We start from the raw sequence: 57,085 nt of genomic DNA, 5'->3' as shown, positions 1-57,085 counted from the left end.
TTGGTGAATCATCAACTGGCAGGTCAATAAAGTCTTTATCGTTGAGGTAATACCGCACATCGTAATTCACTGCAGTTATCGTATTTGAGAATTGGTCTACAGGATCTTTCTTTGCAACTAAATAGGGTAATGAGTCCTTAGTATCGTCATTAACAACCGTATAAATGGTATTAACGAAATCATCTGAACTTAGCTTCAGAGCACCGCTTGGTAAACGTCCTAAAACCACCTTATTCTTGGCTGAACCAGATGTAATAGGAATAAGGTCAACGCTGCCATCTCCCATTTGTAGATAAATTACATAGCTCTTGCCAGCTATGAAATCGACATCGTGACTCAATGTAAGAATTAAGCCCTCTTGCCGTACCACTTCACCACTTTGATGAATACCATTTCGATAATCAGCTACAGCAATACGGTCACGTAAAACCAGTAACTCAGATTCAGGTGCTGCATCAAAGGTGATGGATTTACGCTGAAAGCGAAGTTTGTTCAAAAGCCGGTAAGCATTAAAATGAGCTTGCCACTTGTTACGTACACCTACAGATTTCACCTCTTTGGGGTTCTTGGCTCCTTTATCCGGCAAGTAGATATTGATACGGCTATCGTCGGCTGGATCCGTATATTCATAGATCAACCCATCATAATCATCCATTACACCAAAGGTCAGATCATGCTTATAACTATCTGGAATAATATTCCTGAAGTTAAACAGCAACACTGAGTTATCTGTTGGTCGTTCAAAATAGATCTTGAGCTTATTGTTTTGCCGGTATGCGGTACAAAAGACGGCATCACATAGGTTCGTCACAAGCTCTTCAAATGAAAGATTGGTATCATCAATCGTAGTACAGAACTCGGCCGCTAAAGGTGTGCCAAAATAATCAACAATATCGTTATAGGTACGATAGATGTTTTCTATATCAATCTCTTCAATCGTACGGCGGCCAATCTTGTCATCCAGTGCCATTGAGACCAGTGCATCAGCAAAGCTTGATGTTGGAAATAGCTCTGTTGTCATTGCTCCATTTTTATAGGTTGGTAACATCCGCTGAAGATCGAAATTGATCTTTCGAGATTTAACCGACAATGCTCCAGTCGTTGCATATGTACGTGCACGGAAAACCGTTTCATGTTCATACATTGTGCTTTGCAATGGATATGCACCGTACAACGCTTGCCACTTCACCTCATCAACAACTGTTGTGACTGCTGGAGTTGGAGTTAAACGGCGAGCACGTACACTGCAGCGGCCCTGAAATGTGACCATATCCAGCGTTGCCCCAACCGTTTGTCGTGACTTAGCTGAACCCTTGAGAATGATCTGCTTTAGCATTGGATTACCAATTGCTGCACCCGATTCATTCACTGGAGTAACTTCAACCTCAATCGTGACGTTTACAGCTGCCTGATTGCCCCCTGAAGAAACGGTATAAAGTCCATTACTGGCAACAAAGTTAAAGATGACACGACTACGCTCAATGTTGTCCAGGATGAATGGACCAATCCACTTTTCACCAATCGATGTAAGCTTTGGAGATAAAGCACCTGTTTGCTGGTTAGTGAGTTCTTTTAGCTTTAACCAGTTTGGATTAACTGCTGCTGGGTTAGAGAATGCCATCCGGTCGTCTGCAACGGATAAGACGCTATAAGTACCGTTTAAATCGTATGTTTGCCCGTTATAAGTAAAAGAAGCATTAGTAATTTCTACACGGTCATTACTGACAAACTTAGTCGTTAAATCAGTATTGTTAGCAGCTGCTCGCAGGATCTCATTTGGGTAAGCAAATTGAAGATAATTAGTGCCTTCCAGACTTTGAGTATCTGCAGGACGTAAGATCTGGCCATTCACTGAGTTTTGATGCTGAACAGTTAAAGGCGGTGTAGTAATTTCGGTACCAAGAGAAAAATAAGGTTGTCCAGAGACAATATCAACGCCTGGACGGAAGACTTCTACTGATGCTCCAGCAATATCAACAATATTGGTTTCACCATCGTACGCACCATTGATTTTATAGTGGCCACGACCAATACAACCAACAATATGCTCAACTTCAACATTGTTTTCATAAACCTTGTAAGGCACAGCAATCAGATCAGGTGTATTCCATCCAGCACCATAGTTATCTGTAATGCGACCATTTACCCTCATCTTATTTTCACGATTTGAAAGTTCGTTATTTGCAGATGAGGATTGGTTGTTATTCTGATTGGTTTGAGCAATCGATGGTGCGGGCATTAAAAATGCAACGGCCACACTTAAAACAATAGAAACAATTGCCGCAATAAGCGCTGGCATACCTTTCGGGTTTTCAATCACAATGAAAGTACCAGGTAAGAAATCGAGCTGTTTTAAGTCATGGGCATTCTTAGGTGTAACTTCATTGGCGAATGAAATTTCCGCATGATCCATATTGCTTGATGTATGAAAAATACGGACATGTTCAGGCATAGATTCATATTTGGAAGTTAGCCATTGTCCTATTGTGTGAGCATATTCAATTGTCTTCTCTTCAGACAAAGGATCTTGTTTATAAATAATCTTAATCATAGTAACTGACCCGATTAAACCCCATTGCTTTGATGACGTCTTCAGCTAAATAAGTAACCCCACCTTCCATTAAATGCAGTACGCGCCCTAAACGAAAAAGCCCCACATGCGGGGGCTTATTTCTTTGTCTAGGATGGAAGGCGACTATGCAGCCCTCCTTCGGCATGGGCAGCGGATTTAAGAGTTTTAATCTTGATGGTAGGAAAGTAATTTTGCCTTTAGGTTGCATGAATAAATCCAAAGCTTCACGCCGATCTATTCCATATAAATCTAAAGCAGCTTCATGGGCAAAATGAACACAGTTGTACTGCTCTTCATCGTATTGCTTATCAAGCAAATGATCATGACTTTTCATACAGCCCCCTTCAGACCACTAAAGCGATCCAATGCAAAAATATCTCCAGTCTTCGCGGTATTTAATCGTGGTGATTCAGCCTTGAATGTCACAGCTTTATGATTCATTGATACACCTGAAAGTTGTAGTCCTAACAAATAGTGGATTGGTGTATTCAAGTTATCTGAATTATAGAGCCGATAATTTACGGTAGGCTTAACGTCTGAATATTGCCCTTCAATTACCCGTTCAAACTCATCCGGCAGCACATCACCCAGTCCAGAAATTGAAACGGTTAAGGTCTGGTCCAGATCACCCAGCATTCCAGATCTTTGAATTGACATGGGTAGGTATTCATAAAAGACCTGACCAGTTCCTTCCTTGTGCTGAACATAGACACCCTGATCATCATTACGGACAACCCGATAAGTGTTTAGGAAAGATGGATGTAATAGTTCAATACACTCCAGTTGATAGATATCAACTTTACGATTGAGAAAGAACTTGGCGTATTCGTTATCCATTAGACCTCCCAATCTTTGATAAGTGCCTGATCAGCGATAAGGTTAGGCTGGTTCTGTACAACTTCGAGCTGAGCATTTACCCGGTATAGATTTCCATTCACCTCATTAGTCTTGAACGAGTTCGGTATGAAATTGCATTGGTATTGTTGACGTGTTCCTTGGTCAATGACCAAATCCGCATAAAACGAGGCTGGCTTGGTCTGATAGACACGCCAGAAAGCCATCATTTTGTTGAAATCAGTTTTACTTAAATTCCAGTTCACATCGACAATGTGGCTGTTGCGTTTTATATCAATGTAATAGCGTCCACGCCCACCATCCATTTGTTGACGCTTAACATCATCACCCGGTGTTACGCCATAACCGCTGGTCTGAGGATTTAGCTTTAACTTGTACATAACTTTCCTTCAGGCAATAAAAAACCACCTCGAAGGGTGGTTTGATGAAATAAGGTTTAGATATATAAATTAATTACAAAAACGATTTAACATTAAGAAATCGATTTAATAATAGTTTCTTTACCATCTTCAAAAATCTCTTTCACTACAAACTTGCAGTAGGTTCCATCTTGAGATGGTTCAGTCAGCAAAGCTGGATTCACAAAATCTTTGATCTGTTTAAATCGGATCAATTCATAATTTCTATTTCTTTCCAACTGATAGTCCATTTTTACATCACAACTATACATAGTAGTTGACCCAATAACAGAGGTAAGTCTAAAAGTTAACTTCTTATTTGCAGGTACCTTAAACTCAAAAAACTCTTCACCGTTATTCAAAGCAATTGTAGGTTTAGGCATACTCAATGTTTTTGGCTCATGCATTGAGCCATACTTTGTTAAATTATTTGTTATCTGCTTCGTTATAAGGTTTTTAGAAATTCTTTCACCCTTATTATTTTGATAACTAATATAGAACTGCACCATGGGTATATTACTTCTATAAACCCTTAAATTCGCTGTATCACCTGATATTTCATCTTGATACATATTCGTAGATCTTACGAGATTATTTACTGCAGGAATGGCACACCCAGTAAGACCTAAAACTACTGCAGAAATTACAATTATTTTTTTCATATCATGACCATATTTTTAAAACTAAAAGACTCTATCAAATTGAAATTTAAAAATTATGAAATGGAACCCTTCTAAAAGGGTTCCTATCATTACATTCGATTACGTCTAGCAGTAGTGTTATCCCTTAAGGAGCGACTAATAGTAGAGTTTGGATTCTCGATTTGATCTCCTACAATTCTAGGTACCGCTTTAGGAAGTTGCTTATCCAGTTCTTCTCTTACGATGATCCTGACTGATTGCTCGTCCAGTTGTTCAGCCTCGACTATTGCACCGCTGACCTGATTCACAACTTCAATTTTAAAATTGATAGTTGGAGAAGATGGCTCAATAAAAGGCTTAATCTCAGCCTCAGGACGTGACGATTGCCCTAAGGTGAAATCCTGAACACCTTCAAGATTTGAGCGATCCTGAACTAAACCATTAGAAGAGAAGTAGACTTTTCCGTCATGGAATAGATCAGAACGCGCGGAAACAGTTGGTTTTGAAACAGCTCCTCCAGTAAATCCACCGTTCGCAAAGCCTTTAGTAATAATCTGATTTTCTCGAATAGGTTGATTAAAAATATTCGAAATCGTTTGATTATCATTAAATGCTTTTGAACTGAGGAAAGAACGATTAAAGACATTTTCTGCTGAAGTATTGTTAGTAGCATGGTTATTGATAAATGCTTCAGGACTAGAGCTTTTACGCATATTTTCAACTAATCCAACACCACCCCATCTTTTAATGTCTTCTTGGGACCAGACAACCTCTCCTTTGTGAACAATACCAGCAGGTTCATATTTACCACCCGATCCAGTAAAACCACCATCAGAAAAGCCTTGATCTTTGATTGCCCGGATATTAGCGATAATACTGACACCTTGAGCAACTGCCCCAGCTATTAAAGGTAAGTTATACGGGAAACCGACTTTTGAAGCAGCAGCGATATTCTGCTGAATCGCAAGTCCCGCAGCAGCAATGGCATAAGCTTTATCCGCCGCAAACATAAGCTTATAGGCTTTGGACTGTTCACCAAACATTGAACCAAACATCGAGGTGACCGAACCCATCATTTGCCCGCCAAGGGCAATCTGTGCGTTCAATCGATCTTGTTGATACTTGTCTTCAACATCCTTAACGTTCTGAGCATAATCATTGTAAATTTGACTACGTTGTTCTTGAGCAGCTTGAATGATTGCAGTTTTCTGGTTTTCAAAGTCTTGTTGCTGAATTAATCCAGCTTCCATTTGAGCATTCAGACTATCTAAACCATTTTGTTCATTAAGATCAGTGGCAGCATATTGACTATCTGCAAGATCATTTGCCGCGCCCAAGCGACTAAAACGTTCCTGATCCTGTCTAAAGAACTCACTGGAACCATTCATATCAGCCTGAATACCACCCCAGTTTTGAACAGCGTTATTAACTTTGTCGCGTGTCTCTTTATCCTGATTGGCTTTAGACAATGCGATCAGCTTTTGCCGCTCTTCAATGGAAAGCTTTGTATTCTTAAGAATCTCCTCCCGTTCGAGTCTATAGCGTTCCTGCATAGCCTGAGTTTCGGAAAGCAAAGATAAACGGGCTTGAAATGATCGCTGCTCTTGGGCTAATTTCATCAGTCCTAATTCTTGCTGATACTGCTGTTCTAGCAACTCTACTGCTTGCTTTTGTTCAGATTTACTTAATTCAATGTCATGAGCCGCATTGAACTTTTTACGGTTAAAGGACTCTTCAAGTAACTGTTCCTCAGTTTTACGAAACTCCTTGTAGTCTTCCAGCTTGCTTCTAATTGCTTGTTTGGCAATAGCCACATCATTATCAGCACGGCGCTGTAATTCTGCCTTAATTTCAGCTGTTCGTTCTGGCGAAAATCCTGCCTTATCAACGTCTTCCAATCTAACTTTCAAATTATTCTGGATACGCTGTACTTCAGAAGCTACTTCATTTTCTAGAGATCGCTGAGCATCTAACTGACGATCAAGTTGCGATTGAATATCACCCGAAGCTTTATCACTGCCTTTACTTGCTCCGCTCTTAACCTTGCTTTGCATACTCGGCGATTGATGAAGCAACTTAAGTGACACCCCATCCTCAAAGATCACCTCACTGACATAACCACCACCCTTGCTGTCATACCATGTCTTAATATCTTTCACAGCGACATTGGTCGTGATCGGCGTGCCTTCAGGCATTGAAAAATCAATACCCTTATGAAATGAAGAAGCCCCTTTGGTAGGGGCTTTTCGTGGACCATAATTAGAACTGATCTTGTAAGATGACAATGGTTTGCCACCTGCCTGTAATCGGGCTAGATGTTCATTCGATACTTTCTGGCCAGACATTGAGCCGCCATAGCGAACATCAAGATGAGGACCCGTACCAATCCCTGATTTACCCGATACACCTACAAGGCGTTTAGTAATCTTCTCCTGCTGCTCCAACTCCTTTGTCTGCTTACGTTTGGAGTCAATTAGTTTCTCTTCACGCTCCTGTTGTTCCTCAATAATTTTGAGGTTTCGCAAAGCACTATCAATTTCATCTTTAGATAAAATCGCACTCATTCCTTTTGCTTTTTGCAGCTCTAGAATCGCGTTAGCCTGAGCAACGGTATATCCCGAATCAAGCAAACCTGATTTATAGATTGAATCAAGCACATTATCTCTTTGCTTATCCCGATAATCCTGTAAAGCCTTCGATGCTTTTTCTGCTTCAGTTGCTGTATTTCCAATTGCATTCGCTTGTTGTTGATGTTGGAGTGCAGCATTTTGCGCAGCATTCCCAGCTAACTTACTTTCAATACCAACATTCTTTAATCCTTCAACTAACTTAGTACCCTTTTGATAGCCTTCGTCATATTTTTCAACTTGTTGCTTAAGTGCGTTATATAAGTCAGGTGGAATTTTCATTCCATTTAATCGTTCAATCGCTTCGGTATAGCTAATTGTACCCGTACGTGCATCATTAGAAATTTTGGCAAGTTCCGCATTACCGACTGCATAGTTTTGGATGTTAATTAATGCAGAACCGACAGCAAGCTCAGTCTTTCTCAATTCCTTATTTTGAGCTTCCAATGCCTTGGTCATATCATCAATAGCAGATTGCTTTTCAACTCCTCTTAATTTTTTAAGTTCTTCAGCCGTTTTATTAGCAACCGCTGCTTGTTCCTCTAGCTTTTTATTGGCTTTTTCCGCCTGCTCTTGGAAATACATATATCCTGCGGCCAAAGCAGAAATACCTATAGTAATAGCACCTATAGGACCTCCAATAAGTCCAAGAGCTCGGCTACCAATACCGCCAGCTAAAGACGTAGCTGCAGTCAACCTAGTTTGTGCAGCAGTTTGTACATTGGTTGCTGCTGTCACAGCGGCTTGAGCTTGGGTGTATCTTAAAGCAGCTGCAGTAGCTCCATATTTGGCTTGAGTCTCAGCATTAGTTGCCTGAACATTAGCAAGGTGTGCTTTAGCTGTATTTAAAGTTGCTGCCGCTTCACTAAGTTCTGCTTGAGCCTTAGTTATAGAAGCTTGACGACTAGCCAATGTAGAAACTATTCCCTCTTTAACAGCTGCTCCTTTTAGTAAAATTGCACGGGTGATTAATCCGATACCAGCGATAAGTGCTCCGTCAACCAGTAAGTTCAAATTACTTGAAAGTACCTGAATTGAACCAGAAAGTACTTGTGCGGCTCCTGAGCCTTTCCCTGCTTCTCCTACAAATTTCGTAATTTCATTATTTAAAAGAGTTAATGATTGTCCAATTGTGATATCAGTTTTACCAAATAATACATCTATATCAGACTCAACATTTCTTAGAGCTTTCACAATTTCTTGTGAAGTGATTTTCCCTTCAGCTGCTACTGAACGCAACTCTCCTACGGTAATCCCCATACCTTGTGCAATGGCCTTTGCTAATGCTGGGGTTTGTTCCATCACAGAGTTCAGCTCTTCACCGCGTAGTGTTCCACTTGCAAGTGCTTGCCCGAACTGGACTAAAGCTGCATCAGCAGCTTCAGCGGTTGCTCCACTAATGGCCACTGCTTTCGATACGGTTTCTGTTAAACGGGCAGTATCATCCATAGTAAGATTTAATGTTTTGGCGTTATCACTAAAGCGCTGATACACCTGTAAAACCGAATCCCAAGCAGAATAGGTTCTTTGAGCAATCTGAAAGGTATCTTCAGTCGCTTTATTTAACTCAGCTTGATTGTTAGTTACCAACTTCAATCTATTCTGTAGGCCAGTATAAGCATCCATTTTAGATACGGCAGCTCCAACTGTTAACAACCCTGCCATATAGCCAGCAAGTGCACGTGTCGAGACAGATAAGCCATCCATAGACTTTGAAGCATAATCACCTTTACGTTCAATACTATTGAGCTCATTGCCTAGATTACGCGCATTACGTTCAGCATTTTGCGAATCAATAACAATGACCAAACGAGATTCTTGTGCCATTTTTACTTTCCTCTAGGCAATAAAAAACCCGCTTACGCGGGTTTATAAAAGTGGTTATCTACAATTCTTTGGCGCACTTCAGTGAAGCTGCTCTTAAGCCATTATCAGCTTTGTAAAGCATATTCAAATTAGAGGCACTTATCATTGTTCTAGCTTCGATTAGATCTTTGGTCAGTAGCTTCACTTCAAGAGCCATACCATTTTGAATGTAAATCATATTATTTGCATACTTAACTTTGTTGAATACAACATGTCCACTCGTATCTTCACAAAGTATTCCATTACCATCAGAATCAAGTTTTATCGTCGATATACCCGGGCCAATCGAAACCGTCCATATACCTGATACAGATGGAGATGTAGGCTGGATTGCACTAAATTTATTATTCATCATTTGGGTTAGTGGACTTACGCACCCACTCAACAAAACTGTCATTATCAATAAATTTATTTTTTTCATGTTCTTCACCATTGTTAGTAATGAGTAAGATCTGAAACTTCATAAAAAACATACTAAGGTAGTCATTATTTTTTAATTAATATTGTCTAGCTAGGTAGCCTTAAAATTAATTGTTAGGTTTCTTGCCATCTTTCTAATAATAGTATTTTCAGGCAAAGTAAAAGGAGTTGATTTTTTAATCGCTTGTTCGATACTTAACTTAAACTCTTTAGATATCTCATTCAAAAAAATTATTTGGTCTACCTCACCCTTGTCCGTTAATAGAACTCTAACTCTTGCAATTGTTCCCGCGGAGTTAGGAGGTACATCCCAGGCATTTAATATTTTCTTCTGATATGTATCTTTATACTTTTTTACGATCAGGAGTGCATCATCTTGCTCCTGAGTACTCCCTAATTCATTAGGAATATTCTTGTTTACAATACTATCTAAATCTTGACTATAAAGATTAGTACAGGCAAGTGAACTCAAAACCAATCCCAATAGAATAGTTTTTTTCATGAAAATATCCATTTTAATAATGAGTAAAATTTAACAGTTAGGACATAAAAAAACCACCCTGAGGTGGTTTTCTCAACAGTTAAAAATATCGACTTTATCAAATCCCTTTTTAACCTTATCAACAAACTAATAAATTTTTAATCTTTATTTATCTCATCATAAAGATTTTGTGCCGCATCAATCATAGCTGAAATATTTCCTGTAGAAGCTGCAATATAGAGTGAACCTCCAAATGCAACAGCCTTTGTAGCTATCGCAATAGCGTGTTTTACACTATTTATCTTATCAGCAGATTCTTTCATTGCATCTGTACAAGATTTCAATATTTGAATATCTGAATCTAAAAGCTTTATTTTTAATATTACTGATTGTGCATTCAGATCACTAGAAGTATTAAATAGAGTCCATTGTTTAGCCTCAAGATCATTTCTCTGAACAGAGGTTAAATTATTCCAATTATCGTATCTAAAGTTTCCAAGTGTAACGGATAGATCATGAAATGATTTAGAAAGTTCATAGACTTCATCTGGTGAAAGTTGATTGCTCATTTTATTATCTCCAATTATTTATCTGCAAAAGCTTCTTTGACTTCCTTAATCACTGGTTTAGAGGTGTCAACGAAATTTCTGACAATCGCATATACTTCTTTACTTGAAAGTTCATTGGCATCTTCTTTGAGCTTGTGGTGTGTTTCTCCAATATTTCGAATATTTTTTGCTAAAGATATTGCTGCGGCTTGCTTGGCTTCTAAATCAGAACGTTGTTGCCACTGTGCTTTTGAATAAGCCACCCATTCTAAAGGCTTAGCATCACTTTCACTTATTTCAACTTTTCTATAAGCTTGTTTCCACGCGTCTATCTCATAAGAAATTGCCTGGACATAGTTCTTTTCAATAATATCCGCTAGTGCGTTACTAACGTTTATTACCGAGTCATCACTTTCTTTAATGAATTTGACTAGTTCTTTTTGTTGATAAGTTTTTGTTGCTGCATTTGCTATCAACGATGATAAGTTTCCAACTGCTTTTATTTTAGGTTCATCTGCTACATTGAGCTTTATTAATTCTCCTTTAAGGTCATCAGTTTGAGTTTTATAACTTGCAAGTTCATCTGACGCCAAGGCCCCTAAAGCGGCTCCATAAGCATCAAGTACTGAGGCAACAATTAAAATGGATTTAGAAGCCTCTTGTTCAGATTTACACTCACTGAATTCTTTGAATTGCTTATAACTATTCGCACGAAGGCAAGAAGTTTGAAAATCTTTAGCGATTGGTTTTACGGATTCTATAGTTGATCGAGAATAGGTTGAGTAATTTTTAACAGATTCCATTGAAACACATCCTGAAAGTACCAGAAATGCGCCTACAAAAAATAAATTATGTCCAATTTCTTTCATCACCTTTCTCCTGTCCATCAGGAAGTATTTAACTATTACTTTTAAAGCTTGTTTGAAAGGTATTTTTTTACTTTGCGTTTATTTTTCCTATTTTTAATCCTTCTATTTAATAAACTCCTTGCAAACATATTCGTCAAATAGAATCCGATCATTATTTATACTTATTTTCTATGATTTAGAATAACTTAACTATCATCATGGATTGTTAAAATAACCAAACCTTAGAATGGTTATTTACTAGATTTAGACTTAATTTTCTTATGAACTTCTTCAATAAATAAATTGTCTAAAGCAAAAATACAGTCATTAAAGATATGAGCATCAACAGGTAAATCATTATGCTCAGCATAGACATTGATTGCCTGCTGATCTAAGCATAACGGTACGCTTTGCTCATATCGTCTAGATCTAATAATCGTGCTAAAGGCTGCAAGAATCGAGTCAGCAGCATAAGAATATTCTGGTGGATCCGGAATGTGTCCACCTAAGAATTTGATTTGTTCGATTTCGTGCGGCGTTTTCGACGCATACGTTTTCTGGTATTTGTAGAGCTCGATGACTTTCCCAGAATTAAAGCCTTTTCTTTATCAGCTTCTTCTTGGATCTTTTGCGCCTGCTCTTTAATAAATGACCAGATAACAATACCTATATCACCAAGATTAAGAAGCTTTGACGCATTTTCAGGTGTATATGGTTTTTCAGTTTCAACGGAATTACTTTCTACTACCTCAGCAAAAACAACGCCTTTCCAGTCTTCGATTAGGTGAGCTGCACAAGCATCCATTAACAACTCATGATAAAGCTTGGCATTTTCATCTTTTACCATCACATCATAGCCTTTTGATGAAATTTGATTGCCTGCTTTTTCTAATGCAACTTGAAAAGGTTTATAGCCAATACCACGGATTTTAAATTCTGCTTGTCCACCTGCAGTTTCAAACGTACACCACTTCGATACTTCTGAACTTCGTACAATTCCAACTTTTAAAGACATACCTACCTCGAAAATTAAGGAAATAAAAAAGCCCATGGGATTCCACAGGCTTTATTGATTTGAATTGAATTACACAAGAGCTCGTACAATCGTTGGAGCTGTTCGCACTTGAGCAAAGTTGATATCTAAAGTAATGATGTCATCACCACCGCCGTCTGGGTGATTGGCTTCCATCACTTCTAATTGAGGGAAATTAAGTGAGTATTTACTTCCCTTGCTGTCTTTGATGTCGAAGGTTAGTGTGAACACATCGCGGGTTTTGATTGCATCGATCCAAGCTGCTGCTGTAGCCGAGAACATGAATGAAGCATTTGCTTCGATATCCATCATCTTTTCAATGTAGAACTCTGGCGTGTACTTGCCTGAACCGATACAACGAACTGCTTCCAGATTGTTATTGAACGAAAGTGTCAGTGATTGCATGCAGGCTTTACCTTGAATTGACTGGCCATTAATAAGCAAGTTTTCAACGTTTGGCATACTGACCAATGGACGGTTTGAGGCAGCTATTGGATTAGTAACTGGATTGACCTGTTGACGGGTAAATGAATTACCAACTAAACCGAAGTTCCCTGTAATTTTACCTGTGGTCTGAATCGTGATTTCACCCGTATTAACTTGCACTCCACGGTAAATAAATACCTGACCAATATCTTCAAACACTTTAACTAGGGTAAATGATTTACGTACATTTCCACCAAAGCTAAGCGCATTGGCTGCCCAGTTATTAAATGCAAGAGCACTTAAGAATAAGTCAAATGTACCAACTGACAATTCAAACTCTAACTGACCAGCCACTTCAGCTTCAGTAACTACACCACCTTGTCGGAAGCGTGAATCCACAACCTCACTACTTTCTTCAGTTGAGATGTTTTCTGATAAGCCATCTGAAACACGGCGTACGGTGTACCAAATCGGATTTGCTGGAGTAGTTCCCAGCACTGCTTCTTCACAAGCATATAATCGAATTTTTGCGCCTGAACTCATTTATAGTTCTCCAAAATTTAGGCATAAAAAAACCCGCTTCATAAGCAGGTCGATATAAAAAATGGTCGTAAAAAAACCCGCTAAATTAGCGGGTTTTTAAGGTGTTTCATCTGTGTCGGAGATTTCTGGCAGTTCTACACCATTCATTGCTGCAGCTACTGCTTCAGATAAGTTAGTAGGCTGGAACTCAACTGGTGTTTCAGTTTGTGGTTCTTCATGTTCTGGTTCAGGCTCTTCGTGTAAACGGATATCAATCCAACGGCCTTCTGGAATATCGAGTGGATTGTCGTGATCAGCTACAACAGCTGCTTTTTCAATATCAAACTTTCGTTTGTAAGTTTTAATTGAAATATCACCGTTTTCTAGTGTTGAGTATTCAACAGCAACAACTGTATTACCATTGGCATCTTTAGGCACTTCGATGTACCAGCCTTCGGTAGCAAAACCTAAAGATCCTTTGAGCAAGTAATTACCTACATCAACTTTTTCAAAATCAATTGGCTGTTTACTTGCTTCGTCGTTTAATTCAATTGACTCTGCAAACAACTTAACAATTGGCGAGGCAGACTTCACAAACCCATTGGCATCAACAGTTGTATTTGCTGTTGTTCGAACTTCGTAAAAAGGTGTGGAAGACAAGTTAGCGCTACTACCTCCCCTGAAAGCTAATTTTTTAGCTGCAGATGTCCCTGCTTCAAACAAGAGCTGTGCTCTATATGTACCTCCCCAACAACATAAAACATTTCTTCCAGTTGGCCAGTTAGCAGGAAGATCTGTTACACCAGTTGATGCAGTAATATAGTGAGCTCCAGGAGTATTAATATCACTTAATTTAGTTGATTCATTAACAATTTGAATCCCTAATCCAAAATCTCCGACCTTGATTAATCCAGCCCCGGCAGTATCTTCTCTTGAACCTGTGACAGGATAAGTCGCAGCATTTCCTAATCCCTGAACTTGTGTCCAGTCTGGCGTTAGGTTTGGAATACCAGATGCGAAAGGCAGCATAAATTGCCGCTTACCTTGAGCAGAGTTATATTGAAATGGCCGGTGATCCCATGAAAATTTAAAAACTTGATTTGCCATTATGCTGTTACCCCCTCAATGACTTGGAAAGTCAGAGTCTCAGTGTGTTGAGTCACCCCACCAACTACAGCTTTAATATCCATTTGCACCAAGCCCAAAGGCCATGTAGCAGTGCTAGCAGTAGACTTCACACTCAACCAGCCTTTTTGGGTTGTTTGACTTAATGCTGCACAAGTCAACGTTGCAACGGCGGCGCCTTCCAAAGTCTTAACCTGAGAAGTAAAGGTGTAACCTGTCAGATCAATGGCTCGACGCACATCATTAGGTGGATACTGCAAAGCTTCATCCATATCGACGAGCTGCAAATTTAAGTTAAATGTGTCACCACGCTTAAAAACATGATTGCTCATAAGTGATTCCTGTAAAAATAAAAAACCACCGATGAGGTGGTAGTGAAAAAATTAGTTTGTTATGTGCTTTAGTTAATGAGGTAGCTTATTGATACGTTGTATTGAATGAAGTCAGCATCTTTCCCTGCATCAATTGATTCACCATTCAAACACTCTAAATCATCAATTGAGTAATACTCAAAATGTGCCAGTAAAGCATCACTTAGAACTGTTAGTGCTTTTACTCCTGTATGCAGTCGATCAAAGCATTGAATCATTATGTTCCCTGTACGACGCGTACAAGGTTTATCAGCAACACCAGAAGTAAAGCTGGCACCGCCTGCAATGGTTAGACTGCACCACAAGCCTTCTTTTGGAACCTTAAACCCTGGCGCATTGGGATACTGGATTCTGTCCTGTGCAATACCAGTGAAGCTTTGCATACGATCAATAATAGCTTGCCTTGTCTGCTCTAAAGTCATTGCCATCTTAACCACCGTACTTTTGAGAAATATAAGTAAACGTGGTGTTGTAAATACCTTGAGGTGCTTGATCTGACCAGCCATTTTCCAAGCGCTCAGCATATGGCTGGTTGTTCTGTATATAGACCAAATTACCCAGCTTAAACTTAACGGCTTGAATAGCTGCATCTTGCACGGCGTTTGTTTCAGTTCTACGTACACCGAAGTCACCAGATCCAATCGAAACTATATGAGATGCTCTATAAGCTCCAGTATAAACGGGACTTGAAACAACTAAAGACTGAACAGCATCCATGGTAATTTTCTTTACCTTATCCTCTGCCGTTTTAGCCACATCAAAACTAAAATCAGTTGGCTTTTTCCCCTTCCATCCCATCGTTTACCTCGCTTTCTTCATACATTTTAAAAAGGTCCTGAGCGATTGCTTGAATTGAATAAGCTTCAAATTCAGAGCTTGGCTCACGTTCTCCCATGAGCTTTTTAACTTTCTGCCAAACATGCACAGCTTCATGTAAAAGCAAGCCATAGATCTCAATCAATTTTCTTTCTGAAGTATCACCTAGCTGGACAACTGCATAAGCACCATCGAAATAGAAGTCAACTTGTGCCGCTGCGCCTTCAATGGATAAGAACGGATCAACGTTCTTCATGTCTTCGAATAACAGATCCATGTGAATTTGATTTCGAGCTAATGTGTATTGAACATGTTGGAAGGGTGAGATATGCCATAAAGGGACATAATCGGTATTAATCATTCAAACTCCTAAATCGCATCCATTAAAAAACCCACCGAAGTGGGTTTGAACTTATATCTATAAATTAATACTACAATTTGAATGTCCGAATACATTTTGGTTCCATATCCATCCTGCTCGAAACTTTAATATTTAATCGATATCCATATACCGGAAACAAAACTAAATATTAGATAAATAAATGCAGCAATAATTACGGAAATAAAGACTATGATAATCCCGTCAGAAATATAATCTCTATTGGCATCATTCTCAGGATTTTCCTTGGGATTAAGTATCATTGGGGTATTTAAAGATTTTTTCGCCTCATAAAGTCCCCAACCTATTCCCAGCAACACAATTAGTATCGCAAAACCAACTCCAAGATCATAAATAACCTCTTCAGCAGCATATTTATCATTTGAAGCTGAAACACATTTATCAAAGTATTTTTTTTCAGTTTCAGAAAGTGTAGAGATTGCTTTTTGATCATTAAACAGATCTTTAAAATGAATATTACATGTCTCAATGAATTCTTCTTTATCGTCAGTTCCATCTCCCTCGTAATTGCTTGGACGAGAAATATAAAGCGTGCTATGGGTAGTTGTAGCCATATAATTTGATTAAATTTATAAAGGGATATTTAATTAATAGAAAATCAGTCAATTCAGCTATCTTTTTTCAGTAGCCTAGCTATCTTCAAACTGAGTAATATTGCATATAAAGGGCCCACCTTCATCAAACTCCTCCCCATTTAATAAGATATTAAATCTTCCACTGAAAGTACTGAGTGCTCGTACAGATCCTTTCTTTTCTTTTACTTCTAAATCACGACTTAATTTGTCTATTACAATGCTAAAGCTTGGAGAGATAAGTGAGGTAATTTCTTTACAATATTTAATAGCTTCATCTTTAGAGGCTTGATAATTTCCTGAATGTTTTGAATATACATAAAGATCTCTCCATATTTTTTCATCAAAACTCTGTGATAGGTAAAAATTCAACCATTTTTTATCATTTGTATGCTCATAATAGTAATCCGAACTTACTGGATTAAATCTTATAGACATTGGACGACCATAAGTTGACGTCTTCATCTCAGGGTATTTTGTTTTTATTTCTTTTGCATAATTTAAAAATAAGCGAGATTTGTAATCCTTGATTTCAGAAATTTCTTTATACGCATTTGAGATAGTAGTTGGAGTTAATTCTTGCTTCACTGGATTATTAACAGATGAACAACCTGATAATAAAATTATGCTCCATAGTAAAAATTTCTTATTCATAAAAATTCCTATATTTCGAGCCTAATAATATAGAATTTTTCCTATATTTTCCTCAACTGGCATTTCCAAATAGTAGAGGCAGGATCCTGCTGAATATGAATGACCCGAAAAAAACCTAAGGCAGTTATCCACTCATCATCAATTTTAGGAATCATAGTCACTTCATTTTGCAGTATGCTAGCTTTCTTATCGGTGGCCAGTACTCCAAGTGCTTGGACCTCATATTGACTATATGAACCAAATAGAACCCCACGGCCAGAATAGTTTTCCTTAACTTCGATAGAAGTTTCAGTCTTAGGATCCCAATTCGTTTTTGATACCCGTTCACACGTGAAGGTATGAACGGTGTCAGCCAAATCTTCATTAAATGCTTCGGCAATTTCTGCCTGAATTTCGTCACGTAAGCTCATTATATTTTCCTAACAAAAAATACGCGTTTCTGTTTGCAATATGGTTTGATCAGATCAAGAATAAATTGCTCAATCGCACTCAGTTTTACTGATCCGTCCTGATATTCCTTTTCGGTCTCAACCGTATCAGCCTTAACTTTCTTGCGCTTTAATGCTTGTTCCTGTCCTTGATATAAATCACCTTTAATAATGCCCTTGATTATTTGATATGAAGCTGTTTTCAGAGGCTCAGGAACTAAAGAGGCTTCTTCATAAGGTTTGACATTACGTGCTAATAGATAAGCTTCTGACATCTGAAGGTATTGAGCCTTATCACTGGCAGATAAAGCATCAAAGCCTTCAACATGTTCTATCGCTTCTTTTTCAGTGATAAAGCTCATGGATTATTCCTTTGGAAGTAGCGCTAACAACTCGTCTTTTTTAGCACCTGATTCGAATGCAATTCCTTTTTCAGTCAAGACTGCACGAAGCTCATCAACTTTAAGGCCTGCGTAGTTAATTGGTTGAACTTCACTTGGCTTCTGATCGCCTTCTGGAGTTTGGTTTCCCTCACCAGATTCAAGCTCAGCAATACGTGCTTTCATTACCTCAGGATCATTCTGAAAGGCAATAAATTCACCTTTCAACGTTGCCAATTGTTCTTCGAGTTCATTTACTTTTGCTTGTGTCATTTGACGTTCTCTCATGCGGTTAAATGCGGATAGGCCCATTGATTTATCTCCAAAAGAAAAGGCGGATAATTCCGCCCGTCTTTATTTAACTTTGTGCTTGAACGCCACAATACGAATCTGCTTTGGATCGTAGACGCGTTCCCAGTTGGTATCAGATGAAAGACCTGCATTATTTGGCGCAACACCCATTGCACCAGCCCACTTGATGCCACGAGGATGCAAGACAAAGTGACGGCGGTTAATGAGGATATCTGAGCCTGCGAGACTATCTCGGTCAGTCTCAACCCCAACAGGAGCACCGATATCCTGAAATCCGATCGCACCTTGGCCAAACAGGAATGATGTGAATACATCACCATCAACTGGCATACCGTCATCGACAATCACACGGCGATCCATGAAGGTTTTATAGAGCACCACGCCATCTGCATCACGTACGGTTTCAATCAAGCCCTGTTTGGCTAGTGCCGCCATGGTTGCCGAATGCATGGCAATAGCCGTTAATTTATCGACGGCATCCCCCAGCTTGTATGAGGCATCGATAAATGAAACACCATCAATAACGGCTGCGGCTCCAGTACCAGCAGAGATGTCATGTGTATTGCTTGCCATACTTGCAGAACCGAACACACCTTTAAGCGTATTCACGGTAAAGCCTTGAAACTCACGTGCCCAGTAATCAGCAACCAGGTCACCAACTGCGCCAAGTGGATCGTCACCCGATAAAGCTTTTGCCAGATCATTGGCACCCCATGCCTTACCACGTGCATGCAAAATAGCAATATCCTGACCCGCTGCAATGTTGTTTACGGTTAGAGGTGTCGCATCTGAAAGTACTTCAGACTCACCATCTAAATCGTTCCAGAACGGGATATTTACGGTAGATCCACCTTGTGTACCGAATGCAACTTCAACATCCAGCTCCCCTACAATTCCCGACTGCCATAAAGCAGATTTCTTGGCAGTTTTATTTAAAACGTACTGAGTAAATAACTCGGGTACGATGACATCAGCAATTTTTGTCTCAGCCATTAGGCTTTACTCCTTAAAGATTAATACCGTGTTTTGCCGCTAACTCTTTAGCAAGCTGCGGATTTTCATTTCGTAATTGGGCAAGTTTGGTTAGGTTCACCGAACCGTCTGGCTTAGTGATATCGACCTGTCCTTTTGTATTGGTGCTACCAGGTGAACCTGTACCATTGGCTTTAGGCCAGAAATAAGGCTTTTGCTCACGTAAGGTTTCAACCCATTCTTTTGGTGATAACGGCGTCTTACCGTCTTTACCAATGATCACTTCACCTTGTGCGTCGACTGCTACGGCCTTACCGTTTTCATCAAGTACAAATTTAGATTGAGCAAGAAAGGCGATATCTGCTGTTGCTTCAGGTAATGCTTCTAATTCAAGAGCAGCCTGTACAATCTGGCTCTGAACAACCGATTGCTTGAACTTGTTGGCATAAGCTTCTGCTTTATCGGCCCGTTCTTTTTCGGCATTGAGTAATTTGTCATGCTGTTCACGCATCTTCTCGGTACGCTTCTGGATGACTTCACTCACCTTACCTTCAGCAATTAATTTCGCATCTTCATCCTGCTCCAGTTGGGCAAACAGTTTTTTGACTGTTTCAGGATCAATACCTTCATACTGTTTTTGAAGCTTCTGGAGTTCCTGCTTTGCTGTCTTGGCGGCATCACGCTCGCTTTGAAGTGCAGTTTTAAGTCCCTTCGGATCCTCATAACCATCCAGATCAAGGCGAAACTTCCCGTCTTCCTCGACATATAGGCCACGATGTTCTTCTTTAACGTCATCCAGTGAATCAACAATAAATGGCAGTGACATGTTCAAACCTCTCGTTTGATTAAGTTGAGCCTTATCTCAAGGCAATAAAAAACCGCCCGAAGGCGGTACGTTGTAAGAGTGCGATTATTTCAGCGCCAAAATAATCGCGATAACAATGATTCCTAAGGCTAAGCCCAAATTGGTAATTGACTGCATTAGTCCTGCACGGTCAGCACCTTTCTCGCTCATTTTCCCATCTACCTTTAGTTCAGTTTTTGATGTATGCTTATGCACAGAGATATTTCTCCTTAACTATCACCGGTTGAGTTGAATTAAAAAGCTCATGATTGCCGTCATGGGCTTTTTGCTTTTTAGAACTTCTATCCTCTATTCTTGATATTTAAAGCTCAGGTTTGTTGTGTAATTTCGGGCATAAAAAACCACCCTCTAAGGTGGTTTTCTTTTACTCATCTAGATTAAAAGTGGCTGCATCTTGAGTTTTAACTCTTCAACTTTGTGTTTTGCTTTCGGCTTATATTGCTTACCAACCAAACATAAGGTTCGACCTGCTTTAGATGCAATGTCCGTCAAATTCTCAAAGTCTAATACTGCTCTATTAAACTGATCTATTAAGTTAAAAGCAGATTGGCGTAATGCTTTTTCACATTGGATAAAGTAACGACGTGCGATTCGCCCCTGATCATTGTTTTCTACCATTGATAGTTCTTTGGCAACATCTAAGGTCAAAAGATAATCCGTTTGTCTTGCTTTACCTTTTTGGCCATCTTTTCTTTGGGTTTCGGAAATTACCGAAAGGCAAGCAAAGTCTTCATTTTCAATGAATCCATATGTTTTGATTCGTTTCTTTATCCAATCGGCAAAACGATCTCCACTTTTCAGCCATTGATGTAAAGTACGGGCATCAACACAAGGTTGAATATCTCCACCAATTGTGGCATCCACAACTGGAATTAAAGTATTGTGTAATGTTTGGAATTTATGCATATGCAAGACCTCTAACAGAGTTCCGCCAAGCTGCAAATTAAGAAAATAGAAATAAAGATAAATTTTTATAGGGCTAAATATTAATCCGCAACAATCTACACCACCAAACATAATGTTTAGTGAAATAAATTGAAGGTTTCCCAAAGTAAACATTTTGTTTACTTGTTTAAACCAGTGGTCTAATATTTACTAACCTAGGTTATATTTTTAATCTTTACATCTAAGTTCTCTTAGTTTGTGCCTTCCGACGGCGTTTAAAAATTTCGGTATTCCGTAATTGGCGTTACGAGATACCACCTGAACCAGCAAAAGGATCAAGTATTGGCGTACTTGGTCCTTTTTCTCTTAAAACGAGCAAAAAAAATGCCTCGCTTAATCATTGATTTGGTTTCATCTTTTTACTTTATAAGAGTTATCAAGAAATAACTAGTCTTGGCATCATTCAACTGCGTTAAATCACGTCGTGTAACATCATCCAGATACTATTTTTTATCTATACTTTATGAACAAATCTAAAAAAGAATCTAATTAGGAAAAAACTAGACAAAACTAGACAAAACTAGACAATTATTTTAATTTTATATGCCATTTATAATTAAATTCCTAAAAATATTAATTATTTAATTACACTTTTTAGATACATTTATTTACAAATTAACCGCTCTTTCGAGCGGTAAATCTTAAACTTAAGAGTGAAAAATGGCTGATTTACCACATTCATTTAGATCTTTAAACCCAATCTCATCTTTATGCCAGTCATGAGTTTTAGCTAATTCAAATATAGGCATGTAGACGTCTCGCCCTACTAACAGCCTTGCATCTTCAGCACCAAACTTAAAGTGGTCATGGATTCCATGTCCCATAGATGGACCAAGTTTTCGGATAGATTCGCCAAACTCTGACCACCAGTGATTAAGCCAGAGCATATGGCGAGCTATAGAATCCACATGTTTAGATTCATATTGCTGTTTCTTATCGGCTTGACTATATAAAGCAATCAAGTGATGCACATACTCAACGGCGACTGGAATTACATCGTACGGGATTTCGTCGATGCTCTTAACATTGAACCGTTGATGTACTAATTTATATGCCTCACTATAGTTTAAGTGCTTGGTTTTAGAGACAAGCATATTTACAGCGCTGGTGAGTGGTTCACGTTCTGACTTATGTGTTTTGGACAGAATATCTTTTCGATGGAAGTAACAATCTTCTAGTTGCTCAAACACTTCCCATGCTTGGTCTGTGTCTAGCATCTTGGCATGACGTGCAGCACCACGTTCTGTCCAAAGGATTAAGGCTCGAGTATTTTTACTAATTTCAACTGAGTGACTTAAAGTCACCCAGTCCTTAAAATCCTTTAACTCAGTACCTTCGAGCTTAAAAAAGTGTTTACCGTGAATAAAACGGCTTCTATTACGTGAGTAATTTTGTTTAATGTTATCTGTATCAGAACTATAGAAGTCAGCAAGCATCTTGGTAGTTACGACTGGAATAGTCTTATAGTTAATAACGGAAATTTCTTTATCATTTATTTTTGCAATAGTATTCATATATCACCTTACGGATATAAGCCGCCCCTAGTGAGCATGCTTCCTACTGCAATAATGTACCTAAATTAAGGTACAAGTCAACATTGTTCCTACTTATGCTTGTTTTTTTATTGAATCAAATACCTGTTGTAAGTTTTCAGCATATGCTGCAGTATTTTTACTATTAGAATTTAACAGCTCTATAACTTCAGTCCACAAACCTTTTGGAATGGGTCTGTCTCCAGAGAGCCATTGACGAACGCGTCTAGCATCTACTTCAATAGCTCTTGCAAAATCAGTCTGCCATTGAGTGCCATAGAGCAACTCGCCAGCTTGTCGTAACTGTTCTGGAGTCATATGAGTGCTATCGATTTGTTCAGACATAGGGACGACAATTCCAAAATATAAACAGACTATAGAAATATACGTAAAACTATAAATTTATAGCCTATTTTATGCATAAACGTATAAAAAATTAGAGAAAATATACATAAACGTATAAAAAAAATAGGTAAAGACTGTTTTTTTATATATTTCTAGAGAAATTCTTTATATCCATTTATATTTTGGGAATGAAAAAGCAGCCTTAGGCTGCTTTTTATTATGCTGGAATCAATCCCTAGAAACTTTTTAGTTCTTGCCCATCGGTTAAAAATTAGCTCTCACAACCCAATTTCTTGTATCTGCTTCACACTCTATTTTAGCTGAAACATTGTTGTAGGAGTTTTAAAAATAAATTTTTCCACTATTTAAGCTACTTAAAATCTATGTACCCTCATATGCAGAAGTACTAATTTCACTAAATAAAGGCAATATTCGTTGTTCAATTTTTGCTTTCTTTAAACGCCCAGATTGCGACAATATTACACTATTTATATTTTCAACAACTTTCTCAAGCCAATCTTTTTCCTTTGGGTAAATAGGATCTTGCATTATGAGTTGATAACGTTTTCTTAATGCAGGTAAAATAATTGACAGATCAGATTTAGATAAATTACACAACTCCTCTGAAAATTTAGTAGGTTCAATTTCTTTTAATACTGGAACATCATAGAATAAATTATCACTATTATTTGTTAAATTTATTCTATGGTAAAATAAGGTAGGATCAACTTTCATTATATCTACTAACTCATCAGCTTTTTCTTTTAAATTAGCATTATATTTAGTCTCATATGAAGTATTGATTTCATCTAAAAAATCATTAAAGTAATCAATTCCGCTTGCGAAATAACCATATCCAGAAGAATGCTCTTTATACTCTATTTCTCTTAAGCTTTTTAAATTGTCTACAACAGGAAAAACTTTATCAAATGAGTGTAAAGCATGAGTCTTTAAAACATCCAAATCAATTTCAATAATAGATATTTTATTAAAATACACCAACATACTAAAAGTATGTATAATATCAGCCCAGTTTTCAAAATTCTCTTGTTCAAGAACATACTTAGCTTGGTCAATTAAGCTATCAAACTCACTCTCTGTCATGTCAAAGAAATTCATCAGCTTAAACCAAATTGGCTTCTCAATTTCAGTTCTAAAGTATCCTTCATTAAGCTCCTTATTTATTAATTCTTTTTCAAAAATTCTATTCAACAATATATTAGTCCAATTTTCTTGACTAAAAACCATATCAGAAATTGACAAATTATATTTATTATAAAAATCACTGGCTTCTTTGCCATTTATTCCTCTATAGCCCGCTGCTATCTTAACGCTCAGTTTTTCATCTTGCAAAAAACTATCATCTGGATTGAAATTTAAAATACCATTTTTAAATATTCCTTTTTTATTTTCTAACGAGAGAATTAAATACACTTTAAAAGTTTTAAAAAAAACGTCCTTATAAAATATATTATTTCTAGTAAAAAAATCTTTATCATAAAAGTTTTCAAAGCTATAAATAGATTGTTTTAAACTTCTTAAATTCTTATACCCTGCAAGTCTAAATAAATCCATAATTTCTTCTTTATTTAACTCAAGCATTGATCTTAATTGACTATCAACAATTCCTCCTACAATAGAATCAATAACAACTGAAGTATCTTCAGTATATGTAAAAGTAGCATCTATTAGTTTTTCTTTAATTTTCAGATATTCTTCTTCTTTTATTTGACTTTCATCAGCAATTATTACAGTTTTAATACCTAAATTTTCAACAAAGTTGTTTATGTGTCCAAATAGTTCTTCTGTATTAATTTTACATCGCTCCATATCATCAATAAAAATAATAACAGAATCTTTAATTCTATAAAATTTTTCAAAGTCAAATCCAGTAAGATCTACTTTCATACCTTTTAACAAAGTACCTATTCCTTTTGTTAAAAATTTACTAGTTTTACCATTAACAATAGGATATAGTTCCGAGTATATTAAACCATCCAGTTGTTCAAAACCCTTGATCCCATTCAAGCTTATATAAACAACTTTTTTATTCTCAAGTTTTAATTTCTCAATATATTGATTAACAAACCATGTTTTCCCACACCCCCAAGCTCCATTAATCATAATTGCATAATTGAGTTTCTTCTTATCATCATTAAAGTAATAATCCAAATAATCTTCAATATGCTTATTAGATTCTGATATATATTTAGTTATCATTAAATTTCCTTATCAAATAATATAATTAAATTTCCCCCAACCTGACACATCATACAAAAAAGCTTCAATTTTTCAATACTTAATCACGACGACTAAACCATTTTAATTAATACTTATGTATATTCTATTCTTTACTCTTCCTAAAAAGTGGAAACAAAAAAAGCCTTTTCATCCAACTTTCTTAACTCGTCCAAAGTATATAACCTTCCTTCAGGATCAAAAAACTTATCAAAATCAAATTTACCTTCTTTATAAAGCTTGTAACGCTTTGGCCCTAACCATTCTCTTTGAAAGAAATCATCAGTCTTTTTGAAGAACTCTTTAAAAGTGGTGTTAGCATCCAATTGCCCTATTAACTGGCTACGCTCGTCTTTTGGAATGTCTTTAACTCGACGTTCGTCCATGACAAATGGCCGTTCTCCAACAAGTTGGCCATCTTTCTCGACCGGAACAAGAATGCTCCGGCAGTTAGGATGCAACGGCGGTACACGCTTTGCTGAATCGTTAATCTCCCATACGGAACCATCAAGAGTTGCACAAAGTTTTGAAGTTCTTCCGTCTAAAGTTGCTACCAGTCTTACGTATTCAAAGCCAATCTGATTAAAGCTATTAAGATAAGCTTGATTGGCCACGTGGCTGCGAACTGTCCTCACAGTTCGATCAATATCAGACTTAGAACTGGTTAATAGACCATCCTCAAAATTAAGACGCTTGGTACCACGAATACGCTGAACAATTTCCTGATTCGTTTTACCTAAGCTAATTCCATCGCGAATCGCATATTCAACTTTTTGGCGGGCAGTCTCAGCAATCTTTGATAGAAGATCATCAACCAGAGCACCGCCAACTAATGGAACCTTTCTAGCTGCGGAATATAGCTTTTCACCATTTGGCTTTTTAATCTTGCTACCGAATAGCTTAGCTGTGTAATTTGCTTCATATACAGCCAATGCTGTAGCAGATACAGCGAAGGCTTCTGGCAATGAAGTATTTATTGCCGTAAACCACAGAGAAATTAAATCCCGAATCTCTTTTAGGTTTATTGTGGTGTACTGACCACCAGCAAGCGCTAATTTTTCAGAATCATTTAACTCATCTAGCAAGTCCCGAAGCTTTGTCAGCATCAAAGCTGACTCATCATTAAAAATCTTTAATAACTCATTCACTGTATGAGAAGAAGCGCGATATAAGTACGCCTGATGTTGTGTAAGTACTTCGATCAACGTTTTATCTTTTGAAGTCATTTAACACCTCTAAAGCGTCATACTATCTCGCTCACCTTCAACACGTTTTAATTCTTCCTTAAAATCATGAGCTGGTAGCTTGCCTGTAGCGATATATTCCCAATACGTCTGGAAGGAGTTCTTCCCTGCTAAAGCACCTTCATAAAGCTGCTTTGCGAGATTGATGTCATACTGCTGAACGATAAACTCAGGTTCTACCGTAAATGTATATTTGGTTGCATCCAGCTTTAACCACTGAGCAGCGTATTTAATTGCCTGTTCGATCGCCTGAGCTGCACACATCACAATACTATGTAGACTTGCATGCTGGTCATCCTGACGTGCACGGCGAGCTTCACCTGATTCTTGTGTATTGGTATCGATGACCTTTGCACCGGCTTCTAATGCTGCATTCTTCTGGGCATCCATTTCACTCTTAGTGAGTTCGATACCATTTCCAGAAATCTCTAAGTAACCGCATTGAGATTCCTTAGGTAGACTCCAGACAGCCATAACACCTGTAACACTAATATCATCATCTTCATCCCCATCTAAACCATTAATCCAAGGTTGTGGATGTGCTGTGTGATGAAGTGACTGAAAGTAGTCTGCGCTGAGCTGGTAGTACTTGAGTGCTGCTTTTGCCATGGTGAGCAATGGTACCGTACCAACTTGGGGAGAATTATCAGTGGTACCGCAGAAAACGAATGGTGTAAAAGCAAGCTTGTTACCGCCGAGATCTGGCGTTTTATCCTCTTCGGAAGACCCATCAAACAAACGGACTGTTAAAGCACCTTCCTGCATAGCTAAAACGCGGTGAACCGTCTTTGTATCGTGCCCGAATTCATCTTCGCTATTATCGAATTGCTCCTCGAGCACTAACAGCTTTAGATCCTTACGACCGCCAATACTGTTTTCCTTCCAGTTAATAATGGATAAAGCATCATAAAGCGCGAAGTAAGGCACACCATTAGCATCTACATCAACAAGCAAGCCACAGCGGCCATATTCAAGTAACTCTAGGCAAATACGGATAAAGAGTTGTTTAAGCCCAAAACCATCATTGGTTGCATTCTCTATCAAACCCTTTAAAAGAGAGCTTTCAATCACAATGTTGGGTTCAAGCTTTGAAACTAAACCAATCATCGTACGTAAAGAATCTTGAACCCATAAGGGATACTGAGCACGACTGAGATAAGCTTTATAAATCTCTCCAGTCGTATCTCCCTGCTTTTCAGCCTCAATCATCCCTGAGGATTTAGGAAGATACTTGGTTTGTGCCTGTTTAATCTGCTCTTCGCCAGCAACGGCGTCACGCATAACCAACCAGCTTTTTTGTGCAGCAATATACTGCGGATGTTTATCAGTAACTGCCATAAAAACACCAATAAAAAAGCACCTAAAAAGGTGCATTGTTTAACGAGAGAATCCGGCAATCGTGCGCCGCTTAAATACTTTTTGAATGATGATTGGGAAACGCTTAGCAAGTGGATAGCCTCCTGCATCGCCAACATGGTCCAATCCAGCTCCCTTGTCTGGCATTCCAAAATCATCATAGACTTGCTGCTCCAAGGTGGCAGTAAAGTTAGAACACTTATTTGTGTTAACTTTTAAATGTCTTTCACCTTCAGCATTAAGGATCTGGGCATTCACAGCATTGATACGATCTTTAATACCCGGATTAACACCATTCACTTCAACCTTGAATCCATTTTTCTTTAGAATCGCATGATCAGATTCACTAAAGCCCTTTGAAGACGTTGCCTGACCCGAAGCATCAGGTATCACTGTAATATCGTGTTCTGGAAATCGTTCCTTGATCAAATAACACATAGTCGGTGTATCTCTCACCCCAACCAATTCATCTAAAGCTCTTGGCTTACCTTCTCTAATGACATAGACAACAGCAGCCATTTTCAGAACGTTAAAGTCCATACCAATGAGTAAAGGTTCACCTTGCTTAATTTCCTCATCCGTATGATTTAAAACCCGATCAAAGTCCGGATAAACAGCACCGCTAGTTAAGTTAACGAACTGACCACGTAAATATGCCTCAATGAGCTGAGGTGGGTAAGATTCCCGTAAAGACGCAATATAGTCATATGGTAGATTAGCCTCATTGTCATAGGTTGAAGCCTGAATCATTCCATAGAGCTTTCGCTTGGCCTCTGATTTATTCGCCTCTTTAACGAATTGCTCGTACGTAAATTTAAAACCTTCAGGTGTAGTCGCTACATCAATACCATTCAACAAACCTGCCTGTATAAAGCGCATACGTGCGATGATCTTACGCCACGCTTGCTGAGCTTTGTGGGTAGCCATAACATCGAGCTCATCAATCAGTGCATGACCAATCTTGAAACCGACAATCGTTGCTGGTTTCTCCATAGATCGACATATGATTGTTGTTCGGTACTGACGACCATAATATATATCCACCTCTTTATTTGTTTCATAAACCTTAGTTTTAAGTCCCCAATCAAATGCAACTTCATCAATGGTTGGAAAGAAAATGTCACGAATCTGCGGGTAAGTGGGAGCAAAGTAACCCAGAGGTACCTTTGGGAACTCCCAAGCTTTGTTACATAAACTAGAGCAGCCTACCCAAGTCTTACCAGATCCAAAACCCGCCACAAATGCACGAAATTTCTTCTCCATCTGTAAAAAATTAGCCTGAGGCACATTCAGTGTCGGATTGATGTTCGGCATCTTTTTTACTCGCATCTACAACTTGAATGGTTACTTTGACCGGTGTTGGATCATCCTCTTCATCACCCGCCCTCATCTTTTCAATCTCAATTTGTTTTAACTCAATGTTTAAAAGCATCAGGTCATGCCCCAGCATTTCCTCCCTGACTTGCTTAATCACACCTTGCTTCATTAGCCGGTTATTCTTCCAGCCCTCATAAATGTTCTGGAGTTCCCTTAAGCGATAGGCTTTATTGGCCAGAGGAATGTCATAAATATTCTTTTTAAAGTCTTCTCTGGTTTTATTAAATAATGCAGTGAGTTTCTTACTTAACGCTCTACATGTTGCTTTTGTAGGATCATAAGAAGCTACCTGCTGACGGGTTAATTCGATGTTAAATTCTTCTCTTACGGCTTCTACAACTTGTTGAGGGGTTTCAAAGCAAGCAAGAGACTGAACTATAAAGATTTTTACAGGCTCTTTTAGTGTTGCCATAACTTCCCCTTGGTAAGACTACGTAAGACTAAATAGGCAAAAAAAATCCCCTATCTAGGGGATCATCTTAAAATGTCTTAGAGCCTCTTCAACTTTATCTCTATGCTTCGATGGACATGGTTTAACTCTTTCTTTACCTTGCCGATTAGTACGCATTGTTATTCCATGTTCCGATTTAACATGAGCAATCCAACAGGACTGAGCTGTAATTTGGTGATGTTCCTTTATATATTCTTGAAGCTGCTTATAAGTGGCCATGATTTTCTCCTAGTTTTCTTAAACCTACTGAAAACTAATTGTATTGAATATCTTTAATGTGATGCTTTTAGTACATTAATTAATCACACAGTTTCCACAGCATTTAGAAATATCCAAATTCGAAACAAACGGCGGGTTTTGAGCGACTTCAATAAGCCGCTTAACATTCTTACTTGGTCCCCAGCGTTTAACTACACCAATAAACTCTTCGACATCGTGACCTGCTAAATAATGCTTAGGTAATCCAGTTGAGCTGCTAAAGATCATCTCGCCATCATCGTCACGTTCTACACCTATATGGTAAAGCTCATGTTCAAGCAAAGCGCAGAATTCACTATCGTTAGCTTTATCGCAAAAAGTGGCATCGATCGTAATCAAGTAAGTTGGTATAAATCCGAACCAGTCCCGCATCTGTTGCTCTTGTCTAGCTTTACGCCAGCCACCTACATTAAACATAACCTTTTCACACTGACCAAGAACCATAGCCTGTTTGCTTTTATATGCAGAAGATGCCCAAGCAAATGCCAAGAACTCTTCATTATCATGTAATAGCTCAGCAATATGGTCATGATCCGGGTTGTGAAGAGGTCCACCAATAGTTAAGTAATTAGCAACAACCCATTTCTTTAAATCTGGTGCTGGTATTAAACGGATTGCTTCCTCTTCTTCAGCTTGATCAATAAATTCAGTTGGTGGAAAAGGTCTAAATTGTTCTGTCATTTGCTTCATTTATCCCATTAAAAAACCACCCGAAGGTGGTTTGAATTTTGATTTATTGATCAGACCACGACCAAAAAAGAGCTTTAAATGCTTCAAATTCCTCTTCGCTAAATACAGATGAATTGAAAATATCAAAATTGATTTCAGCATTATAAATATCTTTTAACCTTCCTGTTTCATCCCTTCTGGAAATTACCTTTTTGACCGATTTTTCTAACTCACTATTAAATTGATTTAATGCTGTATCATTAGAGATAAAACATACCTCTATACCATTAGCAATATGCGATCTAATTCCATTAAGAAATTGAATCACCTTTAAATCTGAATAAGCGTTATAAATTTTTCTAAGAATTTTATCTTTACTGCAATTTTGCAATCCCTGAACTTTAAATATTTCTCGAGCATTTTTGTAGTTTGTCAGAAGTGAAAAACAATATTGAGCTACGGGATCTCCAATACTTACCCCTTCACTATCCATATCTTTTTTTAATAATTTTGTATATTCGATAATTTTAGCACCATTAAAGTCAACTTTAAGTAACTCAATATAGTATTCATAAGTCTTATGAATAATACTGCTGAACTTTCTATTTTTCTCTTGAACACCAGAGTCAAAAATAAAGGCGTGTGTTGCTTTCTTTAGATTTTTAAAAAAATAATTTTCATCGACTCTAGCAAATTTCAAACAATTATCGATCCCTTTTATATCCCAAACAGCAGTACGTCTTTTCTCAGATTCATTTTCAAAATCACCCGATCCACCTTCATAGAAGGCAGTCATAACAGTTATTAAATTACAACTTTTATCATAATTTTCTTTAAATTTGTCTATAAAACAGTTCACATCTGAATCATTAACATATCTTTCAGATTGTGTTAAATACTTAACAACTTGTCTATCTAAAACAACGATTTTACCCCTTGTTATTAAATCACGGCTTAATACTATTTTATTATTTTTCTTATTATCAAAACTAGATAATAAATCCAAAACTATACTACTCATACAAACCTAAACTTGAACATTTTTTCCATGTTATTCAATATACTTTTTCTAAGCAACAAGTATCCTTCTCAGCATTTTATTTTTATATGTTAACGTGGGCTATTAATCACATAGAGATACATATTTCAGATTAAGAATTGTCTTTTTACAAACAATAAAAAAAGCCCACAGAAAGGTGAATTTTTTTTCATAAATTTTACCCAATAAAAAAGCTGCCAATTGGCAGCTTTAAATTAACCTCTAGATTCACGAGTAAGTTCATCTTCTGGAACTCTATGTCGCCAATATCTATCAGGTTTTACCCATACAACATCATCCATTGTCATTTTTTTAAAAGCAGTGAGCAGATTAGTAGCTATAGCCAAGTTTCCATCTGCATTTTCCTTTAATAAATCGTAGTATTGATTTTTAACCAAGTAATCAACCACATCATCCTGATAGAGGCAACCATCTAGAGAAAGTTTCTTCTTCATCCAATCAACTACTTGGTTAATATCTACTTTTTTGATGGAGTCTCAACTGTATCAGTAATTAACTCAAGGTTTTCTTCTGGAAATACACCCGTATCTAATTTTTTTCCCGCAAACCATTGGCACCGATAATTACCGTCAAAAAATTTTCCTGAACCAAAGCCTGCATAAATAATATCTGATACAGCCATATTAGGGCCACCTACAGTTAATTTTACTTTATCACCGATATTATATTTTGGTGTTCTTTCTTCACTCATTTCAAAGTCTCAATTTTTTTAATGAAATTAATATATTGAGACAAGTGAAAAATTTTCAAGTATATAAATAAAAAGTCCCGCCAATAATCGATATTTAGCAGGGCTTTTTTGCATCGAAATACGTTCCACAAGTTAAAAAATTAGCTAAAATAACTATCTACTCTAGCTTTCACGTTGGGGTCTAAATCTTCCTGCATAAAGAAACAGTCCCGATATTTTTCAATCAATAAGTGGATGAATCTCTGTTTATCGGGAACAGCATGGGCTAACATAATTTGCGATGAAGCTGTAATCAAATTATTAGATTGTCTCATTAGTGTCATCACAAGATTCTCATCAAAACCTATTTCATCGCGCGTAAAAGAATGTTTACCCGTATGAACAAATGAGTTTAGTTGGTTGAGATGATACTTTTTAAATTCAACAAACATATTAATTACTGGTTTAGCAGGTAAATCAAGTTTCTGGAGCATATCCAACATTTCACTTAACGTAGGAAATGTATCTTTGACAAACTGCTCTTCAAAAGTATAGCCAAAACTTAATTTAGAAATTTGATGATTTGATGCGCAAAATAATAACCAGTAAGCTTGTACTGCAGACTCAAACTGTGAACGGAATAAGATCATTGCTTGAATTGGCAAATCTAATGTCAATAAAGTATTAACCCCTATTCCATGCTCAAATGAAATATAAATACTTTGCTCAACCAAATCTAATCGTGGTCCGCAATCAATCACTGTGCTGTTTATGATCTCTTCTTTAAGTTCCAAGATCATTTTTAGTGATTTTTCTAAAAGTATTCCCCGTTCCATAAATTTACTTATCTAAAATATTATAATGAAATCGGATTATAAGTTAAAAATCACTCTGGAAGCATGGGTCGAAAAGGAACATAAAAGCCGACTTCATTTTTCATATTTCCCCCATAAAAAAACCGCCTCAAAGCGGTCTATAGTTCTAAACATTCAATAAGCAATTGAATACACCTTAAAGCTGAAAATTAAGAGACGTACACAAAATTAAAAACTTGTTTCTGGAAAGTTACGGGATCCATTTAAAAGGTGAGTCGATGTAATCAACTACATATACTGGGCATCCAGAAATATCCGTATTAAGCTTTCCATCCTTATCTGTTTTGTAGCAACTTTGCATTGCTCGTTCACCCCTTAAAATTTCATAATAAGTGTCTTTGCTTATAAGGAGCTGAGAAGGTTTTAGCCCCTGCTTGCGGTAAGAATTCTTCAGAATATTTAAAATCATCATGTAATCCATTAATTATTTACCAAGCTCATATCAAAGACAAACTTGTTTAAATGTAATTAAGTCTTCCAGTACTAACTTATAAAAAAACCCTGTAGGAAACTATGAAACCTACAGAGCTATGCTGCAAAAAATCTCAGCTAAGGTGTTGTATTAAATTTACTTCTCTGAAATTCCTTAAAAGTTTCAATCACAATTATTACTTTATGTTACTAGCAATAAAAACCAGTTCATTAAGTTTAATAAAATAATATGACAATTGAGTTAAGTTTTTATTAACTTGGATCCATTTTTTACAAAAAACAACAGTGAATCAATCACACAATTTTTAAAAAAATTGACAGAATTATCAAAATACCAAAACACCTGAGATTTTTATAATTTTTAAATTTGTCTTTAGGGATTAGTTTGAATTAACCGAATTCCAAAGGTAATTAACTTAATGGAACATCAATCACTGCTAGATGAATTGAACTCTCAAATTGAATATTATTCAAAAAGAATAGACTGTCCTCCTTCTAGAATTCGTATTGGTTATAAAGCATATTTCAAGCTAATGCAGAATCCGCAATTTGCGGATGAAGTATCAAATTCGGCACTAGATCCAAACAAAAGAAAATATAGAAAACTGAAAATCAAGGTCACTAAAGATGACGAACAAATTGAACTTGAATGATTCAACTAAATCAATGAAATGCAAAAAGCCTACTCTCTCGAATAGGCTCCCTACAGTATTTCAGGCTTAAGTGACTTTTTAAAAAATTATTATAGAAAATACAGTTAAAAATGTATTTTAAATATATCAAATGGTCAATAGCTTAAATTAAAAAAATGCACTTTATTTGGGCAATTTTAAATTCGACAAAAAAATAGCTCATTCAAAAAGAGATGAGCGTTGTGAAGTTCACTAAAACCTGAAATGCTAAGCATTTGATGCTCAGCAATAATCAATTTATAAGGTTTATCTTTTATTTACAATTAGCAGAACCAAAGCGTTTAACATCAACCCTTGTAATCTAAAAATGATAGATCTATGCCTTTTATTTTTATCGATCTTATTTAAGAACGGTTTCTAAATCTCTCTACTAAATATTGGTTCGCTACTTTAGTTGTTTTGACATAAGGCATCTCTGCACAAAGCCAAAAACGAACTGTATTGCCATCAATGATATAAGTCTGGCGGTTGTACGTTGATTCCTTATCTGTATCAATTTCACTTGCCTTAAAGAACGTTCCTTCACGGTTATTTACAACTTCACCGTCTAAATCACCGCCAATACAAATATACATTGAGCTAATCCATAAAATTATGAATGGCAGCTTAACACATAAAGTAAAAAGCCCCGCCCATAATCGATATTTAGCGGGGCCATTTGGGCCATAAAACACACGGCAAAAGTTATTAGAATTGCTTTTATAACCTTTTTCCCATTATTGGGTTTGAATCTTACGAAATGAGCTATCAGCATTTTTGACTGTAGTATTAGCATTGGCTATTGACTGTTCAGCTTGGCTAATGAGTATTGATGTTTTCGACTTCTTTTCAGGTTGAGACCAAGCATTATAAGCAAAGTAAACAACTGAAGAACCAACGATGGCTATAGCTAAGATATTTAACATAGGCTAACACGTATTTAGGACCGCGCTATTTTAATAATTTGTGATGAAATTATCATTATTTTTCGGAAAATTAAAAAATCTGTAATATCAAAGCTCTCAGCCAAAAGTTGCAAAAAACATACAACTTGAATGACTATAGCCGCTGACTATTCTCATAAAGCAGCAACTACCCTTTAAATCCATAATTAAAAAACCCGCTTCCAAATAGAAACGGGTCACAAAAACAAAAACTTTCAGCGCAGTATTTGATTTTGATAATACAAATTAAAATATGTATCTACAATATATTTTAAGAAAATAAATGTTTAAATAAGATATTAGTCAACCATGTATTAAATACTTGTTTTGATGCAAAAGATGGAGCCTGAAATAGATCAATATCTACATTTAAATCATGATGACCTAAAATTTTATATCGGCCACCGCCTAAATCAATGATGTGCGTATAAGAATATTTCATTGTTGTTAATGCATGGCCTAAAAATTTAGCTTGTTTCTCTTTGTCATGCTGACACGTCTTAAATTCCTGTGAATTTACAAAGAGATCATATTCTCGATCTATTGTTACCTTAATTTGCGTAAGTTCCACTTCGATCTCCTTAATATGGGAAATCTTTTAATATCACAAAAAACAAAAAAGCCCACCTTTCGATGAGCTTTTAAATATCTTATATGATCTTCATTTACACTTCGACCACTATAACGCAAAAATAGCATTTACCCTGTACAGGGTCAAGCTCTAAAGTTCTAACTACCATTCAATTATCTCAAACACCTAAGATTTTTTTAGCTACAAGAGCATCATCCAAATATCCAACAATATAATGCGGTTGGAAATACTGTGTTTTTGCCCTTAAATTCTGAATCTCTGGTTTAACATTATATGGAGGGTTCGTTAATAAATAAGCCGAAACAAAATCATCCGTGTCATAAAAGTTAAACCAATCTCCTTTTAATGAAGAAGGCTTAGTACGATCTTTGAAATAATCGTAAAATACAGGAATGCCTAAAGGAGAGCCTAACGTTACCAACCGAGAAATCTTATAAGAAGAATTTAAATGCTGTAGAGCATCTAGACAAACAGCACTACCAAGAGAATGCCCAACCAATACAATTTCTTCCTTAGAATCCTCTTTTATCTTACTTAATAATCTTTCCCTCACTTTGGTTCTATATTGTTCATTCTCAAGAAATAGATTTGCCTCTTTGGCAAATATCTTAAGCACCCACGTATGAAGCTTTTGAAATCTACTCGTAATTTTGATCAGTGCCTTCGCACCTTTATCTATAAAGGAATATGGAGCTAAAGTACTTTTTAAATTAACAGGAATTCCTTCAATAGGTAATGTTCCCATCTCATCAGTACTATCTCCCTCCATTGAGTCAGCAATATTGATTAAAATATTTTGTTCATCTAATGACAAATCATTGAAGTTTTTTTCAAAAGCATGAAATCCACTAGTCTGTAAATCAAAGAAGACTTTATTAGAAGTCGGGGTATTTAAATAATCCTTTACCAGATCTCCATAGTAAATAAACTCAAATTCTGTTGTAGCTGGAACATTCGGTATATGTGCCTGAAATACTCCCTCTAAGAAGGCTTCTATCCATATCTTTTTCAATGTTTCAGGATCTTTATCAGTCTGGTTGATCCCGTGTACCATTATTATTTTCATGACTTTATCCTTTTAATTATATTGAAATTTTATTATATTCTTTTAAATATTAAGTGCAAACATAATCCAGTTCAAAGCATAATATTTATATTAAACTCATCTAAAATATTTTGAATGAAATCTCTAGAAGTCGTTGCCGCAGTCATCCAACACCAGGATAAAATTTTATGTGCCCTTAAAGGTGAGCATAAGTATCCCTATTTATCGAATAAGTATGAATTTCCGGGCGGCAAAGTCGAGGCTGAAGAAACACTCGAGCAAGCACTCATTCGAGAAATTAAAGAAGAGCTCAACCTGGATATTGAAGTAACAGCGTATCTATTAACTGTAGAGCACGCCTACCCCAACTTTAAGATCGAGCTGGCCACTTTTATGTGCATGACTAAGACTATTGAAGAATTGGCTTTAAGTGAGCATCAGGATGTACAATGGTGCACTATCGATGAATTAGAACAGCTCGACTGGGCTGCTGCTGATATCCCCATCGTGAAATACTTACTTGATAATAAGACTGCAGCATGTTGAAAGATTTTAGACAATTAAAACCAGGTACTATTTTAAATAATGCTGAATTATGCGAATACTTCCTTTGCTCACCTCAGGGCGGAATGCGTAGATCTCATAAGACCAATACCCTCATCATTATTTCAAACCATGTAGAGTCCGTCTATGAAGATCGATGGATCGGTGATGAGCTGCATTACACCGGCATGGGCCAGGTCGGTGACCAGGGATTGATAAATCAAAATAGAACATTAGCTGAAAGTCATACTAACGGCATTTCTGTCCATCTTTTTGAAGTTTTTGTCGATAAAGAATATATCTATCAAGGTCCTGTTACTCTCGTAGCAGATCCATATCAAAAAGTTCAACCGGATGCTAATAAACAAGATCGGTTAGTCTGGATATTCCCGGTTAAATTGGCTGATTCAAATACGGCAATTAATATAGAGACCATAGAGCGAACTAGTCAGAAAAAGCAGCGTAAGTATAAGAAGAAATCGATTGAGCAATTGGTGGCAGATGCTCACGCTACAGCACAAACAGAAGTCAGCTACCGTAATACCAAAACAAAATACTTTATTCGTTCAGATGCGATTGCCCAGCTTGCAAAACGTTTAGCGAATGGTATTTGTCAGCTATGTGAACAGCCTGCCCCTTTTAAAGATCAAAATGGTGAGCCCTACCTGGAAACTCACCACATTGAATGGTTAGCGCACGGTGGACCAGACACCGTCGAAAATACAGTAGCGCTTTGCCCAAATTGCCATAAGAAAATGCATGTTGTAAATGCTGAGGTAGATCGGGAAAAGCTTTTATTAAAGACAAGAAATTTACAAATACATTCGTAAATCATAATAATTTAATGGAAAAATAATGGAACAGTTCTTAAAGCGTATATCTTTTTTTCTTATCTACTTACCCGCATTAGTATATGCCTGCCAATTCGCTTACTATGCTGGGTTATGTGAGCCATTAGGTATAAAGACATCCGCATTAGGTCTAAGTTATCCAGAAGTAACTTTATATGGTTACTTATATACTACTCTACTAATTTTTGAAAATTTATTTAGACTAGTAATTCTATTAACTATAGCTCTTACTATACTGGCTTGTTCAATATTGGCCTATTGGAAAAACAAATACAAAGATAAATCTTTTAAATCTCTCCTCAATAAATTAATTGATTTAAAAAAATATATTCCACCAATGTTGAAAAACATAACTAATTCATTAAACAATTTTGGCTGGATACTTTGCTTTTATATTTTTATTATTTTTCTCACATTTGTACTGATCCTTTATTATTACAATGCTGGAGTAACAGAAATTAAAAATAAAGTTGATGAAATTATTACATCCACAAATTGCAATTATAAAACTGGTTATATAAAAAATAATAGTAACAATAAAATCAGAGTAGAACATATTGCATGTGGTCATTACAAATGTTATGGCATTGCTATTGATGATAAAGAAGCAATTACTTATTTACCAGAACAGTATATACAGCCAATTGATGAGTTTAAAGATAAGATAAAAGTACCCTAAAGTACTTTTATCTTTATTTATAAAAAAATAGGATTTATTATTCTATTGAAATAACCTTTTCTATCAATTAATCGTACTAAAAATTAAATTTTAATAGATATATTCTGTAATGTTACAGCAATAAGAATTCCGTATACCGCTACAACAGCGAGAACAAGTACTATTCGAGGTATTTTATTATTTTTATTTGTAAAACTAGTTATACTATATATGCTAGAAAATAAATAAAAGCCAAACATTGCTAGATTTATAAGTATTAAAAAGAACAAAGAAACTGTATCTGAAAAACTTAAATAGATAATTTCTTCTTGATGATATAAAGAATATAAATAACAAGAAATCAATACAAAAAATACTATACCATTCAGACCAATTAATAATTTTTTAGTAGAACTATCTATAACATATAGAACTAAAGAAATCGCCAACAAATATCCAAATGAAAAACCAGGTATAATAAAATCCACATTACCATAACCCTTCCAAATCATTTTAACAAAAATAATTACTATTGCATATAAAGCTAATAGAGTTGATTGATTTACAGTAAAAACAAAAATTTCTTTTTTTAAGTCAAAACGTTTTCTTTCATCATGTATATTATTTACATTTAATCTAGATACATCATTTTGAAGACTGATTAATTCTTCAGAATTTATTTCATAAATATTTCCATCTTTTTTCCAGAGTCTTTCGTCAAATTTTTTTAAAATATCTTTTGAATTACTTTGACTTATATCTATACATGTCACAAGTCTAGCTCTTAACTCGCTAACTTTACTTTTATAACAACATTTTCCATCAAATAAAGAGACCTCACACAACCAAGTTTTTAAAGCATTCTTCTCATTTTCTGGATTGTTAGGACTTAATTGTTCTTGCATGTCTAAATTCTCTAATTTATAAGTATAAAATAAACAAAATATTATACATTAAAATATATTATTTTCTAAAATCAGACATATAATTACTATTGAAAATTTAATAAAACCACCCTAAGGTGGCATTTTTAATGCCAGTGCATTAAATAAATTTGGATTAGTTTCAACGGTCTCCACATTAAAAAGGATACCAACTGAATGATAGACTAATACCCAATAAACCCATATCGACAATGCAACACGGCCAATCCACACTTCACATCACTACGTGCATCTGACTGTGAACGATCTTCTCGTACCATCTCCGGCCATGATTGCCCACGGAAGTAACGGTCAATAATTGCGTCCATCCATTCATCCATGACTTCACTCTGCCCCATTAAATCTAAAACTAAACGCTGTACTGCACGCGCTTCATTGTCATCAATCTGGCACTGGGTTTTAGACTTAGTTTTACGGAATGGATCTGATTCACTCACAAAGTAATTGGCGATGATTTCCCGTTGTTTCTTCTTACCTAACCGTTTTAAACGGCGTTGCTTTTCAACCTGTACCATCGCTGAGGCAATTGGGTTGCTATATGCGCCAGAAGGAATACCGGTAAAGCTCTTTTGATCTAGCCATGCACCGAACTGATATAACCAGCCTTCCAAATCGAACCGAGACCAGTCCACTGAGTGCATAACATGCTTCTTATCGATCATTAGTGTCATTCATTTCCCCCAACCATTTTCTCTATCTGCTGAACCGCTAAACCTGACTTCACTTGCTCTGTACTGAACCGTAAAACTTTCATCAATCTTTTAATCACATCTAATGCATACTCTGAATGGACTTGATCAGATGTAAAATGCAATACCCTCCACCCATCAATGACTGCTTCATTTCTCTTTTCACAATCATTATTTAATCCTTTTCTTGATGTGTGGCTTCCAGATTTGCCCATCCAAACCCCTCCTTGAATTTCAACTGCAATTCTTTCTTCAACCCATGCAAAATCAAATCGCCACTTTCTATCAGTTCTAAATTGGAGTTCTCTTTTCATCCCAACAGTCAAATTATTGGCTATTAATTGATTCAAAAATATTTCTTCTAAATAAGATGTAATAACTCCATCTATTCTTTTTGCTTTTCTACTGCCGGTCATACATTCAGCCGAACAATAAGTCCCTACTCCATTACCTCTCTTTAAGTCTGATGGTTTGGTATAAAAGAGTTTTTCACATGTCTTGCAAATACAATTTAACTTTGTACTTTTAGGGGCTAAACGAGGATTATTTAAAACCGCTTTTTGCGAGCATTCAGGACTACAATATTTTTCTTTACCTACTTTGCACCTCTGGACTTCGAAATCATTACTACACCATCCACATTTAACAATTGTTCTAGTATCTGCAAGCCGACACTCAACAGAGCAATAAACCTTCCCCTTTCCTGATTTTTGTTGATACGGCTTAATATGAAAAGCTTTTCCACAGTTTTTACAGTTCACATCATTCACAATGTATCTTGGATTATTAATGCCTGAGCTTTTGCATATGTCTGAACAATATTTGCCGTAACCTTTTAAAATTCGACTTGGTGCAGCATAGAAGCCATCGCCGCATGCGATACAAATACAGTTTTTCTTCAAATTTGCTTTGATACATTTTTTACAACTACCAATATGACCATCTTTACAAAGCTTATCTTTTGCAAAGCTTTCAAATGGCATTTTCAGCCCGCATTTTTTACATTTCTTAAGTAATACAGCCACTTCAAGTCTCCTTGATGTCAATATTGTGGATAGATTTCATCAAGTGTTTTTTCTGACGGTATACAGCCAGTTTTCTGGTTACTTTTGACTTGACATCTTCAACTACATATTCATTATTTGCTGTGTAATACGTAAAATCTGCATAGTAACGAATAGCAGGTTTAATCTTTTTTTCTCCTTGTAATTTCACTTTCGGTATCAGTTCAAATTTTGTGTGGTGACAAAGGTCATAAATATCTCCCCTCTGTTGCATTGCCTTAAGCTCAATATAACGTTGGAGTTCTTTTTTACTATCAAAGGTCATACCATCTAATTTGATCTTTTGAGCATTGAACTTATTTCTTACTGATTTAGTATTAGGTTGCTGTAAAAATAATTCACGGTATTCAGCTAAACTCATGCTAGACATCCAAACCCCTTTCAAAAGCGTAGAGTTCACCATCCAAGAGCGCTACGTTGACATCATAGAGGTCTGTCATGCCGCCCCCTGCAATGTGCCTTTGAACCCGACTTGCTTGAGATACGATTCCCATTGTTTGGCCTGATCTGGATCGCTAAGTTTTACGGCGATACGAGCTGCAAGTTGATCGTAGCTTTCCCCTGCAGCTGCAAACTGGCTTGCGAACTCGGGATGTTGTGAGAGTTTTTGAGCGAAGGAATGAACTTGTTTATCGCTCAACTGGTGCGGTGCGCTCGGCGAGCACCGAACTTGCGACCCTGAATTTTGGAAAGTTGCATGTTCACGTGCTTGGTATTTGCCACATGCGTTAATCAACCAGTCAGCAAAGTGGTAATGCATGAGTTCATCACAAAGATTCTTTTCGGCGTTGTAGAGTTCAAATGCTCGTAACTCACGATCGAACCAATTCGCGTTTTTGATCTGCTCGTAAGTTTCCTGATCAGTTGCCAAACGAATTTCTTCACCAAGTTTTTTCAAACTCAACCATGTTTTTTTATTTTTAGATTCTTCTGATAGATTCCCTGATAGGTTCTGTGTCCCAATATTGGGACTGGTCTCAGTACCGTTTTTGGGACTGGTTGCGGTCCCATTATTGGTACTAGTACCGTTTTTGGAACCAGTACCGAAATTGGAACTAGTTCCGTTATTGGTACTAGTCCCCTTTTTGGGACTGGTTAAATCAGTTTCTTCACGGCCCATCACACCAATTAACTGGTAAACCTTCACACCATTTCCTGTGATTTCACCTGTAAATTTTATTAATGAAATTGCCTCAAGTTCATCTAATACTTTGATCACTGTTTTACGGTTAAGGACAGTGTCTTTCACCATTCGCTTTATGCTTGGGTAACACTTGTGAGACTCTCCCGCTCTATCAGCCAAAGCCAATAAAACGAGTCTCTGACTTGAGGTTTTTACCTCTGCTTTGAAAGCCCAAATGGTTGCGTCCAGACTCATTACTCACCAACCTTAGGCTTTACATATCCGCCCATGTATTCAATCTTTTGAGCCTTATACAAACTCGTTTCAATTTCTCCAGCCAAATACAAAGTAATGCGGCCACGGCGAGCAAGTTCTTGTCTAAACTCTTCGCGAGTAATAGCAGCATTGCTTTCGTTGTATCCACGCTTACGGAGATTCGCTTTATTTCGTTCGAGCATTTTGTTTAGGAGATTAAGAGCTGGCTCATACCATGACTGAATACCTTCTCTCTGCTTATGTTCTGGAAGGTGTTTAAATTGTTGATTCATGACACCTCCGCCCGTGCTGACTCTTCAGCACTTAATCGACGCTTTAATTGGTTTTCCGCAACAGTCGCATGACGTATGTACTGCACTCCAGATGTCCAAACCTTTCCATCGGTATCAGTCATAGAGACATGATCACCAAGAAAGTCACTTTTTATTTCTATAATGCAGAAAATATTGTCGCTACCAAGTGGACCCATAATGTGGTTTTGAATAACCACCATGTCACCCACTACAAATTCTTCTGAGTTGAGTTCGATTGGCTGTTCTGATAAATTGCTCATGTTCTAATCTCGCTATAGATTCGAATGCCTAAAAGCCTGATTTCCGAGATCAGGCTTTTTTAATGCTCTAAATTTGACTCGGTATTCTCATGACATCCTCTGGCCTCTCTTGTTTCCTTAGGATGACCCCACACCTTTCGCATACGATTGAACTTGCGTCTCTCCACCAAGAGTTTTTCTATGCAAGCTTCACGTATCCAGTCTGCTTTCGTCATGTCGCTGGCATTGGCCACACCTTCGATGGATTCATCAGTCAAATCATTAAATTTGACCGTTACAGGGTTATCGAGCTTTCCACCTAAAAAGCCCAACTCTCTTGCTTCATTCATTTCATCGGTTCTCATGAAAAGAGCAGCTCCCTTGCTTATTAAATTTAAGTCTGAGCTACTTCATTACCATTTTGGTTTAATAAATTTGAGGTGGGATACAACCCGAAATGTTGTAATACTTCTTGCTCTGAAACTTTCCCCCCACTTTGTTCAGCTAAAGCTTTACGTAAGTTCTTACGTGGTTCTTTATAACCATACAAAAGGTGCGTCTTTAAATAACCAGTTGTTGTACCAGTAGCTTTTGCATATTGATTTAGTTCATCTGGAGTCATATTCAGGATGAAATCACGAAACTTCATAGATTGATCCTCATTAATCAATCCAAATATTACCTTTTAGGTAATACAAATACAACCTTTTTTCTTGTTTACCTTAAAGGTGATAAAGATAAAATAAGTACTTAAGTAAGTACTTACTTATCAAGGCCTATTTATTATTTCTATAAATATTTGTAGAAACAAAAGCTTAAATAATCAGTTTTAACTGATTTTATTTTGAGAATTTTATGGACAGTAAGAGTATCCGCTATCTAAATACACGTATTCTTGTAGAGCAAGTGGGCGGCGTATCTAATTTTGCTGAAAAGATTAATAAAGGTCAGTCTCAAACTAGTCAATTTGCTGGAACTAATCCAATTAAAGGGATTGGTAATAAAGTAGCAAGAGAGATTGAAGAAGCATTTAATAAACCACATGGGTGGTTAGATCAAGTTCACGAAGAGAAAGAAGCTACAAATAATATTGATAAAAATATTTCTACTCCTTTTCCAATAGCTGGACGGTTAGTACCAGTAATTTCTTGGGTTCAGGCTGGCACTTGGACTACAGCAGATTCTGTTCCAATAGGAACTCAATTCAAGGAATGGTTACCTCCAAATCCTAAATGTGGCAAAAATGGCTACGGTTTAATTGTGGTAGGAGAATCTATGTCTCCTGATTTTAGACCAGGTGACAAAATATATGTAAATCCTGATTTTCAAATAAGTGATTTAAAAACAGGTGATTTGGTGATTGTGTCGTGTGATGGGGAAACAGAAGCAACTTTCAAGAAATTGATTGTAGAAAGCAACGGTATGTATTTAGAACCACTGAATCCAAAATGGCATGAAAAAATTATGGAACTTCGAGAAGGATGCAAACTAGTTGGAAAAGTTGTAGGACTTTACAGAGATGTTTGAAAAAAATGAATTAATGGATTTATCAGATTTTTATAATAATCAAATCCACACTCGTAAGCTTACAGATAAACTAGGTAGATATTATACCCCAATTTCGATTGCTGAAATTTTATGTGAGCTTGTAGGTAAGGTAGATAATCAAAATATTATTGATTTAGGCTGCGGATGCGGTAATTTAATATTAGGTTCTTATAAAAGTTGGAAAAATTGTACTTATCATGCTTATGATATAGATACTTTAGCAATTAACAGATTAGCTTCTTTTCAAAAGAAAAATATCTTTACTTATAATATGGACATTATTAATGGAAATATTCCATATGAAAGTTTTGATATTGGCATAAGTAATCCTCCTTATATTTATTTCTCAAAGGAAAAAATATTAGAAAAATTAAAAAGTGAAACATCTTTAGAAAAAGAAATCATTAAATTAAATAGAATTCCTGCTCCATTAATTTTTTTAACAAAAATTTTAAGTGCCGTTAAAAAAAATGGAAAAGTAGGTTTAATTTTTCCTAATGGCCTATTAGTAAATAAGGCTTATAAAAATATTAGAAAAATATTGCTTAACGAATACAAAATTAACACAATTATAAAACTAGAACCCTATGTATTTGATTCAACAGAAACTTACGCCCACTTATTAATAATTGAGAATTCTGTACCAGAAAATAAATATCCAATTCAGTTTTATGAATTAGTAAAAAATAAATTAATTAATCCAGCATTAAGATCAAATATATCATGCTATGAAAGAATGGATTACTTTTTAAATAGAAATCCACAAAATAATCAAAAACTTAGCAATTACATTGAAACTATATTTAGAGGGAATGTCTCTTCAAAGTTTATCAAAGAAAATCCAAATAGAAAAATATTTCATACAACTAATTTTAATAATAATGAAAAGAATTTTCTGTCTATTACTTCTAACTCTTCTGCAGATATTTGTATAAAATATGCGCAAAAAAATGATATTTTAATAGCAAGAGTTGGTCGACATTTTTATAAAAAAATAAAAATAGTAGATATTAATAATTTAGAAATTTCCGACTCAATTATTGTTATAAGACCTAAAAAAAATAAAACAAAACTCATTTATAAGATACTTACAAGCAATGATGGTCAAGAATATTTAAAAACTGTTTCACAAGGAACAGGCGCAAAATATATTACACATGATCAAATATTAAATTTACCATTAAATATGGAAGATATACATGTCTTTTAATTCAAAATTATTTCAATTAAAAAGAGAAATAAAACAATTAAGTGAAATTGAGCTATGGGATAATATTACTCATGAAAGTGCAAGAATCTGGTTAAGGCAATTTGAAGGGCCTGAAGAACAGCTTCTAGGACATCTTATAGTTAGAAATATGATTGTAAGAAATGAAAAACAAATGACTCAGCTAATGCTTCAGGCTATTAGAAGAGCCATTAGTTATTTTATCAAAGATGAAGATCGTTATAGATTTACATGGCAACAAATATTATTTGAAGGATATAACAGCAAAATATTTTACATGGGTCCTGTAAATTTCAATATTGATGGATATGGTAAACCAGGTAAAAGTGGAGAAATAATTATACCTTTATTAAAAAAATATGTTCCAAGAGGTAATTTTCAATATCCTGACTCTTATAGAATGGGGCTTAATGCTAAAGAGGCTTACTTTTTAATCGATGATGCTATTTTAAGTGGACATCAAATTGAGGAATGGATAAATAGACATTACAAAAATTTAATGCTTGATGAAAATTCAACTTCGGCACTTGTTGTAGGTTTAGCCCATGAAGATGCCTTAAATTATCTAAAAAAAGAACTTCCTTCTTTAAAAGTTTTTTATGGTGAACTTCTAACTTCCGACCGATCTTTTGTAAATCTATGTAGTAAATGGGTAGAATCATCTATTTGGCCATCTAATTATACTGCACCTATAGATGTTTTTAATGCTATAAACGAAAGAGCGTCTTTTCATGAAAAAAATTCTTTAGGTCATTTGAATCAAGCTCTTTTGCTTTCATATTTTTTTGGGGCACCAGATAATACAATTCAAATTCTTAGAGATAACTCCACTTCGTGGACAAGTCTAGTGAGTAGATAAATGAGCACTATTGATTATAAATTACTTACAAAAACCCGAGCGGAAGAACATGATGCGGACGTATGGGGTACTTTTTATATCCCTCCATATTTCGAACGTCTAAATCTAACTAATGCTACCAAACCTACTTATTTCATTGGAAAAAGAGGGTGCGGTAAAACAATGTTACTTAAATATTTATCTTATCAATCAAAGTTTTCTTTGAAGCGAGACTTTATTCCTCAACAAGAGATTGAGCATGTAGGTATTTATTGGAGGATTGATACTCACTTTAGTAGTTCCATGTATAAACGAAATAAAAGTATTGAAGAATGGATTAATATTTTTGAAAAATACTTTGCAATTATAATTTCTAGTGAAATTTGCAAATCCCTTTATCATATTTCTAAAAGTAATTATAACTTTTTTAACCATGATGATCTTAAAAATATTAAACTTAATGAATTAGCTGATTTTGGTTTAGATATTCCTACAAATCTATTAGAGCTAGAAACTTATTTAAAAGTAAAACATAGATCTTTTAGCTCTTGGATTTCAAATATTGAAGTTGTTGAACCCCAAGCTTACCCTCCAGGTCTCAATTTTTTACAAGTATTTATCGAATCATTAAAATCAAATGAAAAATTAAGCAATATTAACTTCTATATTTATATCGATGAAATTGAGAATCTTCTTAGTTATCAAAGACGTTTCATGAATACCGTTCTCAAACATTCACAAAAACCTTTAATTGTAAACTTTACTTCAAAAGTTTTTTTTGATGAAAATATGACTATTGGAAATGAATCAATTAATGCTACACATGATTATAACTATAAAGACTTAGATGAGTTAATGAAAGATAATGAAAGAAGAGCTTTTTTCTCTGAAGTCTTTATAAATAATTTTAATTTAGCTTTTAATAAAGATACAAAAATTGATATAAATCTTGTAACAGATGAAACTCGCTTAAGCGAACGAGCTGATGTAGATTATCAAAACAATATGATTCAATTAATTAAAGAAAAATTCCCGAGTATAACTATAAAAGAACATGCAGAGAACGCATATAAAACTGAGCGAATTTCTAATAAAATAGATCAAAAAATTAGTAAACAATTAGAAAAAAGCTCTATTAATCTTTCTGATTTTAAATTTGCAGGCTTTCTTCCTGAAGCCTTAATAATTATTCCTTTTCTCTTAGAAAGGAAAAGTAATACTCCTGAATCTATACTTGAACAATATATTGCTTATCATAATAAGCAACCTAGTAAGTTTAATGATTGGGTTCACAACAATCTTTTTGGTGCTTTATTAGAATTGTACAGACCATTCAATGATAATAAATGCCCATTATTTAGTGGATTCGAAGCATTTTATACTATGGCAAATGGAAATTTAAGACACTTCTTAATACTTTGCTATAAAACTCTAGAAATTAATGAAATGTTTGATTTAGATAATAATCAGTTTAATATTGAAATCCAAGCTCAATCTGCATTTGAGGCTTCAAATGCTCTAATAAAGGAAATTAGAACATTAGGTAAGTATGGAGAGAAGTTAAGAATATTTACTTTAAGGTTGGGTAATATTTTTAGAGTATTACAAGAGAACCCCCTACTAAGCGAACCTGAGCAAAACCAATTTACTATCAACTCAGGAAACAGATTGCTAAATGAGGATGAGTTAATATTTATTGAAGAAGCAAAAAAACACAGTATTCTTATAGAATCTTCTGAAACTAAAACCAAGTCTAAAATAGGATTAGATATTGTTGATTATCTTTTAAATCCCATTTACGCTCCTTATTTCAATATTTCTTATAGAAGAAAAAGAAAGATCGAACTATCAGTTGAAGATTTCCATTATTTAATTAATGGCACAGAAACAGAATATAAAGGCTTACTAACACAACTAGTTCGCCCCAAAAGAGTTATTTTAAATAGTGATCAACAAAATACTATTCAATTAGGTTTTTTTGAATGAAAAAGTTTAAAGCTCATATATACACTGATATTAAAGATAATTTTTCTATTCAGACTACTTCAAATATCCACTTATTTTGTGGTAAAGCACTTGACGATAGAGGAAGAGAATTATTAAAGGTTTTCTCAGAAAAAAGCTCAACTATTCATTCCGTTCATTTTGAACCTAATACAATGCAATTTTCTATTGATAACAAAATTGTTGAATTTAATAATATTGAATACTTAAGTGAATTCATAAACGCTGAAAATACAATTATTATTGATAGTACCACTTTAGGTTTACCTGAGATATTTTATTTAATTAAACAATTTATTGCGTTAAGCTTTTTACACTTTAAAATTATCTATATCGAACCATTGAAATACAATAAAGATGAAAGTGATGATTTTTATAAATTATCGCACTACCCAATTGGATATAAACCTATTCCTGGCGCAGTGGGAGATTTACACCATGACGATTTAGATTTAGGAGTTTTTTTTGTAGGATTTGACCCATCTAGGATGGAAATTGCTTTAGAAGAATTCCAAATGATACAAGGAAAATCAATTAAGACAATTTTTGCGACTCCTGCATTTAATTCTGGATTAGAGCTAGAATCCATTGTTCCCCATTTAAATTTACTCATTGATAATAGAAATTTTGAAATTGATTTCTGTTCTGCTTTGGATCCTACTTCTTCCTTTGAGCTCTTAAATTATTATAAAAAATCATTAGATGATGGACAAAAACTTTTTGTTGCTCCTTTAGGGACAAAGCCCACGACTATTGCAAGTGCTTTGTTTGCTAATTTACATTCTAAAGATGTAAGTTTACTTTATGATCATCCACTTCATTTAGAAAACAGAACTATAGGTGTAAAAGAATGGCATATTTATTCAATTTACTTAACACCTATACAGTAAAAACATTAAGTTAATCATGAATAAGGTAATAAAATTAATATGCAATAAATCAATGAATTAAATTAATTTTTATTATTTACCCTTTAGAAATATTACCTTATTTCTATAAATCCTTTGTGTTACTCTTGAATTAAATTACCTTTTTGGTAATATTTATCTCGTAGACAATAAAAAAGCACCCCTGCCTTCGAACTCATGGGTGCTTTGCATTACGCGAGGTAAGTATGAAACAAAACCCTATTCCTAGTCAAACCACATCACGCTTATATCAACACCCTACTGTTGAAGAACAGCGCCCTTCTCGTTTCGCTACCATTAAAGCGAATGTCATCGACTTCCTTATATTCATTGCCCTTTCATTCATTCTTTGGGTAATTGCTGTAGCCGCTGCATCTTGGATGATGGGAGGCTAATCATGAATGCTCAATTCAAACCACATCCAGACGGCGTTAAAGCTTATATCGGCCTTGACCGCTTAACTGGTCTCTACTCTGTACGTATCGGCTGGACTGTTTATGCTGCTAATGCAAACGGCAGTGTGCTGTACACATTAAAAGGTGAAGTGAAAACTCCTTTAAATGTCGAAGAGTTTAAGGCGAAGCGTCCTAAGGTTTACGCATCCTTAATGAATGAGATTAGCTTCCAGCGCAAAAAAGCTTTAGCGATTGCCCTCCAACTTAACAATATCCCTTCGTATGACCGCAAAGCTTATAAGAAGAAGCGCGGCTTTACTGGTTTAAAATAAGGATAAGAAAAATGGCTCTACCTATAATTACTGCTGACCAAACTTTATTGGTTCAAGCAATCATTGTGTACCTATACGCTGATCCTGGCTTGGGTAAATCATCAATGGGTTTTACTGCTGAAAAAGCTATTTCATTTGACTTTGACCGTGGTGCTCACCGTACTGGTGAACTACGTCGCGGTGCGGTTGTGCAGGTTCAACAATGGAGTGATGTAGCAAATTTAACTCCTCAAGACTTAGCACCTTATAAAACTGTAATCATTGATACCGTTGGCGCAATGCTTGAATGCATTAAAACTCATCTATTGCTAACTGCTAATAACCGTCAAAAAGATGGCTCTTTAAAATTAAAAGCTCAAGGTTTAGCAAACCAAACGTTCAAGCAATACATCAACACTTTAATCAGTCTAGGCAAAGATGTTGTTTTCATTGCGCATGCTTCAGAAGATCAAAACGGTGATCAAATTATTTATCGTCCAGATCTAGGCGGTAAAAACCGAAATGAGCTTTACCGTATTGCAGACATCATGGGTTATTTAACAACAGTTACTACGGGCGAAGGTAAGAATGCCCGCGTTATTAATTTCAAACCCTCTCCTACTCACCATGCAAAAAACTCAGGTGCATTGGGCGGAGAAACTGGAGAAGTGTGGGTGCCAGATCTAAAAGCTAATCCAACTTTCTTAGCTGATCTGATCACCCAAGCTAAAGATCACATCAACACCTTAACACCTACTCAACTTGCAGCAGCAAAAGCTCAAGAAGAGCTAGAAAACTGGAAACAAAGCTGTGAAGAAGCTGAGCATGCAGGTGATCTGAATCAATTAACTGAATCGCTTGATAAAGAACACATGTATTACCAGAACATGCGCCAAACAATGTTAATGCGTGCTAAAGCCTTGAACTGCCAGTATGACAAAGAAAGAAACTCATGGATTAGTCCACCCGAATTTAATGGGATTAGTGATAAGCAACGGGATCAATTACAAGCTTTTATAGATGAGCGTGGATTAGACGTTAAAACTGTGTGTGAATACTTAGGAATAGATTCGCTCATGCAAATTGAAGTGGCGAAACTACCAGCCGTTCAAGTTGAAATTGAAAAGCTTGCTAAGGGAGAAATTGCCTAATGAGCTTCCGTTACTCATCCTCAGCCCGAACACTGATTGTGTTCGGTAACCTGATGAATCATTACTACGACAATGTGAACGCGTCTCAAATCGATAGCTTAGTTGATGAGGCGAAATTTAAAGAAGCGACTTGGAGAAAGTAAAACAATTTTAGAGCTGCAATGTTCTACATGAGTGACTGTATTGCTGACCCTCTGCGGTCACTCTTGAGAACATTGCAGTATTTAGGGGTAATTAGATAGGTAAAGGTATGGGAAAATATATAGTCGTTGTTGAAGCAGAAAAACCACCTCAGGTATTCATTCATGAAATTATTCCTAATGTGGGGAAAGTCATTGAAATGAAAGCTGAGGAAATACCAAACCGTGTGACTGCAGCATGGTTAATGGAGCGCTATAGCCTGTCCCGTAAATTGATTATTGATGAGCTTCGTCCACTCAATAAAGGGACTGATGGCAAGCATCTTTACGATCCAAATGAAGTTATTCCTATCCTTGAAAATTTAAATAGACAAAGGCAGCAACGCCAGTCGAGACGGAAGAATTAATATGGGGCTTCTGCCCCTTTATTATTTTTTATAAAAATATATTCCACCAAAAACTCCAAGTTTAAATAAATAAAATCACAAATTTAAAAACAATGTTTTTATTAAAGTTATTCAATGTAAAAACCACTTATAAATTAATTTATTTACAATTTTATAATGATTATATTTTTATATTTATATTAACTATTTAACATATCAATTCTTATATTTTATCAATTGGTAAAATATTTAGTTACACGCTTTAATATTTTATAAAAAAACTATATGTTAGGTTTTAGACTCATAATTGATTCCATTGTGAGATAAAAAATGTCATCTAAATACAAGAAATTTAAATTAAAAACCCTTTCAACCACTTTATTTATTGCATTTACTTCGACTGGTGTATTTGCAGCAGATAGTAATTCAAATCAACAAAAACCTGTAATGAATGTCGCTGAGACATTAGCATTTGATGCGAAACACTATGCAGCATCTTATGGAGTTACATTAGACGAAGCTATGCGAAGATTACTTATTATGCATGGTACAGATAATCAGGTAGCAGGTTTAAGTGATAAATATAAAAATGTTATTTCTGGCCTATATTTTGATAATGGACCTGACTTCGGATTAAAAGTTAAAGTTGTTGGAAATAATAATTCTCAACAAGCTTTTAAATTAGAAAGAAAACCAGATACATCAATTAAGCTTTTAAAAAATAAAAATGTTCAAGAACGTATTCAAGTTAGAAAGCTGGCAAATTTAACTGAAACAGAAGTGGAATCAGCATATAGAGCTATTGAGCGCGGTGTAAGTGCCCCTATTACCCTTATACAAGGAGCTTCAAATACTAAGCAACAACGAGTAAATCATCTTAATAAATCTTTTGCTGCTGTTAAAAAGGCTTACCCTACAGTTGAAATGATTTTAGATAATGAGCAGACAGGAAATGCCTTAGTCTATGTGAAATCTCTAAAACAAGTTGATAAACAAGCTCTCGAAAGACTACTCAACGTCAAAGTAGATTTATCAGAAATTCCTACTGGTATTCGCCCTACTAAAACACGTGGTGGATCATGGTTAGTAACGAATTCAGGTGGTAACTACTGTATGACAGGCTTTACTGCAAAAAGAATTTCTACTGGTGAGCTTGGCGTTATAACTGCAGGCCACTGTATAGATCCAAATGTTCCTTTAAATTATAAAGATAAAGATGGAACTCAATATGCTATTTCACCAGTAGCAGGTATGTATCGTGATGATACTGGAATGGATCTAGCTTTCATGAAAGCTGGAACGACTACTACTCAACAAGCTGTACCAGAGTTTTATGCGGATGCTACATCACCAGCTCGAGCATTAACAGGTAAACGAAATCGAACAAGTACTGCAGTAAAAAGTGGAACAGTTAAAGGATCTTATGTTTGTCACCTTGGACAAACTTCACCAACAAATCCAGCATTGATGCAAAGCTGTGGTGAAGTAATATCAATTACTGGTGCGAATCATCATCCAGGTGGAAACACTTATGTAGTTGTTACCAATACCCAAAGTGGAGCTGGCACTAATCATACATCTGGCTTAGGTACTTTGCGTTGTGTGCGAGGTGACAGTGGCGGCCCATGGTTTGCATTAAATGTAGCATTTGGTATTCAGTCAGCATGCTCATGGAAAGATACTGGCGAAACAATCACAAATACAGTCATTTATACCAGCGTAGATTACTTGGCTGATATAGGAGCTCAACTTGTATATCAATAAAATATTATTAGCGGTTGCTTCGTTAGGACTACTTGCTGCATGTCAGCAGCAAGTACCCAGTAAGCAAGAAAATAAAGATCAACTTAACTCAGTAAAAATTCCTGTTTATCAATTCAATGGTATTTCTGCTTCTGCACGATTAAGAGGACCATTACAACTTAAGGATGAGTGTCTATATGTGAATGACATTTTAGTTGTATTTCCTGAACGATCTACAGAATGGAATAGCAAAAATCAGACTTTAACTTATAAAGGTAAAAAAATTGCCTTAGGTGAAGAATTGGACATAGCTGGTGGTTTTGGTCAGTTTGAACGAGATAGCCAGCGAATTCAAAACTTAAGTACTTTATGTGATCATAAAAGTATTTGGTTTGCTGGATAATTTAGCATCTTATTAAAAGGCAGCAGCGACAGTCGAGACGTAAAAATTAAAAAGGGCACTAAGCCCTTTTTAATTTTTGATTATTTTTTAACAAAAATTTGTGGCACGACGATCTATTACCGATGCAATACTTTCTAAAACATAGTCATCTGCATTGATTATTTTCATTCTATCTAAAACAGTTTCTACACCAAACTCTTTTACTAAAATTCCAAATAATTCATCTGCATAAGATTCAGAAATTGACTGAACAGCCTTAAGGTCTAATTCGATTATAGAAGACTTATCTTCAATAAAAGCTGTTTCAAGCATTTGACGAAAAGGCACAGCCAAAGTTCTTGATGCAAGATCACCATAGGGCAAACTAAATACTTTGATCATTTTTAACACCTCTTAATCGTTCCATTATTATATGTTTCCGAGCGGAATCTTCAAGTGTATTTTTTTTAATCGATTGTCTTAATTCAGACATCTTGAATCTACAAGAAATTGCCACACCTTTCCATTCATTTTTTAATATTTTGTAAGATCTTTTACCTGATGAATCTATTAATAATAATGCATTTCCAGTACAAAGTTGCAATTCACCTTTGTAATCAATAATTAACTTTATAAGATGGGCTAATCCTAAACCTTGATGATTGTTCTCAGGTACTTCTCCACCAAATCCCATCATCGGATCACCACCTATCAAATCATCTGGCAATCTTTGAGTCCAATCATCTTCACTCTTGTTTTTAAGTTTGGAAGAATTACCTTCTTGAATACACCACTCAATTGCACTTTGATGATCTTTAATTTCTATTCTTGCTCTCTTCAGCTCTTCTAAAAAACCTAAGCCCTTATCTGCTAAGGCGAACTCTATATAATGATCCATACCATTAGTATTAGGGACTTTCGTACGCTGTGCCATCGAAAAACCAGTAGACTTTCCATGCGACCAAACATTGTCATGGAGCTCGCCAACTACACGAAGAAGACTTGCGATACCTTCACTTTTTTCATGATTAACAAGTTCCCTAATACAATTATTTATAGTTGTATTTGCCAGATCCACTTCCCCAGGACTTTTTAAAGGGGTTAAAGGTGAATAAGTTCTGCCACAATTAACACGGTTAATGTTATCCCCTATTTGCCATAATTCTCGATGGAAACCAATCGTTCTTAAGTAAGAAATTTGCTCATCAGATGCATGAAATTCTCTTTCAGGAACATTATGAGCTTTTATAAAACCAGCTAAAGCAGTTAAGTAACCTGGTGTAAAATGATCTCGATCAAGGCAAATCGAATTATACTCATCATCAAAAATAAAACCGTCTAAATTTAAGAAATCATTTAAACACTTCAAGTTATTACCTCATTAATTTTTTATGTTTTTTACAAGTATGTATATAAAGTGTATGATTTCATGCAAACAGTTACATTTCAAGATTATTTCACTGTGAAATTACTTTGCTTTGAAATAGCCAGTAAAAACATATATCTCTCAATTTTTTGTAAAAAAATATTCGACACCATTTCGGCACCATTAAATTGCAAGCTATTGTTATTTAATATTTATTATAACCTTGCCAAGGTTAGGGTCGCGAGTTCGAATCTCGTTCCTCTCTCCAAAATTAAAAAACCACCTATTTTAAAAATTAGGTGGTTTTTAGTATTAGTTAGTTAACTAATTTCACCAACTCCCTCACATATTTTTAGCTAATTCTTTTGCCAAACATTGTTCATGCCATGTAGTTTGGAAGTTCTCGACAGCTTTTGACTTAATGAGAGGGTCTTCAAATAGCTTTGAAGAATATGCAGATTTGATAAGCTCTTGGTAAAGTTGTTTGGCTTGTTGCTCTTCAAGATGATTGGCGATGTCATGTAACTCTTTAGCGGGCACTTCATGTTGTCTAGCATCCATCACCCCACTCGCTGCTTTCTTCACAGTTTCACAGTAATGAAGTTCCATAGCTTCTGATGCTGCATAACATTGAATTGAAATTGCGCTTATAAAGAGGAATATAAATCTCATAATCTCACCTTAATTTGACGCGCAAGGTTATCAACTAATCTGCCCAAATTTAAGTTAAAAAAGGTTATTTTTGTTTTGTCTTATTTTATTTGACCTTTTGCACTTGAGTATTAGAAGCCCTCAGCACTGTTCCATCTGCCGCGACTGGCGCCATAAATGGAATTTGTTGGCCTGTAGTTTTATCAATTAACAGCGAATGACGCTCCCCACTTTCAAATAGGTTTTGCTCTCCCCATTGTCGCAAAGCCACAATCACTGGGAACAAACTCTCCCCTTTAGCGGTCAATACATATTCTTGATAAGCCGTGCCATCTGAAGCATCTTGCAGTTCAAGAACACCTGCATCGACTAATTTTTTTAGGCGATCAGAAAGAATATTACGTGCTACTCCTAAGCTGCGCTGAAAATCTCCAAAACGGCGCATTCCATCAAAAGCATCACGCACAATAAGCAGTGACCAGCGATCTCCTATGAGATTGACGCAGCGCGCAACAGGA

The 57,085-nt window shown here is 35.9% G+C and carries 71 protein-coding genes (2 of these 71 cut by a window edge); 16 read left to right on the top strand and 55 right to left on the bottom strand.

Annotation, left to right across the window (positions count from 1 at the left end; all coding sequences use genetic code 11):
* The 38 genes from MKX14_RS16840 to MKX14_RS16655 form a co-directional block, all read right to left on the bottom strand.
* Positions 1-2,551, bottom strand: the 5' portion of a protein-coding gene (locus tag MKX14_RS16840; protein ID WP_240283042.1) for a host specificity factor TipJ family phage tail protein. 893 nt of this gene lie to the left of the window's left edge; the window shows 2,551 of its 3,444 coding nt (coding positions 1-2,551); the start codon lies at positions 2,549-2,551; its stop codon lies off the left edge, out of view.
* Positions 2,544-2,906 (bottom strand): hypothetical protein, encoded by a 363-nt coding sequence (locus MKX14_RS16835; RefSeq protein ID WP_240283041.1) that lies wholly within the window; start codon positions 2,904-2,906, stop codon positions 2,544-2,546. The genes MKX14_RS16840 and MKX14_RS16835 overlap by 8 nt, the downstream gene beginning before the upstream one ends.
* Entirely contained in the window at positions 2,903-3,409 is a 507-nt protein-coding gene (locus tag MKX14_RS16830; RefSeq protein WP_240283040.1) for a DUF1833 family protein, read from the bottom strand. Before MKX14_RS16830 ends, MKX14_RS16835 begins: the two co-directional genes overlap by 4 nt.
* Positions 3,409-3,807, bottom strand: coding sequence for a hypothetical protein (locus MKX14_RS16825; RefSeq protein ID WP_240283039.1), 399 nt, complete (start codon positions 3,805-3,807; stop codon positions 3,409-3,411). The genes MKX14_RS16830 and MKX14_RS16825 overlap by 1 nt, the downstream gene beginning before the upstream one ends.
* Positions 3,808-3,899: 92 nt before the next feature.
* The gene (locus MKX14_RS16820) at positions 3,900-4,487 is read right to left on the bottom strand and encodes a hypothetical protein (RefSeq protein ID WP_240283038.1); all 588 of its coding nucleotides are present in this window, start codon (positions 4,485-4,487) and stop codon (positions 3,900-3,902) included.
* An 89-nt stretch (positions 4,488-4,576) separates the two neighbouring features.
* Complete coding sequence (locus MKX14_RS16815; RefSeq protein WP_240283037.1) at positions 4,577-8,920, bottom strand: tape measure protein; 4,344 nt, start codon at positions 8,918-8,920, stop codon at positions 4,577-4,579.
* Between the two features lie 58 nt (positions 8,921-8,978).
* Positions 8,979-9,380 (bottom strand): J517_1871 family lipoprotein, encoded by a 402-nt coding sequence (locus MKX14_RS16810; protein ID WP_240283036.1) that lies wholly within the window; start codon positions 9,378-9,380, stop codon positions 8,979-8,981.
* 90 nt (positions 9,381-9,470) lie between these two features.
* Entirely contained in the window at positions 9,471-9,881 is a 411-nt protein-coding gene (locus MKX14_RS16805; protein ID WP_240283035.1) for a cell envelope integrity protein TolA, read from the bottom strand.
* A 137-nt stretch (positions 9,882-10,018) separates the two neighbouring features.
* Positions 10,019-10,429 (bottom strand): hypothetical protein, encoded by a 411-nt coding sequence (locus tag MKX14_RS16800; protein ID WP_240283034.1) that lies wholly within the window; start codon positions 10,427-10,429, stop codon positions 10,019-10,021.
* A 14-nt stretch (positions 10,430-10,443) separates the two neighbouring features.
* On the bottom strand, positions 10,444-11,277 hold the full coding sequence (locus MKX14_RS16795) for a hypothetical protein (protein ID WP_240283033.1): 834 nt from the start codon (positions 11,275-11,277) through the stop codon (positions 10,444-10,446).
* A gap of 484 nt (positions 11,278-11,761) precedes the next feature.
* On the bottom strand, positions 11,762-12,271 hold the full coding sequence (locus tag MKX14_RS16790) for a hypothetical protein (RefSeq protein ID WP_240283032.1): 510 nt from the start codon (positions 12,269-12,271) through the stop codon (positions 11,762-11,764).
* 69 nt (positions 12,272-12,340) lie between these two features.
* Positions 12,341-13,258: a phage tail tube protein gene (locus MKX14_RS16785; protein ID WP_240283031.1), complete on the bottom strand. Its 918-nt coding sequence runs from the start codon at positions 13,256-13,258 to the stop codon at positions 12,341-12,343.
* A gap of 96 nt (positions 13,259-13,354) precedes the next feature.
* Positions 13,355-14,344 (bottom strand): phage tail protein, encoded by a 990-nt coding sequence (locus MKX14_RS16780; protein WP_240283030.1) that lies wholly within the window; start codon positions 14,342-14,344, stop codon positions 13,355-13,357.
* Positions 14,344-14,694, bottom strand: coding sequence for a hypothetical protein (locus tag MKX14_RS16775; RefSeq protein ID WP_240283029.1), 351 nt, complete (start codon positions 14,692-14,694; stop codon positions 14,344-14,346). Before MKX14_RS16775 ends, MKX14_RS16780 begins: the two co-directional genes overlap by 1 nt.
* Before the next feature lie 68 nt (positions 14,695-14,762).
* The gene (locus MKX14_RS16770; RefSeq protein WP_240283028.1) at positions 14,763-15,161 is read right to left on the bottom strand and encodes a hypothetical protein; all 399 of its coding nucleotides are present in this window, start codon (positions 15,159-15,161) and stop codon (positions 14,763-14,765) included.
* A gap of 1 nt (position 15,162) precedes the next feature.
* Positions 15,163-15,531, bottom strand: coding sequence for an HK97 gp10 family phage protein (locus tag MKX14_RS16765; RefSeq protein ID WP_240283027.1), 369 nt, complete (start codon positions 15,529-15,531; stop codon positions 15,163-15,165).
* The gene (locus MKX14_RS16760; protein WP_240283026.1) at positions 15,503-15,910 is read right to left on the bottom strand and encodes a hypothetical protein; all 408 of its coding nucleotides are present in this window, start codon (positions 15,908-15,910) and stop codon (positions 15,503-15,505) included. The genes MKX14_RS16765 and MKX14_RS16760 overlap by 29 nt, the downstream gene beginning before the upstream one ends.
* Before the next feature lie 125 nt (positions 15,911-16,035).
* Positions 16,036-16,389, bottom strand: a complete 354-nt coding sequence (locus MKX14_RS16755) for a hypothetical protein (protein ID WP_240283056.1) — start codon at positions 16,387-16,389, stop codon at positions 16,036-16,038.
* 189 nt (positions 16,390-16,578) lie between these two features.
* The gene (locus MKX14_RS16750) at positions 16,579-17,175 is read right to left on the bottom strand and encodes a hypothetical protein (RefSeq protein WP_063098801.1); all 597 of its coding nucleotides are present in this window, start codon (positions 17,173-17,175) and stop codon (positions 16,579-16,581) included.
* 41 nt (positions 17,176-17,216) lie between these two features.
* On the bottom strand, positions 17,217-17,585 hold the full coding sequence (locus tag MKX14_RS16745; RefSeq protein ID WP_240283025.1) for a glutamate 5-kinase: 369 nt from the start codon (positions 17,583-17,585) through the stop codon (positions 17,217-17,219).
* The gene (locus MKX14_RS16740; protein ID WP_240283024.1) at positions 17,585-17,965 is read right to left on the bottom strand and encodes a hypothetical protein; all 381 of its coding nucleotides are present in this window, start codon (positions 17,963-17,965) and stop codon (positions 17,585-17,587) included. The genes MKX14_RS16745 and MKX14_RS16740 overlap by 1 nt, the downstream gene beginning before the upstream one ends.
* 3 nt (positions 17,966-17,968) lie before the next feature.
* Positions 17,969-18,295 (bottom strand): HeH/LEM domain-containing protein, encoded by a 327-nt coding sequence (locus tag MKX14_RS16735; RefSeq protein WP_240283023.1) that lies wholly within the window; start codon positions 18,293-18,295, stop codon positions 17,969-17,971.
* A gap of 42 nt (positions 18,296-18,337) precedes the next feature.
* Positions 18,338-19,288, bottom strand: a complete 951-nt coding sequence (locus tag MKX14_RS16730) for a major capsid protein (RefSeq protein WP_000852272.1) — start codon at positions 19,286-19,288, stop codon at positions 18,338-18,340.
* Positions 19,289-19,301: 13 nt separating this feature from the next.
* On the bottom strand, positions 19,302-20,093 hold the full coding sequence (locus tag MKX14_RS16725; protein WP_145850502.1) for a hypothetical protein: 792 nt from the start codon (positions 20,091-20,093) through the stop codon (positions 19,302-19,304).
* An 84-nt stretch (positions 20,094-20,177) separates the two neighbouring features.
* On the bottom strand, positions 20,178-20,327 hold the full coding sequence (locus MKX14_RS16720; protein WP_002043639.1) for a hypothetical protein: 150 nt from the start codon (positions 20,325-20,327) through the stop codon (positions 20,178-20,180).
* 177 nt (positions 20,328-20,504) lie between these two features.
* Positions 20,505-21,038, bottom strand: a complete 534-nt coding sequence (locus MKX14_RS16715; RefSeq protein WP_240283022.1) for an antA/AntB antirepressor family protein — start codon at positions 21,036-21,038, stop codon at positions 20,505-20,507.
* 686 nt (positions 21,039-21,724) lie between these two features.
* Positions 21,725-22,591, bottom strand: a complete 867-nt coding sequence (locus MKX14_RS16710; RefSeq protein ID WP_240283021.1) for an ORF6N domain-containing protein — start codon at positions 22,589-22,591, stop codon at positions 21,725-21,727.
* Positions 22,592-22,684: 93 nt separating this feature from the next.
* Positions 22,685-22,954, bottom strand: coding sequence for a helix-turn-helix domain-containing protein (locus MKX14_RS16705; protein WP_240283020.1), 270 nt, complete (start codon positions 22,952-22,954; stop codon positions 22,685-22,687).
* Positions 22,955-23,335: 381 nt separating this feature from the next.
* Positions 23,336-25,174: a P-loop NTPase fold protein gene (locus MKX14_RS16700; RefSeq protein ID WP_240283019.1), complete on the bottom strand. Its 1,839-nt coding sequence runs from the start codon at positions 25,172-25,174 to the stop codon at positions 23,336-23,338.
* Between the two features lie 140 nt (positions 25,175-25,314).
* Positions 25,315-26,418 carry a minor capsid protein gene (locus MKX14_RS16695; RefSeq protein ID WP_240283018.1) on the bottom strand — a complete coding sequence of 368 codons (1,104 nt, stop codon included), beginning with the start codon at positions 26,416-26,418 and terminating at the stop codon, positions 25,315-25,317.
* A gap of 9 nt (positions 26,419-26,427) precedes the next feature.
* The gene (locus tag MKX14_RS16690) at positions 26,428-27,774 is read right to left on the bottom strand and encodes a DUF4055 domain-containing protein (RefSeq protein WP_240283017.1); all 1,347 of its coding nucleotides are present in this window, start codon (positions 27,772-27,774) and stop codon (positions 26,428-26,430) included.
* Positions 27,775-27,813: 39 nt separating this feature from the next.
* Entirely contained in the window at positions 27,814-29,106 is a 1,293-nt protein-coding gene (locus tag MKX14_RS16685; protein WP_240283016.1) for a terminase large subunit domain-containing protein, read from the bottom strand.
* Positions 29,066-29,581, bottom strand: coding sequence for a DUF2280 domain-containing protein (locus MKX14_RS16680; protein WP_240283015.1), 516 nt, complete (start codon positions 29,579-29,581; stop codon positions 29,066-29,068). The genes MKX14_RS16685 and MKX14_RS16680 overlap by 41 nt, the downstream gene beginning before the upstream one ends.
* Positions 29,582-29,914: 333 nt before the next feature.
* Complete coding sequence (locus MKX14_RS16675; RefSeq protein ID WP_240283055.1) at positions 29,915-30,559, bottom strand: putative metallopeptidase; 645 nt, start codon at positions 30,557-30,559, stop codon at positions 29,915-29,917.
* 52 nt (positions 30,560-30,611) lie between these two features.
* Entirely contained in the window at positions 30,612-31,568 is a 957-nt protein-coding gene (locus tag MKX14_RS16670) for a hypothetical protein (protein ID WP_240283014.1), read from the bottom strand.
* A gap of 233 nt (positions 31,569-31,801) precedes the next feature.
* The gene (locus MKX14_RS16665; RefSeq protein WP_430622881.1) at positions 31,802-32,062 is read right to left on the bottom strand and encodes a DUF6953 family protein; all 261 of its coding nucleotides are present in this window, start codon (positions 32,060-32,062) and stop codon (positions 31,802-31,804) included.
* Between the two features lie 2 nt (positions 32,063-32,064).
* Positions 32,065-32,298, bottom strand: coding sequence for a YodC family protein (locus MKX14_RS16660; RefSeq protein ID WP_240283012.1), 234 nt, complete (start codon positions 32,296-32,298; stop codon positions 32,065-32,067).
* Positions 32,299-32,438: 140 nt separating this feature from the next.
* Positions 32,439-33,113 (bottom strand): DUF6988 family protein, encoded by a 675-nt coding sequence (locus MKX14_RS16655; RefSeq protein ID WP_240283011.1) that lies wholly within the window; start codon positions 33,111-33,113, stop codon positions 32,439-32,441.
* Positions 33,114-34,003: 890 nt separating this feature from the next.
* Between MKX14_RS16655 and MKX14_RS16650 the strand changes: the two genes are divergently transcribed.
* Positions 34,004-34,237 carry a hypothetical protein gene (locus tag MKX14_RS16650; RefSeq protein ID WP_240283010.1) on the top strand — a complete coding sequence of 78 codons (234 nt, stop codon included), beginning with the start codon at positions 34,004-34,006 and terminating at the stop codon, positions 34,235-34,237.
* A gap of 383 nt (positions 34,238-34,620) precedes the next feature.
* Here MKX14_RS16650 and MKX14_RS16645 read toward each other — a convergent pair whose 3' ends face one another.
* The 4 genes from MKX14_RS16645 to MKX14_RS16630 form a co-directional block, all read right to left on the bottom strand.
* Complete coding sequence (locus tag MKX14_RS16645) at positions 34,621-34,851, bottom strand: hypothetical protein (RefSeq protein WP_240283009.1); 231 nt, start codon at positions 34,849-34,851, stop codon at positions 34,621-34,623.
* Between the two features lie 141 nt (positions 34,852-34,992).
* Positions 34,993-35,181 (bottom strand): hypothetical protein, encoded by a 189-nt coding sequence (locus MKX14_RS16640; protein WP_240283008.1) that lies wholly within the window; start codon positions 35,179-35,181, stop codon positions 34,993-34,995.
* Positions 35,182-35,470: 289 nt separating this feature from the next.
* Entirely contained in the window at positions 35,471-35,770 is a 300-nt protein-coding gene (locus tag MKX14_RS16635) for a hypothetical protein (protein WP_240283007.1), read from the bottom strand.
* 178 nt (positions 35,771-35,948) lie between these two features.
* Positions 35,949-36,857, bottom strand: coding sequence for a lipase family protein (locus MKX14_RS16630; RefSeq protein ID WP_068563050.1), 909 nt, complete (start codon positions 36,855-36,857; stop codon positions 35,949-35,951).
* A gap of 114 nt (positions 36,858-36,971) precedes the next feature.
* Here MKX14_RS16630 and MKX14_RS16625 point away from each other — a divergent pair, with 114 nt between their 5' ends.
* Genes MKX14_RS16625 through MKX14_RS16615 form a run of 3 tightly spaced genes read left to right on the top strand, consistent with a single transcriptional unit; the run spans position 36,972 to position 38,909 of the window.
* Positions 36,972-37,382 (top strand): (deoxy)nucleoside triphosphate pyrophosphohydrolase, encoded by a 411-nt coding sequence (locus tag MKX14_RS16625; RefSeq protein WP_068563049.1) that lies wholly within the window; start codon positions 36,972-36,974, stop codon positions 37,380-37,382.
* Complete coding sequence (locus MKX14_RS16620; RefSeq protein ID WP_240283006.1) at positions 37,376-38,209, top strand: HNH endonuclease; 834 nt, start codon at positions 37,376-37,378, stop codon at positions 38,207-38,209. Before MKX14_RS16625 ends, MKX14_RS16620 begins: the two co-directional genes overlap by 7 nt.
* 25 nt (positions 38,210-38,234) lie before the next feature.
* Entirely contained in the window at positions 38,235-38,909 is a 675-nt protein-coding gene (locus MKX14_RS16615; protein ID WP_068563047.1) for a hypothetical protein, read from the top strand.
* 83 nt (positions 38,910-38,992) lie between these two features.
* Here MKX14_RS16615 and MKX14_RS16610 read toward each other — a convergent pair whose 3' ends face one another.
* From MKX14_RS16610 to MKX14_RS16570, 9 genes are all read right to left on the bottom strand, one after another.
* Positions 38,993-39,793 (bottom strand): hypothetical protein, encoded by an 801-nt coding sequence (locus MKX14_RS16610; protein ID WP_068563046.1) that lies wholly within the window; start codon positions 39,791-39,793, stop codon positions 38,993-38,995.
* Positions 39,794-39,996: 203 nt separating this feature from the next.
* Positions 39,997-40,503: a hypothetical protein gene (locus MKX14_RS16605; protein ID WP_240283005.1), complete on the bottom strand. Its 507-nt coding sequence runs from the start codon at positions 40,501-40,503 to the stop codon at positions 39,997-39,999.
* Positions 40,500-41,546: a hypothetical protein gene (locus MKX14_RS16600; protein WP_240283004.1), complete on the bottom strand. Its 1,047-nt coding sequence runs from the start codon at positions 41,544-41,546 to the stop codon at positions 40,500-40,502. The genes MKX14_RS16605 and MKX14_RS16600 overlap by 4 nt, the downstream gene beginning before the upstream one ends.
* A gap of 1 nt (position 41,547) precedes the next feature.
* On the bottom strand, positions 41,548-41,955 hold the full coding sequence (locus MKX14_RS16595; RefSeq protein ID WP_240283003.1) for a DUF1064 domain-containing protein: 408 nt from the start codon (positions 41,953-41,955) through the stop codon (positions 41,548-41,550).
* A 66-nt stretch (positions 41,956-42,021) separates the two neighbouring features.
* Positions 42,022-42,963 (bottom strand): helix-turn-helix domain-containing protein, encoded by a 942-nt coding sequence (locus MKX14_RS16590; RefSeq protein WP_240283002.1) that lies wholly within the window; start codon positions 42,961-42,963, stop codon positions 42,022-42,024.
* Positions 42,963-43,256 (bottom strand): hypothetical protein, encoded by a 294-nt coding sequence (locus tag MKX14_RS16585; protein WP_240283001.1) that lies wholly within the window; start codon positions 43,254-43,256, stop codon positions 42,963-42,965. The genes MKX14_RS16590 and MKX14_RS16585 overlap by 1 nt, the downstream gene beginning before the upstream one ends.
* A complete protein-coding gene (locus MKX14_RS16580) occupies positions 43,253-43,537 on the bottom strand; it encodes a hypothetical protein (protein ID WP_240283000.1) in 285 nt (94 codons plus the stop codon). Before MKX14_RS16580 ends, MKX14_RS16585 begins: the two co-directional genes overlap by 4 nt.
* 59 nt (positions 43,538-43,596) lie before the next feature.
* A complete protein-coding gene (locus MKX14_RS16575) occupies positions 43,597-43,881 on the bottom strand; it encodes a hypothetical protein (RefSeq protein ID WP_240282999.1) in 285 nt (94 codons plus the stop codon).
* Between the two features lie 29 nt (positions 43,882-43,910).
* Positions 43,911-44,165 (bottom strand): hypothetical protein, encoded by a 255-nt coding sequence (locus MKX14_RS16570; protein WP_109428883.1) that lies wholly within the window; start codon positions 44,163-44,165, stop codon positions 43,911-43,913.
* 206 nt (positions 44,166-44,371) lie between these two features.
* On the opposite strand from MKX14_RS16570, the gene MKX14_RS16565 reads away from it, so the two are divergent.
* From MKX14_RS16565 to MKX14_RS16510, 12 genes are all read left to right on the top strand, one after another.
* Positions 44,372-45,043 carry a LexA family protein gene (locus tag MKX14_RS16565; protein ID WP_109428882.1) on the top strand — a complete coding sequence of 224 codons (672 nt, stop codon included), beginning with the start codon at positions 44,372-44,374 and terminating at the stop codon, positions 45,041-45,043.
* Positions 45,036-46,274 carry an N-6 DNA methylase gene (locus tag MKX14_RS16560; RefSeq protein ID WP_240282998.1) on the top strand — a complete coding sequence of 413 codons (1,239 nt, stop codon included), beginning with the start codon at positions 45,036-45,038 and terminating at the stop codon, positions 46,272-46,274. The genes MKX14_RS16565 and MKX14_RS16560 overlap by 8 nt, the downstream gene beginning before the upstream one ends.
* Positions 46,264-47,151 carry a phosphoribosyltransferase-like protein gene (locus MKX14_RS16555; RefSeq protein ID WP_109428880.1) on the top strand — a complete coding sequence of 296 codons (888 nt, stop codon included), beginning with the start codon at positions 46,264-46,266 and terminating at the stop codon, positions 47,149-47,151. The genes MKX14_RS16560 and MKX14_RS16555 overlap by 11 nt, the downstream gene beginning before the upstream one ends.
* The gene (locus MKX14_RS16550; protein WP_213066329.1) at positions 47,152-49,116 is read left to right on the top strand and encodes a hypothetical protein; all 1,965 of its coding nucleotides are present in this window, start codon (positions 47,152-47,154) and stop codon (positions 49,114-49,116) included.
* Positions 49,113-50,024, top strand: coding sequence for a hypothetical protein (locus MKX14_RS16545; RefSeq protein WP_109428879.1), 912 nt, complete (start codon positions 49,113-49,115; stop codon positions 50,022-50,024). Before MKX14_RS16550 ends, MKX14_RS16545 begins: the two co-directional genes overlap by 4 nt.
* 224 nt (positions 50,025-50,248) lie before the next feature.
* Positions 50,249-50,437 carry a hypothetical protein gene (locus tag MKX14_RS16540; protein ID WP_000812654.1) on the top strand — a complete coding sequence of 63 codons (189 nt, stop codon included), beginning with the start codon at positions 50,249-50,251 and terminating at the stop codon, positions 50,435-50,437.
* Between the two features lie 2 nt (positions 50,438-50,439).
* Positions 50,440-50,769 carry a hypothetical protein gene (locus MKX14_RS16535; protein ID WP_109428878.1) on the top strand — a complete coding sequence of 110 codons (330 nt, stop codon included), beginning with the start codon at positions 50,440-50,442 and terminating at the stop codon, positions 50,767-50,769.
* A gap of 11 nt (positions 50,770-50,780) precedes the next feature.
* A complete protein-coding gene (locus MKX14_RS16530; RefSeq protein WP_240282997.1) occupies positions 50,781-51,899 on the top strand; it encodes an ATP-binding protein in 1,119 nt (372 codons plus the stop codon).
* The gene (locus tag MKX14_RS16525) at positions 51,899-52,042 is read left to right on the top strand and encodes a hypothetical protein (RefSeq protein ID WP_199976227.1); all 144 of its coding nucleotides are present in this window, start codon (positions 51,899-51,901) and stop codon (positions 52,040-52,042) included. The genes MKX14_RS16530 and MKX14_RS16525 overlap by 1 nt, the downstream gene beginning before the upstream one ends.
* 107 nt (positions 52,043-52,149) lie before the next feature.
* Positions 52,150-52,446: a hypothetical protein gene (locus MKX14_RS16520; RefSeq protein WP_240282996.1), complete on the top strand. Its 297-nt coding sequence runs from the start codon at positions 52,150-52,152 to the stop codon at positions 52,444-52,446.
* A 309-nt stretch (positions 52,447-52,755) separates the two neighbouring features.
* On the top strand, positions 52,756-54,189 hold the full coding sequence (locus MKX14_RS16515) for a S1 family peptidase (RefSeq protein ID WP_240282995.1): 1,434 nt from the start codon (positions 52,756-52,758) through the stop codon (positions 54,187-54,189).
* Positions 54,176-54,571, top strand: a complete 396-nt coding sequence (locus MKX14_RS16510) for a hypothetical protein (protein ID WP_031960191.1) — start codon at positions 54,176-54,178, stop codon at positions 54,569-54,571. The genes MKX14_RS16515 and MKX14_RS16510 overlap by 14 nt, the downstream gene beginning before the upstream one ends.
* Before the next feature lie 87 nt (positions 54,572-54,658).
* Here MKX14_RS16510 and MKX14_RS16505 read toward each other — a convergent pair whose 3' ends face one another.
* The 4 genes from MKX14_RS16505 to MKX14_RS16490 form a co-directional block, all read right to left on the bottom strand.
* Positions 54,659-54,952, bottom strand: coding sequence for an STAS-like domain-containing protein (locus MKX14_RS16505; RefSeq protein ID WP_031966473.1), 294 nt, complete (start codon positions 54,950-54,952; stop codon positions 54,659-54,661).
* On the bottom strand, positions 54,936-55,919 hold the full coding sequence (locus tag MKX14_RS16500; RefSeq protein ID WP_050444568.1) for a hypothetical protein: 984 nt from the start codon (positions 55,917-55,919) through the stop codon (positions 54,936-54,938). The genes MKX14_RS16505 and MKX14_RS16500 overlap by 17 nt, the downstream gene beginning before the upstream one ends.
* A gap of 339 nt (positions 55,920-56,258) precedes the next feature.
* Positions 56,259-56,588 (bottom strand): hypothetical protein, encoded by a 330-nt coding sequence (locus MKX14_RS16495; RefSeq protein WP_001210983.1) that lies wholly within the window; start codon positions 56,586-56,588, stop codon positions 56,259-56,261.
* 85 nt (positions 56,589-56,673) lie between these two features.
* On the bottom strand, positions 56,674-57,085 hold the 3' portion of the coding sequence (locus tag MKX14_RS16490; RefSeq protein WP_240282994.1) for a winged helix-turn-helix transcriptional regulator. 35 nt of this gene lie beyond the right edge of the window; the window shows 412 of its 447 coding nt (coding positions 36-447); its start codon lies off the right edge, out of view; its stop codon occupies positions 56,674-56,676.

The sequence above is a fragment of the Acinetobacter pittii genome (assembly GCF_022449185.1).
Classification (GTDB): domain Bacteria; phylum Pseudomonadota; class Gammaproteobacteria; order Pseudomonadales; family Moraxellaceae; genus Acinetobacter; species Acinetobacter pittii_I.
This window is presented reverse-complemented; position numbering and strand designations above follow the sequence as displayed.

Coding starts and splice junctions, on each gene's coding strand:
- MKX14_RS16745 (WP_240283025.1), bottom strand. CDS start 17,585: ATGAGCTTACGTGACGAAATTCAGGCAGAAATTGCCGAAGCATTTAAT.
- MKX14_RS16660 (WP_240283012.1), bottom strand. CDS start 32,298: ATGAGTGAAGAAAGAACACCAAAATATAATATCGGTGATAAAGTAAAA.
- MKX14_RS16705 (WP_240283020.1), bottom strand. CDS start 22,954: ATGTCTGAACAAATCGATAGCACTCATATGACTCCAGAACAGTTACGA.
- MKX14_RS16670 (WP_240283014.1), bottom strand. CDS start 31,568: ATGAGTAGTATAGTTTTGGATTTATTATCTAGTTTTGATAATAAGAAA.
- MKX14_RS16700 (WP_240283019.1), bottom strand. CDS start 25,174: ATGATAACTAAATATATATCAGAATCTAATAAGCATATTGAAGATTAT.
- MKX14_RS16790 (WP_240283032.1), bottom strand. CDS start 12,271: ATGTCTTTAAAAGTTGGAATTGTACGAAGTTCAGAAGTATCGAAGTGG.
- MKX14_RS16810 (WP_240283036.1), bottom strand. CDS start 9,380: ATGAAAAAAATAAATTTATTGATAATGACAGTTTTGTTGAGTGGGTGC.
- MKX14_RS16825 (WP_240283039.1), bottom strand. CDS start 3,807: ATGTACAAGTTAAAGCTAAATCCTCAGACCAGCGGTTATGGCGTAACA.
- MKX14_RS16780 (WP_240283030.1), bottom strand. CDS start 14,344: ATGGCAAATCAAGTTTTTAAATTTTCATGGGATCACCGGCCATTTCAA.
- MKX14_RS16815 (WP_240283037.1), bottom strand. CDS start 8,920: ATGGCACAAGAATCTCGTTTGGTCATTGTTATTGATTCGCAAAATGCT.
- MKX14_RS16505 (WP_031966473.1), bottom strand. CDS start 54,952: ATGATCAAAGTATTTAGTTTGCCCTATGGTGATCTTGCATCAAGAACT.
- MKX14_RS16835 (WP_240283041.1), bottom strand. CDS start 2,906: ATGAAAAGTCATGATCATTTGCTTGATAAGCAATACGATGAAGAGCAG.
- MKX14_RS16590 (WP_240283002.1), bottom strand. CDS start 42,963: ATGAGTCTGGACGCAACCATTTGGGCTTTCAAAGCAGAGGTAAAAACC.
- MKX14_RS16710 (WP_240283021.1), bottom strand. CDS start 22,591: ATGAATACTATTGCAAAAATAAATGATAAAGAAATTTCCGTTATTAAC.
- MKX14_RS16740 (WP_240283024.1), bottom strand. CDS start 17,965: ATGAGCTTTATCACTGAAAAAGAAGCGATAGAACATGTTGAAGGCTTT.
- MKX14_RS16775 (WP_240283029.1), bottom strand. CDS start 14,694: ATGAGCAATCATGTTTTTAAGCGTGGTGACACATTTAACTTAAATTTG.
- MKX14_RS16545 (WP_109428879.1), top strand. CDS start 49,113: ATGAAAAAGTTTAAAGCTCATATATACACTGATATTAAAGATAATTTT.
- MKX14_RS16690 (WP_240283017.1), bottom strand. CDS start 27,774: ATGGCAGTTACTGATAAACATCCGCAGTATATTGCTGCACAAAAAAGC.
- MKX14_RS16785 (WP_240283031.1), bottom strand. CDS start 13,258: ATGAGTTCAGGCGCAAAAATTCGATTATATGCTTGTGAAGAAGCAGTG.
- MKX14_RS16715 (WP_240283022.1), bottom strand. CDS start 21,038: ATGCATAAATTCCAAACATTACACAATACTTTAATTCCAGTTGTGGAT.
- MKX14_RS16620 (WP_240283006.1), top strand. CDS start 37,376: ATGTTGAAAGATTTTAGACAATTAAAACCAGGTACTATTTTAAATAAT.
- MKX14_RS16750 (WP_063098801.1), bottom strand. CDS start 17,175: ATGAATAAGAAATTTTTACTATGGAGCATAATTTTATTATCAGGTTGT.
- MKX14_RS16735 (WP_240283023.1), bottom strand. CDS start 18,295: ATGGGCCTATCCGCATTTAACCGCATGAGAGAACGTCAAATGACACAA.
- MKX14_RS16565 (WP_109428882.1), top strand. CDS start 44,372: ATGGACAGTAAGAGTATCCGCTATCTAAATACACGTATTCTTGTAGAG.
- MKX14_RS16830 (WP_240283040.1), bottom strand. CDS start 3,409: ATGGATAACGAATACGCCAAGTTCTTTCTCAATCGTAAAGTTGATATC.
- MKX14_RS16695 (WP_240283018.1), bottom strand. CDS start 26,418: ATGACTTCAAAAGATAAAACGTTGATCGAAGTACTTACACAACATCAG.
- MKX14_RS16655 (WP_240283011.1), bottom strand. CDS start 33,113: ATGGAACGGGGAATACTTTTAGAAAAATCACTAAAAATGATCTTGGAA.
- MKX14_RS16555 (WP_109428880.1), top strand. CDS start 46,264: ATGTCTTTTAATTCAAAATTATTTCAATTAAAAAGAGAAATAAAACAA.
- MKX14_RS16770 (WP_240283028.1), bottom strand. CDS start 15,161: ATGGCAATGACTTTAGAGCAGACAAGGCAAGCTATTATTGATCGTATG.
- MKX14_RS16645 (WP_240283009.1), bottom strand. CDS start 34,851: ATGTATATTTGTATTGGCGGTGATTTAGACGGTGAAGTTGTAAATAAC.
- MKX14_RS16530 (WP_240282997.1), top strand. CDS start 50,781: ATGGCTCTACCTATAATTACTGCTGACCAAACTTTATTGGTTCAAGCA.
- MKX14_RS16725 (WP_145850502.1), bottom strand. CDS start 20,093: ATGTCACTGCCATTTATTGTTGATTCACTGGATGACGTTAAAGAAGAA.
- MKX14_RS16550 (WP_213066329.1), top strand. CDS start 47,152: ATGAGCACTATTGATTATAAATTACTTACAAAAACCCGAGCGGAAGAA.
- MKX14_RS16675 (WP_240283055.1), bottom strand. CDS start 30,559: ATGACAGAACAATTTAGACCTTTTCCACCAACTGAATTTATTGATCAA.
- MKX14_RS16605 (WP_240283005.1), bottom strand. CDS start 40,503: ATGACACTAATGATCGATAAGAAGCATGTTATGCACTCAGTGGACTGG.
- MKX14_RS16630 (WP_068563050.1), bottom strand. CDS start 36,857: ATGAAAATAATAATGGTACACGGGATCAACCAGACTGATAAAGATCCT.
- MKX14_RS16640 (WP_240283008.1), bottom strand. CDS start 35,181: ATGTTAAATATCTTAGCTATAGCCATCGTTGGTTCTTCAGTTGTTTAC.
- MKX14_RS16560 (WP_240282998.1), top strand. CDS start 45,036: ATGTTTGAAAAAAATGAATTAATGGATTTATCAGATTTTTATAATAAT.
- MKX14_RS16525 (WP_199976227.1), top strand. CDS start 51,899: ATGAGCTTCCGTTACTCATCCTCAGCCCGAACACTGATTGTGTTCGGT.
- MKX14_RS16535 (WP_109428878.1), top strand. CDS start 50,440: ATGAATGCTCAATTCAAACCACATCCAGACGGCGTTAAAGCTTATATC.
- MKX14_RS16515 (WP_240282995.1), top strand. CDS start 52,756: ATGTCATCTAAATACAAGAAATTTAAATTAAAAACCCTTTCAACCACT.
- MKX14_RS16685 (WP_240283016.1), bottom strand. CDS start 29,106: ATGCCGAACATCAATCCGACACTGAATGTGCCTCAGGCTAATTTTTTA.
- MKX14_RS16730 (WP_000852272.1), bottom strand. CDS start 19,288: ATGGCTGAGACAAAAATTGCTGATGTCATCGTACCCGAGTTATTTACT.
- MKX14_RS16805 (WP_240283035.1), bottom strand. CDS start 9,881: ATGAAAAAAACTATTCTATTGGGATTGGTTTTGAGTTCACTTGCCTGT.
- MKX14_RS16570 (WP_109428883.1), bottom strand. CDS start 44,165: ATGAAGTTTCGTGATTTCATCCTGAATATGACTCCAGATGAACTAAAT.
- MKX14_RS16615 (WP_068563047.1), top strand. CDS start 38,235: ATGGAACAGTTCTTAAAGCGTATATCTTTTTTTCTTATCTACTTACCC.
- MKX14_RS16595 (WP_240283003.1), bottom strand. CDS start 41,955: ATGTCTAGCATGAGTTTAGCTGAATACCGTGAATTATTTTTACAGCAA.
- MKX14_RS16795 (WP_240283033.1), bottom strand. CDS start 11,277: ATGAAAGAAATTGGACATAATTTATTTTTTGTAGGCGCATTTCTGGTA.
- MKX14_RS16580 (WP_240283000.1), bottom strand. CDS start 43,537: ATGAGCAATTTATCAGAACAGCCAATCGAACTCAACTCAGAAGAATTT.
- MKX14_RS16540 (WP_000812654.1), top strand. CDS start 50,249: ATGAAACAAAACCCTATTCCTAGTCAAACCACATCACGCTTATATCAA.
- MKX14_RS16520 (WP_240282996.1), top strand. CDS start 52,150: ATGGGAAAATATATAGTCGTTGTTGAAGCAGAAAAACCACCTCAGGTA.
- MKX14_RS16575 (WP_240282999.1), bottom strand. CDS start 43,881: ATGAGAACCGATGAAATGAATGAAGCAAGAGAGTTGGGCTTTTTAGGT.
- MKX14_RS16820 (WP_240283038.1), bottom strand. CDS start 4,487: ATGAAAAAAATAATTGTAATTTCTGCAGTAGTTTTAGGTCTTACTGGG.
- MKX14_RS16800 (WP_240283034.1), bottom strand. CDS start 10,429: ATGAGCAATCAACTTTCACCAGATGAAGTCTATGAACTTTCTAAATCA.
- MKX14_RS16610 (WP_068563046.1), bottom strand. CDS start 39,793: ATGCAAGAACAATTAAGTCCTAACAATCCAGAAAATGAGAAGAATGCT.
- MKX14_RS16625 (WP_068563049.1), top strand. CDS start 36,972: ATGAAATCTCTAGAAGTCGTTGCCGCAGTCATCCAACACCAGGATAAA.
- MKX14_RS16680 (WP_240283015.1), bottom strand. CDS start 29,581: ATGGCAACACTAAAAGAGCCTGTAAAAATCTTTATAGTTCAGTCTCTT.
- MKX14_RS16765 (WP_240283027.1), bottom strand. CDS start 15,531: ATGGGATGGAAGGGGAAAAAGCCAACTGATTTTAGTTTTGATGTGGCT.
- MKX14_RS16585 (WP_240283001.1), bottom strand. CDS start 43,256: ATGAATCAACAATTTAAACACCTTCCAGAACATAAGCAGAGAGAAGGT.
- MKX14_RS16650 (WP_240283010.1), top strand. CDS start 34,004: ATGGAACATCAATCACTGCTAGATGAATTGAACTCTCAAATTGAATAT.
- MKX14_RS16760 (WP_240283026.1), bottom strand. CDS start 15,910: ATGATTAATACCGATTATGTCCCTTTATGGCATATCTCACCCTTCCAA.
- MKX14_RS16495 (WP_001210983.1), bottom strand. CDS start 56,588: ATGAGATTTATATTCCTCTTTATAAGCGCAATTTCAATTCAATGTTAT.